General features: G+C 73.2%; 50 protein-coding genes and 2 tRNA genes (1 of these 52 running past the window's edge). 39 read left to right on the top strand and 13 right to left on the bottom strand.

The window, feature by feature from the left end; all coding sequences use genetic code 11:
- Positions 1–547, top strand: partial view of a DJ-1/PfpI family protein gene (locus tag ACH4OW_RS08975; protein WP_398026152.1) — the 3' portion only. Its footprint begins 92 nt before the window's first position; only the last 547 of its 639 coding nucleotides appear in the window; the start codon falls outside the window, past its left edge; it ends in the stop codon at positions 545–547.
- On the opposite strand, the gene ACH4OW_RS08970 is transcribed toward ACH4OW_RS08975, so the two are convergent.
- Positions 501–2,624, bottom strand: coding sequence for a hypothetical protein (locus tag ACH4OW_RS08970; RefSeq protein WP_398026150.1), 2,124 nt, complete (start codon positions 2,622–2,624; stop codon positions 501–503). The genes ACH4OW_RS08975 and ACH4OW_RS08970 overlap by 47 nt on opposite strands.
- Positions 2,625–2,814: 190 nt before the next feature.
- Complete coding sequence (locus ACH4OW_RS08965; protein WP_398026149.1) at positions 2,815–3,567, bottom strand: enoyl-CoA hydratase/isomerase family protein; 753 nt, start codon at positions 3,565–3,567, stop codon at positions 2,815–2,817.
- Positions 3,568–3,622: 55 nt separating this feature from the next.
- Here ACH4OW_RS08965 and ACH4OW_RS08960 point away from each other — a divergent pair, with 55 nt between their 5' ends.
- From ACH4OW_RS08960 to ACH4OW_RS08945, 4 genes are all read left to right on the top strand, one after another.
- Complete coding sequence (locus ACH4OW_RS08960; protein ID WP_398026147.1) at positions 3,623–5,275, top strand: ABC-F family ATP-binding cassette domain-containing protein; 1,653 nt, start codon at positions 3,623–3,625, stop codon at positions 5,273–5,275.
- 65 nt (positions 5,276–5,340) lie between these two features.
- Positions 5,341–5,414 (top strand) — tRNA-Met (locus tag ACH4OW_RS08955).
- Between the two features lie 115 nt (positions 5,415–5,529).
- The gene (locus tag ACH4OW_RS08950; protein ID WP_398026145.1) at positions 5,530–6,189 is read left to right on the top strand and encodes an HdeD family acid-resistance protein; all 660 of its coding nucleotides are present in this window, start codon (positions 5,530–5,532) and stop codon (positions 6,187–6,189) included.
- 105 nt (positions 6,190–6,294) lie between these two features.
- Entirely contained in the window at positions 6,295–6,792 is a 498-nt protein-coding gene (locus tag ACH4OW_RS08945; protein WP_360123371.1) for an ATP-binding protein, read from the top strand.
- Here the strand turns inward: ACH4OW_RS08945 and idi are convergent.
- The gene (idi, locus tag ACH4OW_RS08940; protein WP_360123368.1) at positions 6,767–7,375 is read right to left on the bottom strand and encodes an isopentenyl-diphosphate Delta-isomerase; all 609 of its coding nucleotides are present in this window, start codon (positions 7,373–7,375) and stop codon (positions 6,767–6,769) included. The genes ACH4OW_RS08945 and idi overlap by 26 nt on opposite strands.
- Before the next feature lie 1,001 nt (positions 7,376–8,376).
- Here idi and ACH4OW_RS08935 point away from each other — a divergent pair.
- The 17 genes from ACH4OW_RS08935 (at position 8,377) to ACH4OW_RS08855 (ending at position 28,869) form a co-directional block, all read left to right on the top strand.
- Positions 8,377–10,170 carry a DUF5941 domain-containing protein gene (locus tag ACH4OW_RS08935; RefSeq protein WP_398026633.1) on the top strand — a complete coding sequence of 598 codons (1,794 nt, stop codon included), beginning with the start codon at positions 8,377–8,379 and terminating at the stop codon, positions 10,168–10,170.
- Positions 10,167–10,904: a phosphocholine cytidylyltransferase family protein gene (locus ACH4OW_RS08930; RefSeq protein ID WP_360123365.1), complete on the top strand. Its 738-nt coding sequence runs from the start codon at positions 10,167–10,169 to the stop codon at positions 10,902–10,904. The genes ACH4OW_RS08935 and ACH4OW_RS08930 overlap by 4 nt, the downstream gene beginning before the upstream one ends.
- The gene (locus ACH4OW_RS08925; RefSeq protein ID WP_360123362.1) at positions 10,892–11,953 is read left to right on the top strand and encodes an iron-containing alcohol dehydrogenase family protein; all 1,062 of its coding nucleotides are present in this window, start codon (positions 10,892–10,894) and stop codon (positions 11,951–11,953) included. The genes ACH4OW_RS08930 and ACH4OW_RS08925 overlap by 13 nt, the downstream gene beginning before the upstream one ends.
- A complete protein-coding gene (locus ACH4OW_RS08920) occupies positions 11,931–12,710 on the top strand; it encodes a CDP-alcohol phosphatidyltransferase family protein (RefSeq protein ID WP_360123359.1) in 780 nt (259 codons plus the stop codon). Before ACH4OW_RS08925 ends, ACH4OW_RS08920 begins: the two co-directional genes overlap by 23 nt.
- 14 nt (positions 12,711–12,724) lie before the next feature.
- Positions 12,725–13,597, top strand: coding sequence for a glycosyltransferase (locus ACH4OW_RS08915; RefSeq protein ID WP_360124189.1), 873 nt, complete (start codon positions 12,725–12,727; stop codon positions 13,595–13,597).
- Between the two features lie 79 nt (positions 13,598–13,676).
- Entirely contained in the window at positions 13,677–14,606 is a 930-nt protein-coding gene (locus ACH4OW_RS08910) for an ABC transporter permease (protein WP_360123356.1), read from the top strand.
- Positions 14,599–15,396 (top strand): ABC transporter ATP-binding protein, encoded by a 798-nt coding sequence (locus ACH4OW_RS08905; RefSeq protein ID WP_360123353.1) that lies wholly within the window; start codon positions 14,599–14,601, stop codon positions 15,394–15,396. Before ACH4OW_RS08910 ends, ACH4OW_RS08905 begins: the two co-directional genes overlap by 8 nt.
- Before the next feature lie 424 nt (positions 15,397–15,820).
- Entirely contained in the window at positions 15,821–16,771 is a 951-nt protein-coding gene (gene hpnC / locus ACH4OW_RS08900) for a squalene synthase HpnC (protein ID WP_398026141.1), read from the top strand.
- Positions 16,768–17,745 carry a presqualene diphosphate synthase HpnD gene (hpnD, locus tag ACH4OW_RS08895; RefSeq protein ID WP_398026139.1) on the top strand — a complete coding sequence of 326 codons (978 nt, stop codon included), beginning with the start codon at positions 16,768–16,770 and terminating at the stop codon, positions 17,743–17,745. Before hpnC ends, hpnD begins: the two co-directional genes overlap by 4 nt.
- A 118-nt stretch (positions 17,746–17,863) precedes the next feature.
- Positions 17,864–19,360 (top strand): hydroxysqualene dehydroxylase HpnE, encoded by a 1,497-nt coding sequence (gene hpnE, locus ACH4OW_RS08890; RefSeq protein ID WP_398026137.1) that lies wholly within the window; start codon positions 17,864–17,866, stop codon positions 19,358–19,360.
- Positions 19,357–20,478: a polyprenyl synthetase family protein gene (locus tag ACH4OW_RS08885; RefSeq protein ID WP_398026135.1), complete on the top strand. Its 1,122-nt coding sequence runs from the start codon at positions 19,357–19,359 to the stop codon at positions 20,476–20,478. The genes hpnE and ACH4OW_RS08885 overlap by 4 nt, the downstream gene beginning before the upstream one ends.
- A 143-nt stretch (positions 20,479–20,621) precedes the next feature.
- Positions 20,622–22,637, top strand: a complete 2,016-nt coding sequence (shc, locus tag ACH4OW_RS08880; protein ID WP_398026134.1) for a squalene--hopene cyclase — start codon at positions 20,622–20,624, stop codon at positions 22,635–22,637.
- Positions 22,637–23,326: a 1-hydroxy-2-methyl-2-butenyl 4-diphosphate reductase gene (locus ACH4OW_RS08875; protein ID WP_398026132.1), complete on the top strand. Its 690-nt coding sequence runs from the start codon at positions 22,637–22,639 to the stop codon at positions 23,324–23,326. The genes shc and ACH4OW_RS08875 overlap by 1 nt, the downstream gene beginning before the upstream one ends.
- A gap of 5 nt (positions 23,327–23,331) precedes the next feature.
- Positions 23,332–24,354 carry an adenosyl-hopene transferase HpnH gene (gene hpnH, locus ACH4OW_RS08870; RefSeq protein ID WP_398026130.1) on the top strand — a complete coding sequence of 341 codons (1,023 nt, stop codon included), beginning with the start codon at positions 23,332–23,334 and terminating at the stop codon, positions 24,352–24,354.
- A gap of 4 nt (positions 24,355–24,358) precedes the next feature.
- The gene (ispG, locus tag ACH4OW_RS08865) at positions 24,359–25,555 is read left to right on the top strand and encodes a flavodoxin-dependent (E)-4-hydroxy-3-methylbut-2-enyl-diphosphate synthase (RefSeq protein ID WP_398026128.1); all 1,197 of its coding nucleotides are present in this window, start codon (positions 24,359–24,361) and stop codon (positions 25,553–25,555) included.
- A gap of 37 nt (positions 25,556–25,592) precedes the next feature.
- A complete protein-coding gene (dxs, locus tag ACH4OW_RS08860) occupies positions 25,593–27,473 on the top strand; it encodes a 1-deoxy-D-xylulose-5-phosphate synthase (RefSeq protein ID WP_398026126.1) in 1,881 nt (626 codons plus the stop codon).
- A gap of 13 nt (positions 27,474–27,486) precedes the next feature.
- Positions 27,487–28,869: an aspartate aminotransferase family protein gene (locus ACH4OW_RS08855; protein WP_360141416.1), complete on the top strand. Its 1,383-nt coding sequence runs from the start codon at positions 27,487–27,489 to the stop codon at positions 28,867–28,869.
- Positions 28,870–28,956: 87 nt separating this feature from the next.
- On the opposite strand, the gene ACH4OW_RS08850 is transcribed toward ACH4OW_RS08855, so the two are convergent.
- The gene (locus ACH4OW_RS08850) at positions 28,957–29,766 is read right to left on the bottom strand and encodes a tyrosine-protein phosphatase (protein ID WP_398026123.1); all 810 of its coding nucleotides are present in this window, start codon (positions 29,764–29,766) and stop codon (positions 28,957–28,959) included.
- Between the two features lie 299 nt (positions 29,767–30,065).
- On the opposite strand from ACH4OW_RS08850, the gene ACH4OW_RS08845 reads away from it, so the two are divergent.
- Complete coding sequence (locus ACH4OW_RS08845) at positions 30,066–30,866, top strand: SGNH/GDSL hydrolase family protein (protein WP_360141422.1); 801 nt, start codon at positions 30,066–30,068, stop codon at positions 30,864–30,866.
- Between the two features lie 48 nt (positions 30,867–30,914).
- Here the strand turns inward: ACH4OW_RS08845 and ACH4OW_RS08840 are convergent, their stop codons facing one another.
- Complete coding sequence (locus tag ACH4OW_RS08840) at positions 30,915–31,373, bottom strand: ATP-binding protein (protein WP_360141425.1); 459 nt, start codon at positions 31,371–31,373, stop codon at positions 30,915–30,917.
- A 136-nt stretch (positions 31,374–31,509) separates the two neighbouring features.
- Between ACH4OW_RS08840 and ACH4OW_RS08835 the strand changes: the two genes are divergently transcribed.
- The 4 genes from ACH4OW_RS08835 (at position 31,510) to ACH4OW_RS08820 (ending at position 35,237) form a co-directional block, all read left to right on the top strand.
- Positions 31,510–32,376, top strand: coding sequence for a helix-turn-helix domain-containing protein (locus ACH4OW_RS08835; protein WP_398026121.1), 867 nt, complete (start codon positions 31,510–31,512; stop codon positions 32,374–32,376).
- A 3-nt stretch (positions 32,377–32,379) separates the two neighbouring features.
- On the top strand, positions 32,380–32,661 hold the full coding sequence (locus ACH4OW_RS08830) for a DUF397 domain-containing protein (protein ID WP_360141431.1): 282 nt from the start codon (positions 32,380–32,382) through the stop codon (positions 32,659–32,661).
- A 23-nt stretch (positions 32,662–32,684) separates the two neighbouring features.
- Positions 32,685–33,575, top strand: coding sequence for an SAM-dependent methyltransferase (locus ACH4OW_RS08825; protein WP_398026631.1), 891 nt, complete (start codon positions 32,685–32,687; stop codon positions 33,573–33,575).
- A gap of 99 nt (positions 33,576–33,674) precedes the next feature.
- Positions 33,675–35,237 (top strand): NAD(P)/FAD-dependent oxidoreductase, encoded by a 1,563-nt coding sequence (locus ACH4OW_RS08820; RefSeq protein WP_398026119.1) that lies wholly within the window; start codon positions 33,675–33,677, stop codon positions 35,235–35,237.
- Between the two features lie 30 nt (positions 35,238–35,267).
- On the opposite strand, the gene ACH4OW_RS08815 is transcribed toward ACH4OW_RS08820, so the two are convergent.
- Positions 35,268–36,503, bottom strand: coding sequence for a hypothetical protein (locus ACH4OW_RS08815; RefSeq protein WP_398026117.1), 1,236 nt, complete (start codon positions 36,501–36,503; stop codon positions 35,268–35,270).
- Positions 36,504–36,793: 290 nt separating this feature from the next.
- On the opposite strand from ACH4OW_RS08815, the gene ACH4OW_RS08810 reads away from it, so the two are divergent.
- The 6 genes from ACH4OW_RS08810 (at position 36,794) to ACH4OW_RS08785 (ending at position 42,306) form a co-directional block, all read left to right on the top strand.
- Positions 36,794–38,008 (top strand): MBL fold metallo-hydrolase, encoded by a 1,215-nt coding sequence (locus ACH4OW_RS08810; protein WP_398026115.1) that lies wholly within the window; start codon positions 36,794–36,796, stop codon positions 38,006–38,008.
- A gap of 155 nt (positions 38,009–38,163) precedes the next feature.
- On the top strand, positions 38,164–40,218 hold the full coding sequence (locus ACH4OW_RS08805) for a sensor histidine kinase (RefSeq protein WP_398026113.1): 2,055 nt from the start codon (positions 38,164–38,166) through the stop codon (positions 40,216–40,218).
- Entirely contained in the window at positions 40,208–40,657 is a 450-nt protein-coding gene (locus ACH4OW_RS08800) for a roadblock/LC7 domain-containing protein (protein ID WP_360140607.1), read from the top strand. Before ACH4OW_RS08805 ends, ACH4OW_RS08800 begins: the two co-directional genes overlap by 11 nt.
- A 2-nt stretch (positions 40,658–40,659) precedes the next feature.
- Positions 40,660–41,070: a DUF742 domain-containing protein gene (locus ACH4OW_RS08795; protein WP_360140604.1), complete on the top strand. Its 411-nt coding sequence runs from the start codon at positions 40,660–40,662 to the stop codon at positions 41,068–41,070.
- Positions 41,048–41,701 carry an ATP/GTP-binding protein gene (locus tag ACH4OW_RS08790; protein WP_360140601.1) on the top strand — a complete coding sequence of 218 codons (654 nt, stop codon included), beginning with the start codon at positions 41,048–41,050 and terminating at the stop codon, positions 41,699–41,701. The genes ACH4OW_RS08795 and ACH4OW_RS08790 overlap by 23 nt, the downstream gene beginning before the upstream one ends.
- Positions 41,698–42,306 (top strand): GAF domain-containing protein, encoded by a 609-nt coding sequence (locus tag ACH4OW_RS08785; protein ID WP_360140598.1) that lies wholly within the window; start codon positions 41,698–41,700, stop codon positions 42,304–42,306. The genes ACH4OW_RS08790 and ACH4OW_RS08785 overlap by 4 nt, the downstream gene beginning before the upstream one ends.
- A 22-nt stretch (positions 42,307–42,328) precedes the next feature.
- Here the strand turns inward: ACH4OW_RS08785 and ACH4OW_RS08780 are convergent, their stop codons facing one another.
- Positions 42,329–43,612, bottom strand: coding sequence for an acyl-CoA dehydrogenase family protein (locus tag ACH4OW_RS08780; RefSeq protein ID WP_398026110.1), 1,284 nt, complete (start codon positions 43,610–43,612; stop codon positions 42,329–42,331).
- A 388-nt stretch (positions 43,613–44,000) separates the two neighbouring features.
- Here ACH4OW_RS08780 and ACH4OW_RS08775 point away from each other — a divergent pair, with 388 nt between their 5' ends.
- Positions 44,001–45,200, top strand: a complete 1,200-nt coding sequence (locus ACH4OW_RS08775) for a Gfo/Idh/MocA family protein (RefSeq protein WP_398026108.1) — start codon at positions 44,001–44,003, stop codon at positions 45,198–45,200.
- A gap of 46 nt (positions 45,201–45,246) precedes the next feature.
- Here the strand turns inward: ACH4OW_RS08775 and ACH4OW_RS08770 are convergent, their stop codons facing one another.
- The 3 genes from ACH4OW_RS08770 to ACH4OW_RS08760 all read right to left on the bottom strand — a co-directional run bounded on the left by ACH4OW_RS08770 (position 45,247) and on the right by ACH4OW_RS08760 (position 49,615).
- Entirely contained in the window at positions 45,247–48,489 is a 3,243-nt protein-coding gene (locus ACH4OW_RS08770; RefSeq protein WP_398026106.1) for an amidohydrolase family protein, read from the bottom strand.
- A gap of 317 nt (positions 48,490–48,806) precedes the next feature.
- Positions 48,807–49,097 (bottom strand): DUF3817 domain-containing protein, encoded by a 291-nt coding sequence (locus tag ACH4OW_RS08765; RefSeq protein ID WP_398026104.1) that lies wholly within the window; start codon positions 49,095–49,097, stop codon positions 48,807–48,809.
- A complete protein-coding gene (locus ACH4OW_RS08760) occupies positions 49,094–49,615 on the bottom strand; it encodes a hypothetical protein (protein WP_398026102.1) in 522 nt (173 codons plus the stop codon). Before ACH4OW_RS08760 ends, ACH4OW_RS08765 begins: the two co-directional genes overlap by 4 nt.
- 278 nt (positions 49,616–49,893) lie before the next feature.
- Between ACH4OW_RS08760 and ACH4OW_RS08755 the strand changes: the two genes are divergently transcribed.
- On the top strand, positions 49,894–50,892 hold the full coding sequence (locus tag ACH4OW_RS08755; RefSeq protein ID WP_398026100.1) for a GlxA family transcriptional regulator: 999 nt from the start codon (positions 49,894–49,896) through the stop codon (positions 50,890–50,892).
- Here ACH4OW_RS08755 and ACH4OW_RS08750 read toward each other — a convergent pair.
- Entirely contained in the window at positions 50,882–51,784 is a 903-nt protein-coding gene (locus ACH4OW_RS08750) for a transketolase (RefSeq protein ID WP_360140577.1), read from the bottom strand. The two genes, ACH4OW_RS08755 and ACH4OW_RS08750, sit on opposite strands and share 11 nt — an antisense overlap.
- A gap of 82 nt (positions 51,785–51,866) precedes the next feature.
- Positions 51,867–52,634 (bottom strand): transketolase, encoded by a 768-nt coding sequence (locus tag ACH4OW_RS08745; protein WP_360140574.1) that lies wholly within the window; start codon positions 52,632–52,634, stop codon positions 51,867–51,869.
- A 54-nt stretch (positions 52,635–52,688) separates the two neighbouring features.
- Here ACH4OW_RS08745 and soxR point away from each other — a divergent pair, with 54 nt between their 5' ends.
- Positions 52,689–53,186: a redox-sensitive transcriptional activator SoxR gene (soxR, locus tag ACH4OW_RS08740; protein ID WP_360140571.1), complete on the top strand. Its 498-nt coding sequence runs from the start codon at positions 52,689–52,691 to the stop codon at positions 53,184–53,186.
- Here the strand turns inward: soxR and ACH4OW_RS08735 are convergent.
- Positions 53,167–53,460, bottom strand: a complete 294-nt coding sequence (locus tag ACH4OW_RS08735) for a YiaA/YiaB family inner membrane protein (protein WP_360140568.1) — start codon at positions 53,458–53,460, stop codon at positions 53,167–53,169. The two genes, soxR and ACH4OW_RS08735, sit on opposite strands and share 20 nt — an antisense overlap.
- 191 nt (positions 53,461–53,651) lie before the next feature.
- On the opposite strand from ACH4OW_RS08735, the gene ACH4OW_RS08730 reads away from it, so the two are divergent.
- The 3 genes from ACH4OW_RS08730 to ACH4OW_RS08720 all read left to right on the top strand — a co-directional run bounded on the left by ACH4OW_RS08730 (position 53,652) and on the right by ACH4OW_RS08720 (position 56,559).
- Positions 53,652–53,728 (top strand) — tRNA-Pro (locus tag ACH4OW_RS08730).
- Between the two features lie 210 nt (positions 53,729–53,938).
- The gene (locus ACH4OW_RS08725) at positions 53,939–55,990 is read left to right on the top strand and encodes an FAD-dependent oxidoreductase (protein ID WP_398026097.1); all 2,052 of its coding nucleotides are present in this window, start codon (positions 53,939–53,941) and stop codon (positions 55,988–55,990) included.
- Positions 55,991–56,013: 23 nt separating this feature from the next.
- On the top strand, positions 56,014–56,559 hold the full coding sequence (locus ACH4OW_RS08720; RefSeq protein WP_398026095.1) for a PadR family transcriptional regulator: 546 nt from the start codon (positions 56,014–56,016) through the stop codon (positions 56,557–56,559).
- The last annotated feature ends 74 nt before the right edge of the window (positions 56,560–56,633 follow it).

Here is a 56,633-nt window from a genome sequence, read left to right as displayed (position 1 = left end):
CGTCTTCGTCGCCGAGCGCACCGGCGAGCACCGCACCGGCAGCGGCGACCTCGCGCTGACCGCCGACGCCGTACTGTCCGAAGTCACCGCCCCCGACGTGCTCGTGGTGCCCGGCGGCACCGGCCAGGCCGCGCTCCTGGACGACGGGCCGCTGCACGACTGGCTGCGCGCCGTGGACACCCGTACCACCTGGACGACCTCCGTCTGCACCGGCTCCCTGCTGCTCGCCGCCGCGGGCCTCCTCAAGGGCCGCCGCGCCACTTCCCACTGGCTCGCACTGGACCTCCTCCCGGCCCACGGAGCCGAACCCACCGGCGAACGGGTCGTCTTCGACGGCAAGTACGTGACCGCCGCCGGCGTGTCCTCCGGCATCGACATGGGCCTCGCGCTGGTGGGCCGGATCGCCGGTGACACCCACGCGCAGACCGTCCAGCTCGGCATCGAATACGACCCGGAGCCGCCGTACGACGCGGGCTCGCCCGAGAAGGCCCCCGCCGGGATCACGTCGGCGATGCGGGCCCGGGGCCGGACCATTCTGAACGGCTGACCCCCGGCGGGCCGCCGCCCTCCAGCTCCTCCTGCCACAGCAGCTCCGTCAGCCGGCCGACCCCGGCGGCCAGATGACGCCGGAACGTCGTCATCGGCAGGCGCAGCAGCTCCGCCGCACGCGCCTGGCTGCCCGCCGGCCGCAGATACGTGTGGTGCAGCGCCCGGAAGGCCCGGCGGTCCTGCGGCGACGCCTCCAGCGCGGCCGCCGCCGCGCGCACCGCGTCGCGCAGGGCCGCCGCCCGCTCCCTGGGGCCCGCCTCGTCCACCGCGCACCGCGCGGCCACCAGGCGCGTCCCCAGCAGCGGGGAGTCCCGCAGGCCGTCCGGCCGCGCGAGGCCGCGCAGCGCGTCCCGCACGGCCCGGGCGAAGTCGTCCCGGTCCAGGACGCGCAAGGGGTCCGACGTCACGGGCGGGGCCACGGCGAACGGGTCCTCGGCCCGCTCCCGCTCGGTCAGCATCGACAGCCAGGCCAGCCCCGGCACCCGCCGCCAGTCGTGCGCGAACATCCCGAAACCGCGCCCGCCGGACGTGAAGTCCGCCGCCGGCAGCCGGGCGAAGTCCACGTACGCGCAGCCCGGCTCCCAGAACTCCGGGTCGGCGAACGGCAGCAGCGTCAGCGCGGGCCGGTCGCCCGTGAGGTAGTGGTGGGTCAGCCGCAGCGTGATCAAGGTCTGCACGGGGGAGACGGCCTGGTACTCGTCACGGCTCATCCAGAAGCGCACCAGCAACGCCCGCTCCCCGCCGCGCAGCGCGCCGTGTGCCGCCAGCCAGCCGCAGGCGGCCCGCACCGCCGGATCGTCGGGGCCGCCGCGCGGCGGGGTACCGGCCAGCCTGATCAGCGTGTAGAAGCCCGCCGCCACCCCGTCGGGGCCGCGCACGGTATACGTCTCGGCCTCCGGGCACAGCGACCAGTCGTGCACCAGCCTGGCCGCCTCGATGCCCTCGTGGATCGCGGCGATCGTGCACGCCTCCACCAGCTCGCCGCCCGCGACCGGGCCCGGCGAGACGGTGAGCCGGTCCAGCCGCGCCGCCCCGGCGGCACCCCGCGCCACCGGCTCCAGCAGCGGCCCGACAACCGGGCTGTCCCGGTGCAGATACGCGAAGTCCGCCAGCACCGCCCGCTGCCGCGCCCGGTCGTCCGCCTGGGTGAACAGCCGCTGGTAGTACGCGCTCGCCCGCCGGTGCAGCGCCGCCCGGCGCTCCGCGTCGCGCCAGCGCAGCTCCGCGTCCAGCGCATCCCGTACCAGGTCGTGCGGATACACGCCGCGGGCCCCGCTCTCCACCGCGGACAGCCCGCACAGCCAGTCGAAGTACGGCCGCGCGTCACCCACTTCGAGGAGCGCGGCGAGCAGCGGCTCGGTCGTCGAGAGCACCTGCGCACACGCCTCCAGCGCGGCCCGGTGCAGCGGCGTGGGCACCGCTTCGAGCAGACTGGTCAGCAGCGCCCGCACGATCTGCGGCGAAGGGCCCGGCCCCACCGCCTCGCCGCCGTGCGCGGCGACGTCCGCCACCAGCGCGAGCGCCAGCGGATAGCCGCGGGTGAAAGCCAGCCCCCGGTCCTGCACGGCACGCGGCACACCGCGGCGGGTGAGCAGATCGCGGCTGTCCGCCTCGTCCAGCGGGCCGATCGGCAACAGGTGCAGCAGCCCCTGCCAAGCCGGGTCCAAGCGCCAGGACAGCGGCGGCGCCGTCCGGCCGGCCAGCGCGACCAGCGCGTCGGCGGGCAGCCGGGGCAGCAGCTCGCGGTGCACGGTGTCGCGCGCCTCGCGCGGGCCGTCCAGACCGTCGATGAACAGCACCAGATCGGGCCGGTCCGGAACGCGTTCCCCCAACTCCCGCCCGTCCGCCCGCACCTCGGCCGCTTCCAGCCACACGGCGGGCCGCCCGGCGCGCCTGGCGAGCTGGGCGAAGTGGTGCAGCAGCGTGGTCTTGCCGATGCCACCGGGGCCGTGCACGTACACCACCGCGCCGCGCCCGGCGGCCAGCAGCGCGCCGAAGGCCGCGGCCTCACCGCGGCGGCCGGCAAAGCCCTCTTCGCGCGCCGCCACGAGCCGGTCGCCCAACCGGTCGCTCACCCGACAAGTATGTGGCCAGGGCGGCCGGAACGGACCCTCATCGGACACGAAGCGGACACGTAACGGGCTGCTTTCCGGCCGCCCGCCGCCGGTAGCTTCCCTGGTGTCGGTCGAACCGGCGTCTCGGGGGAAGGCGCCCGACGCCAGCGGTGGACGAAGACGTGGCCCGAACGCCTCCCTGCGGCCCACATCACCCCGTCGACCAGGTAAAACGCGGCGTCCGGCGTTCGAGGAAAGCGGCGACACCCTCCGCGGTGTCGCCGCTGCCGAGCGCCTCGGCCTCCCAGTGGGCCTCCCGCTCCGCGTCGGCGGCACCGTCCGCGAACTCCTTCGCCGCGGCCTGCGTCAGCTGCGACCGGCTCGCCAGTACGGCCGCGAACCCGGCCACCCGCTTGTCCAGCCCGCCCGCCGGCAGCACCTCGTCCAGCAGCCCCGTGCGCAGCGCACGCGCACAGTCGATCAGCTCACCGGAGAACAGCAGGTACTTCGCGGCCGACGGCCCCACCAGGCGCACCAGCCGCCGGGTCGCGGACGCCGGGTAGACGATCCCCAGCTTCGCGGGCGTCACCCCGAACAAGGCACCCTCCTCCGCGAACCGCAGATCGCACGCCGCCGCCAGCTGGCAGCCGCCGCCCACGCAATACCCGCGTATCGCCGCCAGCGTCGGCTTGGGGAACGCCGCGAGCGCCTCCTCGGCGGCCGTCGCCAGCCCCTTCCCCGCCCCCGCCGACCCGCGCAGCGACCCGATGTCCGCGCCCGCGCAGAAAGTGTCGCCCGCACCGGTCAGCACCAGCACCCGTACGGCACGGTCCGCCGCCAGCCGCTCCAGCAGCGGCGGCAGTTCCCGCCACATCCCCGTCGTCATGGCGTTGCGCTTGGCGGGGTTGCCGAGGGTGACGGTCGCTGTGCCGCCGCTGACGTGCGTGACGATGCCCGGTTCCATGCCCCGGATATTAGAGCGACCGGCCGGCGGGCAGCCGGATACGATCGACGGTCTGATGTCTGACACCGCTGCCACCCTCGTCGCCAAGTCCCTCGCCGCCGGCCACGGCGAGCGCGTCCTGTTCTCCGGCCTCGACCTGGTGGTCGCCCCCGGGGACGTCGTCGGCCTGGTCGGCGCCAACGGCGCCGGCAAGTCCACGCTGCTGCGCCTGCTGGCCGGGCTGGACACCCCCGAGGAAGGCCGGCTGGCCCTCAGCCCGCCCACCGCCACCGTCGGCCACCTCCCCCAGGAGCCCGACCGCCGCCCAGGGGAGTCGGTACGCGCCTTCCTCGCCCGCCGCACCGGCGTCACGGCGGCCCAGACCGCCCTGGACACCGCCACCCAGGCCCTGGTCGACGGAAAGCCGGGCGCCGACGACGCGTACGCCACCGCCCTGGAGCGCTGGCTCTCGCTCGGCGCCGCCGACCTCGACGAACGCGCCGAGGAGACGACCGGGCAGCTCGGCCTGGCCGTCGGCCTCGACCAGCCGATGACCTCCCTGTCCGGCGGCCAGGCCGCCCGCGCCTCCCTCGCCTCGCTGCTGCTCTCCCGCTACGACGTCTTCCTGCTGGACGAGCCCACCAACGACCTGGACCTGGACGGACTGGCCCGGCTGGAGGAGTTCGTCACCGGCCTGCGCGCCGGCACCGTCCTGGTCAGCCACGACCGCGAGTTCCTGGCCCGCACGGTCGACCGCGTCGTCGAACTGGACGTCGCGCAGCAGCAGGTCAACACCTACGGCGGCGGGTACGTGTCGTACCTGGAGGAGCGCGAGCGGGCCCGGCGGCACGCCCGCGAGGAGTACGAGGAGTACGCGGACACCAAGGCCGCCCTCCAGGCCCGCGCCCACCTCCAGCGCAACTGGATGGAAAAGGGCGTCAAGAACGCCCGCCGCAAGGCCACCGACCACGACAAGATCGGCCGGAACGCCCGGGTCGAGGCCACCGAGAAGCAGGCCGCCAAGGCCAAGCAGACCCAGCGCATGATCGACCGCCTGGAGGTGGTCGAGGAGCCGCGCAAGGAGTGGGAGCTGCGCATGGAGATCGCCGCGGCACCCCGCGCGGGCGCCGTGGTGGCCACCCTGCGCGGCGCCGAGGTCCGGCGCGGGGACTTCCGCTTCGGCCCGGTGGACCTCCAGATCGACTGGGCGGACCGGGTCGCGATCACCGGCCCCAACGGCTCCGGCAAGTCCACGCTGCTCGCCGCCCTGCTGGGCCGGCTGCCGCTGGACGCCGGGCACGCCTCCCTGGGCCCCGGCGTCGTCGTCGGCGAGGTCGACCAGGCCCGCGGCGCCTTCCTCGGCGACGAGCCGCTGGCGGACGCCTTCCGCGCCGCCGTACCGGAGATGTCCCCGGCCGACGTACGGACGCTGCTCGCCAAATTCGGGCTCAAGGCGGCCCACGTACTGCGGCCCGCCGCCACGCTCTCGCCGGGCGAGCGTACCCGCGCCGCCCTCGCCCTCCTCCAGGGCCGCGGCGTGAACCTCCTGGTCCTGGACGAGCCGACCAACCACCTGGACCTGCCGGCGATCGAGCAGCTGGAGTCCGCGCTCGCCTCCTACCGCGGCACGCTGCTGCTGGTGACGCACGACCGGCGGATGCTGGAAGCCGTGGACACCACGCGCCGCGTCGAGGTGGCGTCCGGGCGGGTCGCCGAACGGACGGTGTGACAAGCCGGGGCCGGCCGGCGGATTTGGCACGCGGCCCCGTCGCCCCGTAGAGTCGGGTTCACCGACGCGGGGTGGAGCAGCTCGGTAGCTCGCTGGGCTCATAACCCAGAGGTCGCAGGTTCAAATCCTGTCCCCGCTACTTCCGCGGCAGGCCCGGCGCTTTTCAAGCGCCGGGCCTGCTGTCGTTTGTATGCGCTGCCATATGCATCCAGAGGAGGTATACCGGGACAAAGGCGTCTGTGAGGAGGGCCGTGATGGCCGGCAGAAGCAGATTCTCGGAGCCCCCGGCGCGGGAGCCGGCCCGGGGGACACGGCCGGCGGGCGAGCTGAAACGCAGCTTCGGCCTGCTGGCGGCGCTCGGGGCCGTCCTGGTGATCGCGGGCCTGGTGGGCCTGGCGTACGTCGGATTCGCCACCCTCACCTCGATGCTGCTCTTCGGCTGGCTGCTGCTGGTCGGCGGCGTGGTGGGGCTGCTGCACGCGATCCAGTCGCGCGGTTCCGGCTTCTTCTGGCTCGCGGTGATCGTGGCCGCGCTGAACATCGCGGCGGGCGTGGTCGTCATCCGGCAGCCGGAGGTCGCGGCGGCGGGGCTGACGATGTTCGCGGCGCTGCTCTTCCTCACCGGCGGCGTCTTCCGGCTGGTCGGCGGCGCGGTCGTACGGGGGCCGCAGTTCGGCTGGACGCTGGTGCAGGGGGCCTTCGGCATCCTGCTGGGCGTGCTGGTGCTCGGCGACTGGCCGCACAGCAGCCGGTACGTGATCGGCTGCTTCTTCTCCCTCGCACTGCTCTTCGACGGGCTCGGCCTGATCGCCATGGGCGTCGGCGGCCGCCGGATCGTCGGCATGGTGGCGGGCGGTTCTGCCGCTGCCGGACAGTCCTTGAACAGCAAACAAAAAGATCAGGACCAGTCGTAGAGACGATCACTGATTGCGGAACCGGTCAGAAGGCGTCGATACAGGCTGACTTCTGTTCAGCGGGTCGGTACGGACCAACTCAGTACCAACACTCGGAGGGTGAGGATGCCTTCCGGACCCCCCGCCGAACCCCCCGAGGAGCTGGCCTCCCCTTTCGCGTACGAAGGTGTCTGGCGCTTCACCGCACCGGCACTCCAGTCGTCGGTACCCCAGGCGCGCCACGCGGTCCGGGACCTGCTCGCCGCACAGCGCGTACCGGCCGCCGACGAGATCGTCGACGCCCTGCTGCTGATCGTCTCCGAACTGGTCACCAACGCCGTGCAGCACGCCGCGCTGCTCTCCCCGGAAATCACCGTCGAGGTCACCGTCGGCGCCAACTGGGTCAGGGTCGCCGTCGAGGACGACCACCCGTACCGCCCCAAGGCCGTCGAGGCGGACGAAGGAGACGTCGGCGGCCGCGGCCTGTGGCTGGTCAAAATGCTTACGGTCGAGGCGGGCGGCAAGTGCGACGTGCAGCACACGGCGAGCGGCGGCAAGGCGGTCTGGGCCGAACTGCCGCTCGCCCCGGTGGGCGGGACTACCAGCCCGCCGCGGGTCCGGTGAGCTCCCGCACGGCGGGCCTGGCCGCGTCCAGCACGGTCATGAACCACGCCGAGAACGGCGCCTGCGCGTGCCGCTCCGCCAGCTCCTGCGGCGTCACGAACGCGACCTCGCCGACCTCGTCCGGGTCCGGCGCCGGCACGGCCTGCACCAGCCCCACGAACAGGTGGTTGTACTCCTGCTCCACCAGCCCGGACTCCGGGTCCGGGTGGTTGTAGCGGACGGTACCGGCCTCGCCGAGCAGGGTCGGTGCGAGGCCCAGCTCCTCGGCGGTGCGCCGCGCCGCGGCGGCGAACGGGGTCTCCCCCGGGTAGGGGTGGCCGCAGCAGGTGTTGGACCAGACACCGGGGGAGTGGTACTTGCCCAGCGCCCGGCGCTGCAGCAGCAGCCGCCCCCGGTCGTCGAAGAGGAAGACCGAGAACGCCCGGTGCAGCAGACCGGGGGGCTGGTGCGCGGTGAGCTTCTCCTCGGTGCCGATCGTCGTACCGTCCTCGTCGACCAGCTCCAGCAAGATCGGTTCGGCGGCACCCGGGGGGTTCGCCGCCGTGGTCCCGGCGGTCTGTCCGTTGGCAGGTGTGATCGGCATGCCCATCCTTGTCGTCGGTCTCCTCGCCCGCTCAAGTCTGCCCTAGCTGCGCCCGCATCAGTGGCAGAGCGTCGCCTCGTGCACCGCGTGCCCATGCGGTTCGAGCTGGAAGGTGCAAGGTTCGACGGCGAAGCGGCCGCCCGGGCAGCCCCGGAGGTCGTGCAGCATTCTCCCGCGGCCCGCCGCGACCAGCACTCCCCGCCCGCCGGCCCGCTCGCCCCGGCCTCGTGCCCGCCCCGCCGGGCTTCTCCGGCCTCGTGCCCGCCCCGCCGGGCTTCCCGTGCGCGTCCGCTGGGTAAGCCCCCGGTGGGGGAACGTGAGGTTCGATTTGACCTGTAGGGCGGCCGCCCCGCCCACCGCCCCCCACCCCAGCCTCCCCCGCCTCAGCCCCCCCCGCGTCTCAGCCCCGCCCACTCTGGGCACCCCCCGCCCCACCCCCACCCCGCCCCACTCCCTCCCCGCCCACTCCGGGCACCCCAGCCTCGGCGCCCCCGCCCCCCCCGCCTCGTGCCTGCCTCGCTGCGCTTCCCGTGCGCGTCCGCTGGGTAAGCCCCCGGTGGGGGAACGTGAGGTTCGATTTGACCTGTAGGGCGGCCGCCCCGCCCGCCGCCCCCCACCTCAACCCCCGCCTCAGCCCCCCCCGCACCTCAGCTCCCCCCCCCCCGCACCTCAGCCCCACCCACCCCCAACACCCCCCCCGGCATTCCGCCCACAACGCGCGAATCACCGCATAACCGGCACGATGTCGGGGCGTCGGCCGGGCGTCAGTTGTTCCTGAGTGCGTTGATCCACCATGATGATCGCGGCAGGCGCAGCCGTCGGTCACTCGGTCGAGCGGTGAATGCGCGGTGAACGGCCGCATCCGGCGATCCGATAGCCTCTGCCGACGTGCCCACCCACCCCCTCGGGGGCCCAGGTGTGCCACGCCCGCTGCCCGGGTAGCCCGTATCGAATGCGGACCGACCGGCGCGGCCTTGCCAGCTTCCAAGGAGTGAGTTCGTCTGTCGACCGCCATCCTCACCGGTCAGCCGGTCGCCGGGTCGCCGCTCGAAGCCGACCTGCGCTCGCTGGGTTTCGACGTCCGTACGGCGGACGGTGCCGCGGCCGTGGCCGACGTGCTCGCCGCGGTTCCGGCCGATGAACGCGTCGCCGTCGTCGATCCCCGCTTCGTGGGCCACCTGCACAGCCTCCGGCTGGCACTGACCGACCCGCGTTTCCCGGCCGCGGCCGTGCCGGGCGCCGTCACCGCGCAGCCCGAGGCGCGCGCCGCGCTCCAGCGCGCCGCCGCCGCGGTCCCCGCCGGGCCCGGCACCCGCTACCGCGTGGACGTCCTGCCCGACGCGCTCGCCGAGTCCCTGGCGGCCGGGGACGCCGCGCCGCAGCGCGTCGAGCTGGGCAGCCTGGTCGCGACCGTGCCGCTGACGCCCGCCGAGCGCGCCACGGCCGAGGAGGCCGTCGCCGCCGTCGACGACGAGGCCGTACGGCTGCGTACCGCGGTCAAGGCCCGTGACGGGTTCTTCACGACCTTCTGCATCAGCCCGTACTCCCGCTACCTCGCCCGCTGGTGCGCGCGCCGCGGCCTGACGCCCAACCAGGTCACCACGGCGTCGCTGCTCACCGCGGTGGTCGCGGCGGGCTGTGCGGCCACCGGCAGCCGTGGCGGGTTCATCGCCGCCGGGCTGCTCCTGATCTTCTCCTTCGTCCTGGACTGCACCGACGGGCAGCTCGCCCGCTACTCGCTCCAGTACTCGACGATGGGTGCCTGGCTCGACGCGACCTTCGACCGGGCGAAGGAGTACGCGTACTACGCGGGCCTCGCGCTCGGTGCGGCGCGTGGTGGTGATGACGTCTGGGTGCTGGCCCTGGGCGCGATGGTCTTGCAGACCTGCCGGCATGTTGTCGACTTTTCTTTCAACGAGGCGAATCACGACGCCACCGGCAACACCAGTCCCACCGCGGCGCTGTCCGACCGGCTCGACAGCGTCGGCTGGACGGTGTGGGTGCGCCGGATGATCGTGCTGCCCATCGGCGAACGCTGGGCCATGATCGCCGTACTGACCGCCTGCACCACCCCGCGCATCGTCTTCTACGCGCTGCTCGTCGGCTGCGCCCTGGCCGCCTGCTACACCACGGCGGGCCGGGTGCTGCGCTCGCTGACGCGGCGCGCCCGACGGACCGACCGGGCCGCGGCGGCACTCGCCGACCTGGCCGATTCCGGGCCGCTCGCCGGGCTGTTCGCCCGGGGCGGCAGCGGCGGTGCCTTCACCGCCCCCGTGATGGCCTTCCTCGGTGCCGCCTGCCTGCTGACCTGGGTGATCTTCCAGGACGAGCCCGTGACGTGGACGACCGTGATCGTCGCCGTCATCTACGCCCTGTTCTCCGGGCAGGCCGTCGCCCGCCCGCTCAAGGGCCCGCTCGACTGGCTCGTCCCGCCGCTGTTCCGGGCGGGCGAGTACGTGGCCATCCTGGTCGTGGCGGCCCGCTCGGACGCCGACCAGGCGCTGCCCGCGGCGTTCGGCCTGGTCGCGGCGGTCGCCTACCATCACTACGACACCGTCTACCGCATCCGCGTCGGCACGGGGGCCCCGCCGCGATGGCTGGTGCGGGCGGCCGGCGGGCACGAGGGGCGCACGTTGCTCGTCGTCCTCCTGGCGGCCCTGCTGCACGGCTCAGGTTTCACAATCGCGCTGACGGTCCTGGCACTGGTTTTGGCGCTGCTGGTGCTCGTGGAGAGCATCCGCTTCTGGGTGTCCTCCGGAGCACCCGCCGTACACGATGAAGGAGAACCCGCATGATCGGCCTCGTGCTGGCCGCCGGCGCCGGACGGCGTCTGCGTCCCTACACCGACACCCTGCCCAAGGCCCTGGTGCCGGTGGACGGTGACACGACCATCCTGGACCTCACGCTCGGCAACTTCGCCGAGATCGGTCTGACCGAGGTCGCGATCATCGTCGGCTACCGCAAGGAGGCCGTGTACGAGCGCAAGGCCGCCCTGGAGGCCAAGTACGGCCTCAAGCTCACCCTCATCGACAACGACAAGGCCGAGGAGTGGAACAACGCCTACTCCCTGTGGTGCGGCCGGGACGCGATCAAGCACGACGTGATCCTCGCCAACGGTGACACCGTGCACCCGGTCTCCGTCGAGCGCACGCTGCTCGCCGCCCGCGGCGACGGCAAGAAGATCATTCTCGCGCTGGACACGGTCAAGAACCTGGCCGACGAGGAGATGAAGGTCGTCGTGGACCCCGACAAGGGCGTCCAGAAGATCACCAAGCTGATGGACCCCGCGGAGGCCACCGGCGAGTACATCGGCGTCACCCTCATCGAGGGCTCGGCCGCCGAGGAGCTCGCGGACGCGCTGAAGACCACCTTCGAGCGCGACCCCGACCTGTACTACGAGGACGGCTACCAGGAGCTGGTCAACCGCGGCTTCAAGGTGGACGTGGCGCCGATCGGCGAGGTCGCGTGGGTCGAGATCGACAACCACGACGACCTCGCGAAGGGCCGTGAGATCGCATGCCGGTACTGACCCGCCTGATTCCGTCCCCGGTCGTCGTTGACATCAGCGCCGGCGCACTGGACGACCTGGCGGGCCTGCTGGCCGATCAGCGCATCTCCGCGTCCGGGAAGCTGGCCGTCGCCATCAGCGGCGGCTCGGGCGCCCGGCTGCGGGAGCGGCTGTGCCCCGCGCTGCCCGGCGCCGACTGGTACGAGGTCGGCGGCGGCACGCTGGACGACGCGATCAAGCTCGGCGACGCCATGAAGAAGGGCCACTACGACGCGGTCGTGGGCCTGGGCGGCGGCAAGATCATCGACTGTGCGAAGTACGCGGCGGCCCGCATCGGGCTGCCGCTGGTCGCCGTCGCGACGAACCTGTCGCACGACGGCCTGTGCTCGCCGGTCGCCACCCTCGACAACGACGCGGGCCGCGGCTCCTACGGCGTGCCCAACCCGATCGCCGTGGTGATCGACCTCGACGTCATCCGCGAGGCCCCGGTCCGCTTCGTACGCTCTGGCATCGGCGACGCGATCTCCAACATCTCAGCCGTCGCGGACTGGGAGCTCTCGCACCGCGAGACCGGCGAGAACATCGACGGGCTGGCCGCCGCCATGGCGCGCCAGGCCGGCGAGGCCGTGCTGCGCCACCCCGGCGGCGTCGGCGACGACGGCTTCCTCCAGGTGCTGGCCGAGGGCCTGGTCCTGACCGGCATCTCGATGTCGGTGGCCGGCGACAGCCGCCCGGCCTCCGGCGCCTGCCACGAGATCAACCACGCCTTCGACATCCTCTACCCCAAGCGGGCGGCGAGCCACGGCGAGCAGTGCGGCCTCGGCGCCGCCTTCGCCACGCACCTGCGCGGGGACAAGGAGACCTGCGGGCTGATGATCGAGGTGCTGCGGCGGCACGGCCTGCCGGTGACGCCCGGCGAGATCGGCTTCAGTGACGAGGAGTTCGTCAAGGCCGTCGAGTTCGCGCCGCAGACCCGCCCCGGCCGCTACACGATCCTCGAACACCTCGACCTGTCCACCGACCAGATCAGGGACGCATACGCCGACTATGCACAAGCCGTCAGTAGCTGAACTCCGCCCGGTCGTGCACCCCGCGGGTGTCAAGGACCGGCGCAGCGGTGAGCACTGGGCCGGGCGCCTGTACATGCGGGAAATCTCGCTGCGCTGCGACCGGTACCTGGTGAACACCAGGATCACGCCCAACCAGCTGACCTATGTGATGACCCTCTTCGGCGTCCTCGCGGCCCCGGCCCTGCTGGTGCCGGGGATCTGGGGGGCCGTGCTCGGCGTGCTGATGGTCCAGCTCTACCTGCTGCTCGACTGCGTCGACGGCGAGGTCGCCCGCTGGAAGAAGCAGTTCTCGCTGGGCGGGGTGTACCTGGACCGGGTCGGCGCCTACCTCACCGACGCCGCCGTACTGGTCGGTTTCGGGCTGCGCGCCGCCGACCTGTGGGGCTCGGGGCGGATCGACTGGCTGTGGGCCTTCCTCGGCACCCTCGCCGCCCTCGGCGCGATCCTGATCAAGGCCGAGACCGACCTGGTCGGCGTGGCCCGTCACCAGGGCGGGCTGCCGCCGGTCAAGGAGGCGGCGTCCGAGCCGCGCTCGTCCGGCATGGCGCTGGCCCGCAAGGCCGCCGCCGCGCTCAAGTTCCACCGGCTGATCCTCGGGATCGAGGCGTCGCTGGTGATCCTGGTCCTGGCGATCGTGGACTCGGCCAGGGGCGACCTGTTCTTCTCGCGGCTCGGTGTCGCGGTGATGGCGGGGATCGCGCTCCTCCAGACGCTGCTCCACCTCGTGTCCATCCTCGCCTCCAGCAGGCTCAAATGACGGGGGCGAAGGAGATGAAGGTCGGCGCTGTCGTCCTGACCATGGGCAACCGCCCAGAGGAGCTGCGCGCGCTGCTCGACTCGGTCGCCAAGCAGCACGGCGAGCACATCGAGGTCGTGGTCGTCGGCAACGGTTCGCCGCTGCCGGCGCTGCCCGAGGGCGTACGGACCGTGGAGCTGTCGGAGAACGTCGGCATCCCGGCCGGGCGCAACGTCGGCATCGAGGCGTTCGGTCCCGGTGGCAGCGAGGTGGACGTGCTGCTGTTCCTGGACGACGACGGGCTGCTGGACCGGGCGGACACCGCCGAACTGTGCCGTGAGGCGTTCGCCCGCGACAAGAAGCTGGGCATCATCAGCTTCCGCATCGCGGACCCGGAGACGGGGGAGACGCAGCGCCGGCACGTGCCGCGGCTGCGCGCCTCCGACCCGATGCGGTCCTCCCGCGTCACCACCTTCCTGGGCGGCGCCAACGCGGTCCGTACGAAGGTCTTCGAGGAGGTCGGCGGGCTGCCCGACGACTTCTTCTACGCCCATGAGGAGACCGACCTGGCCTGGCGGGCCCTGGACGCGGGCTGGATGATCGACTACCGGTCGGACATGGTGCTGCTGCACCCCACGCACGCCCCCAGCCGGCACGCGGTCTACCACCGCATGGTGGCCCGCAACCGGGTCTGGCTGGCCCGCCGCAACCTGCCGGCTCCGCTGGTTCCGGTCTATCTCGGTGTCTGGTTCCTGCTCACCCTCGCCCGGCGCCCCTCGCGGCCCGCGCTGCGCGCGTGGCTGGGCGGCTTCAAGGAGGGCTGGGCCACTCCCTGTGGTCCCAGGCGTCCCATGAAGTGGCGTACCGTTTGGCGCCTGACCCGGCTGGGCCGCCCTCCCGTCATCTGACAAGCTCGTATCTGAGAGCATCAGGCGCGAACCCGGGGCGCGACCCCGGCAGCGCACCTTGAGGACGAAAGTGTCAACAGTGAGCGAGACTACGCACGACAGTGCGGTCGCCATGAGTGCCCCGCCAACACCCGACGACGGGTTGTCCCGTGCCGAGCTGGCCCGCAAGTACGGGCTCACGCAGAGCGGCGCGCGGCCCAGCCTGCCGGAGTACGTGCGGCAGCTGTGGGACCGGCGGCACTTCATCCGCGCCTTCTCCAGCGCGAAGCTGACCGCGCAGTACAGCCAGGCGAAGCTGGGCCAGGTGTGGCAGGTGGTGACGCCCCTGCTGAACGCGCTCGTCTACTACCTCATCTTCGGCCTGCTGATCGGCACCAGCCGTGGTGTCGAGGACTACGTGCCCTTCCTGGTCACCGGCGTCTTCATCTTCACCTTCACCCAGAGCTCGGTGATGGCCGGCACCCGCGCGGTCTCCGGCAACCTGGGCCTGGTGCGCGCGCTGCACTTCCCGCGCGCCTGCCTGCCCATCTCGTTCTGCCTGATGCAGCTCCAGCAGCTGCTCTTCTCGATGGGCGTGCTGGTCCTCATCCTGCTGGGCTACGGCCAGGTGCCCACCTGGTCCTGGCTGCTGGCGATCCCGGCCCTGGTGCTGCAGTTCGTCTTCAACACCGGCCTCGCGATGGTCATGGCCCGGCTGGGCAGCAAGACCCCCGACCTCGCGCAGCTGATGCCCTTCATCATGCGGACGTGGATGTACGCGTCCGGCGTGATGTTCAGCATCGACGTGATCCTCAAGGAGAAGGCGGTCCCCGCCTTCGTGCACGTCCTGCTGGACTGCAACCCGGCCGTGATCTTCATCGACCTGATGCGCTTCGCGCTGATCGACAGCTTCACCTCGGACAAGCTGCCCCCGCACGTGTGGCCGCTGGCCCTGGGCTGGGCGCTGGTGATGGGCATCGCCGGCTTCGTGTACTTCTGGAAGGCTGAGGAGCGGTACGGCCGTGGCTGAGCAAGAGGACGCCGTGCAGACGGCGGACGGGAACCGCGTCCCCACCGTGATCGCGGACGACCTGCACATCGTGTACCGGGTGTACGGCACCGGAGCGGGCAAGGGCAGCGCCACCGCCGCCCTGAACCGCATCATCCGCCGCAAGCCCTCCAGCGGCGTGCGCGAGGTGCACGCGGTCAAGGGTGTCAGCTTCACCGCCTACCGCGGCGAGTCGATCGGCCTGATCGGCTCCAACGGCTCGGGCAAGTCGACGCTGCTCAAGGCCGTCGCCGGCCTGCTGCCGGCGGAGCGCGGCCGGGTCTACTCGCACGGCCAGCCGTCGCTGCTGGGCGTGAACGCGGCCCTGATGAACGACCTGACCGGCGAGAAGAACGTCATCCTCGGTGGTCTGGCGATGGGCATGTCCCGCGAGCAGGTGCGCGAGCGCTACCAGAGCATCGTGGACTTCTCGGGCATCAACGAGAAGGGCGACTTCATCTCGCTGCCGATGCGCACGTACTCCTCCGGCATGGGGGCGCGCCTGCGCTTCTCCATCGCGGCGGCCAAGGACCACGACGTCCTGATGATCGACGAGGCGCTGGCGACGGGCGACCGTGCCTTCCAGAAGCGCTCGGAGGCCCGCATCCGCGAGCTGCGCAAGGAGGCCGGTACGGTCTTCCTGGTCAGTCACAACAACAAGTCGATCAGGGACACCTGCGACCGGGTGCTGTGGCTGGAGAAGGGCGAGCTGATGATGGACGGCCCGACGGACGAAGTGATCAAGGCGTACGAGAAGGAGACGGGCAAGTAGCCCGCAGCGCGCCGCACGGCCCCCGCGAGTCCGGCTCGCGGGGGCCGTTGATCGTTGGCGGGCCGGCCGCCGAAGGTTGTCCGCGGGTCTGCTGATCGTTAACAGTTGGTCAACTCCGCTGGATTCGGGAACAGTTCGGGCTGGCTGGATGTTGACCGGATCGTTGCTTCGCGGTTCGGTACCCCCTCGGACGCGGGAGAGATGTACGGCGTAAGCTGTACGGGTACTGAACAGCACAAGTGGCACAAGTCGGGCAATGCTTACCCGTCCTGGCGATCGGGGTCCGATCGGGCCGGTCGCAGCATGCGGCGTGTCCGAAATGGGATGTTTTGGCTTGGCGGTGTAGAACGGGAGGCGTGACGGCAATGGCTACTGGAACTCTCCGGCTCCGAAACGCGCCGGGCAGCCTCCGGTGAGCCGAGGGATGACGCGGGCGCGCGGCGTCCCCGTCCGGCCCGGGGCGCCGGACGACGGCCGGGGCGACGCGGCGTCGCGCACCGTCCTGGCCAAGGCCGCGCACGAGAACTTCCCGGTGGCGCCGCTCTTCCTGCCCCGCGCCTGGCGGCGGGACCTGATGGCCGTCTACGGCTTCGCCCGGCTCGTGGACGACATCGGCGACGGCGACCTCGCGCCCGGCGGCGAGGACGCCGTACTCCTCGGCCTGGACCGTTCGGCCGCGGGCGAAGGCGGAGACCGCGTCGCGCTGCTCGACGCGCTGGAGGCGGACCTGTACCGCGTCTTCGGCGACCGGGCCCCGGGGCCGCTGCATCCCCTGATGCGCCGCCTCGGCCCGACCGTGCGCCGCTGCGGTCTGACGCCGGAGCCCTTCCTGCGCCTGATCGAGGCCAACCGGCAGGACCAGCGGGTCGGCCGCTACCCCACGTACGGGGACCTGCTCGCCTACTGCGAGCTGTCCGCCAACCCCGTGGGCCGGCTCGTCCTGGGCATCACCGGCACCACCAGCCCCGAGCGCGTCCGGCGCTCGGACGCCGTCTGCACGGGGCTGCAGATCGTCGAGCACCTCCAGGACGTCGCCGAGGACCTCGCCCGCGACCGGATCTACCTCCCCGGCGAGGACCTGCGGCGCTTCGGGGTCACGGAGGCGGACCTCGCCGCCCGCACGGGGGGCGCGCCGGTGCGTGCGCTGATCGCGTACGAGGCGGAACGCGCCCGTGAACTGCTGAATGAAGGCACCCCGCTGGTGGGTAGCGTCCACGGCAGGCTCAAACTGCTGCTCGCCGGCTTCGTCGCCGGCGGACGCGCCGCACTCCGGGCGGTCGCCGCCGCCGACCACGACGTACTCCCTGGACCGCCCAAGCCGACCAAGCTCAGTCTGCTGCGCGAGGTGGGGGCGACATTGCGAAGAGAGGGGTGAGTCGGACCGTGGAGGATTTCGCACACACGTCCGCGCCGGTGCTCGCTGCGTACCGCTACTGCGAGGCCGTGACCGGGCAGCAGGCACGTAACTTCGCCTACGGCATCCGGCTGTTGCCGGCCGACAAGCGGCAGGCCATGTCCGCGCTCTACGCCTTCTCGCGCCGGGTCGACGACATCGGCGACGGCGTGCTCGCACCCGCCGCCAAGCAGCAGCGCCTGGAGGAGACTCGCGCCCTGCTCGGGCGTATCCAGGACGGCGCGGTCGACGAGGACGACACCGACCCGGTCGCGGTCGCGCTGTCCGACGCGTCCCGGCGCTTCCCGATCCCGCTCGGCGGGCTCGACGAGCTGATCGACGGCGTCCTGATGGACGTGCGCGGCGAGACGTACGAGACCTGGGACGACCTGAAGGTCTACTGCCGCTGCGTCGCGGGGGCGATCGGCCGGCTCTCCCTGGGAGTGTTCGGCACCGTGTCCGGCGCGCCGGACGCCGAACGCGCCGCCGAGTACGCCGATACGCTCGGGCTGGCCCTGCAACTGACCAATATCCTGAGAGACGTTCGCGAGGACGCCGGAAACGGCCGTACGTATCTCCCCTCCGACGACCTCGCCAAGTTCGGCTGCGCGGTGGGCTTCCACAGTCCGGTCCCGCCGCCCGGAGCGGACTTCACCGGACTCGTCCACTTCGAAGTCAGGCGCGCCCGCGCGCTGTTTGACCAGGGTTTCAGGCTGCTGCCCATGCTCGACCGGCGCAGCGGTGCCTGCGTCGCCGCCATGGCCGGCATCTACCACCGCCTCCTGTCGAGGATCGCGGCGGACCCGGCGGCCGTGCTGCGCGGCCGGGTCTCGCTGCCCGGCCGGGAGAAGGCGTTCGTGGCCGTACGCGGCCTGTCGGGGTTCGACGCGCGGGCCATCGGCCGCCGCCAGGCGGCCAGGGCGGCGGGCAGGCCGCCGGCCAGGAGGCGCGGATGAGGTGCCAGGAGACGGGCGAGGCGGGGGAGCCCAGCTCACGGGCCGTACGACGGAACAAGCGGCGGGCAACCCTCCGCCCGTCCACTGCGTCCCTGACGTCAGTAATCAGGGAGGGCGAATGACATCGGGACCGATGCGGCCCGACCGGCACGATGCACATGAGGCAGGCCGCCCCGATGGGGCGGCTGCGGTGGTCATTGGGGGCGGTCTCGCCGGTATCACGGCAGCGCTGGCGCTGGCCGACGCGGGGCTGCGCGTCACCCTCTTCGAGGGGCGGCCCCGGCTGGGCGGGCTGGTCTTCTCCTTCCGCCGGGACTCGGCGGTGGGGGAGCTGACCGTCGACAACGGCCAGCACGTCTACCTGCGCTGCTGCACCGCGTACGGCGGGTTCCTCGACCGGGTGGGCGGCCGCGGCCTGGTGCCCCTCCAGGACCGGATGGACGTCCCCGTGCTGGACGCCGAAGGGCTGCGGCTGGGCCGGCTGCGGCGCACCGGCCTGCCCGTACCGCTGCACCTGGCGAAGAGCCTGGCCATGTACCCGCACCTGACGCTCGCCGAGCGGGCGAACGTCGGCCGGGCGGCGCTGGCCCTGAAGAAGCTGGACCCCGAGGACCCCGCCCTGGACCGTGTCGACTTCGCCTCCTGGCTGGCCCGGCACGGCCAGTCGCCGCGCGCCGTCGAGGCGCTGTGGGACCTGGTCGGCGTCGCGACGCTCAACGCGCGGGCCGGCGACGCCTCGCTGGGCCTGGCCGCCAAGGTCTTCAAGACCGGCCTGCTCTCCGACAACGGCGCCGCCGACATCGGCTGGTCCCGGGTGCCGCTCGGCGACGTGCACGACACGCTCGCGCGCGAGGCCCTGGAGAAGGCGGGCGTCCGCGTCGAGCTGCGTACCCGCGCGAGCGCCCTGGCCCGTACGGAGAACGGTGCCTGGCGGGTGACCGTGGAGAACGGCCCGCACGGCCGTGAGCAGCTGGACGCTGGAACGGTCGTACTGGCCCTGCCGCAGCGCGAGACCCACGGCCTGCTCCCCGAGGGCAGCCTCGACGACCAGGACCGGCTGCTGGACATCGGCACCGCGCCGATCCTGAACCTGCACGTCGTCTACGACCGGCCGGTGCTCAAGCTGGGGGCGCCCCCCGGACCGTCAGGTCCGTTGCGGGGGACGTTCTTCGCGGCCCTCGGCTCGCCGGTCCAGTGGGTCTTCGACCGTACGGAGGCATCCGGTCTCGCCGCGCTGCCCGGCGGCGCCCGCAGCCAGTACCTGGCCGTGTCGCAGTCCGCAGCGCAGGACGAGATCGACCGGCCGGTGGCCGAGTTGCGCAAGCGCTACCTGCCGGAGCTGGAGCGGCTGTTGCCCGCCGCGCGCGGCGCCGTCGTCCGCGACTTCTTCGTCACCCGCGAACGCACCGCGACGTTCGCCCCCACCCCGGGCGTCGGCCGGCTCCGGCCCGCCGCCCGCACCAAGACCCCCGGCCTGTACCTGGCCGGTGCGTGGACCGCCACCGGGTGGCCCGCGACCATGGAAAGCGCTGTTCGCAGCGGCCTCGGAGCCGTTCGCGAGGCACTCACCGAACTCGGCTTCCCCCAGGGCCAGTTGCCCCAGGAGGCGGCATGACCACGAGTACGAGCTCTCGCACGAGCACGAGCACCGGAAACAGAGGAGAAACCGTGCACCCGGCTTCCCCAGCTATCGACACCGAGACCGTCACCGCGCTGCTGGAGCGCGGGCGGCAGCTCGCCACGCCCGTGCTGCGTGCCGCCGTGGCCCGGCTCGCGCCCCCCATGGACACCGTCGCCGCGTACCACTTCGGCTGGATCGACGCCGCGGGGCGGCCCGCGGACGGCGACGGCGGCAAGGCGGTACGCCCCGCGCTCGCGCTGCTCTCGGCCCAGGCCGCCGGGCAGCCCCCCGAGGTGGGCGTCCCCGGCGCCGTCGCCGTGGAACTGGTCCACAACTTCTCGCTGCTGCACGACGACCTGATGGACGGCGACGAGCAGCGGCGCCACCGCGACACGGTGTGGAAGGTACACGGCCCCGCCCAGGCCATCCTGGTCGGCGACGCGCTGTTCGCCCTCGCCAACGAAATACTGCTGGAACTGGGCACCGTCGAGGCGGGCCGCGCCACCCGCCGGCTCACCACGGCCACCCGCAAGCTCATCGACGGCCAGGCCCAGGACATCTCCTACGAGCACCGCGAGCGGGTCACCGTCGAGGAGTGCCTGGAGATGGAGGGCAACAAGACGGGCGCGCTGCTCGCCTGCGCCGTCTCGGTCGGCGCCGTCCTCGGCGGCGCCGACGACCGCACCGCCGACACCCTGGAGAAGTACGGCTACCACCTCGGCCTCGCCTTCCAGGCCGTCGACGACCTGCTCGGCATCTGGGGCGACCCGGAGGCCACCGGCAAGCAGACCTGGAGCGACCTGCGCCAGCGCAAGAAGTCGCTGCCGGTCGTCGCCGCCCTGGCGGCCGACAACCCCGCCGCCGAACGGCTCGCCGGCATCCTCGCCGCGGACGCGAAGAAGAGCGAGGACGAGATCGCGGACTTCACCGAGGAGGAGTTCGCCTCCCGCGCGGCCCTCATCGAGGAGGCCGGCGGCCGCGAGTGGACCTCCCAGGAGGCCCGCCGCCAGCACACCACCGCCATCGCCGCACTGGACGAGGTGGACATGCCCGCACCGGTCCGCGCGCAGCTCGTCGCGCTCGCGGACTTCGTCGTCGTACGAGAGAGATGATCGCCATCGACCCGATCTAGATCGCAGTCGCCGGCCGGCGCTCCCGAACCGCAGTCGCAGGGGCCCGTTTCCCGACACGGGCCCGGGCGCCGGCCGACGGAATCCCTGAGCACGCTTCACAGTTCACTGCAGAAGGGGAAGCCATGACAGCGACGACCGACGGAAGCACCGGGGCGCTGCCGCCCCGGGCCCCTTCGGCCAGCGATGCCACCGCTGAGGACACCACGCACGAGAAGGCCGCCGCGGACGGCACCGCGGCCGCCGCCCGGCGCGCCACGGCCCGCGCCACCGACTACCTGCTGTCCGTCCAGGACGAGGCCGGCTGGTGGAAGGGCGACCTGGAGACCAACGTCACCATGGACGCCGAGGACCTGCTGCTGCGGCAGTTCCTGGGGATCGGGGACACGCGCACCACCGAGGCCGCGGCCCGCCACATCCGCGGCGAGCAGCGCGCTGACGGCACCTGGGCCACCTTCCACGGCGGCCCCGGCGAACTGTCCGCCACCATCGAGGCGTACGTCGCCCTCCGGCTGGCCGGCGACGCGCCGGACGCCGCCCACATGGCCAGGGCCGCCACCTGGATCCGCGAGCGCGGCGGCATCGCCGCCTCCCGGGTCTTCACCCGGATCTGGCTGGCGCTCTTCGGCTGGTGGCGGTGGGAGGACCTGCCCGAACTGCCGCCCGAGCTGATCTACTTCCCGAAGTGGTTCCCGCTCAACATCTACGACTTCGGGTGCTGGGCCCGGCAGACGATCGTGGCACTGACGATCGTCTCGGCCAAGCGCCCCGTACGCCCCGCGCCGTTCGCCCTGGACGAGCTGCACACCGACCCCGCCGACCCGAACCCGCGCCAGCCCCTCGCCCCGGCCACCAGCTGGGACGGTCTCTTCCAGCGGCTGGACAAGGGCCTGCACCAGTACCGCAAGGTCGCCGTGCGCAGGCTGCGCCGCGCGGCCATGAGGGCGGCGGCCGCCTGGATCATCGAGCGGCAGGAGAACGACGGCTGCTGGGGCGGCATCCAGCCGCCGGCCGTCTACTCGGTCATCGCGCTGCACCTGCTCGGCTACGACCTCCGGCATCCGGTGCTGCGCCAGGGGCTGGAGTCGCTGGACCGTTTCGCCGTCTGGCGCGAGGACGCGAACGGCGAGCCCGTCCGCATGGTCGAAGCCTGCCAGTCCCCGGTCTGGGACACCTGCCTGGCCGCCATCGCGCTCGCCGACGCGGGACTGCCCGCCGACCACCCGCAGTTGGTCAAGGCGGCCGACTGGATGCTCGCCGAACAGATCGACCGGCCGGGCGACTGGAGCGTACGCAGGCCGCAACTGCCCTCCGGTGGCTGGGCGTTCGAGTTCGACAACGACAACTACCCGGACATCGACGACACCGCGGAGGTCGTCCTCGCGCTGCGCCGCATCCAGCACCCGGACCCGGAGCGCGTCGACGCCGCCGTACGGCGCGCCGTGCGCTGGAACCTGGGCATGCAGTCCAAGAACGGGGCCTGGGGCGCCTTCGACGCCGACAACACCAGCCCGTTCCCCAACCGGCTGCCGTTCTGCGACTTCGGCGAGGTCATCGACCCGCCGTCGGCCGACGTCACGGCGCACGTCGTGGAGATGGCCGCCGACGCCGGCCTGACGCACGACGCGCGGGTGCGGCGCGGCGTCCGCTGGCTGCTGGCCGAACAGGAGCCGGACGGCTCGTGGTTCGGGCGCTGGGGCACCAACTACGTCTACGGCACCGGGTCGGTGCTCCCGGCCCTGGCCGCCGCGGGCATCCCCGCCTCGCACCCCGCCGTCCGCCGCGCCGTGCGCTGGCTGGAGCGGGTCCAGAACGAGGACGGCGGCTGGGGCGAGGACCAGCGCTCCTACCGGGACAAGGCGTGGGCGGGCCGCGGCGCGTCCACCGCCTCGCAGACCGCGTGGGCGCTGATGGCGCTGCTCGCGGCGGGCGAGCGGGAGAGTGAGGCGGTCGGTCGCGGGGTGCGCTGGCTGGCCGCCACGCAGCGCGCCGACGGGTCCTGGGACGAGCCGTACTTCACCGGTACGGGCTTCCCCTGGGACTTCTCCATCAACTACCACCTGTACCGGCAGGTCTTCCCGCTGACGGCCCTGGGGCGCTACGTCAACGGCGGACCGGCCGGCGCGTCCCAGGGCGCCTGATGGCGGCGTCGCACGGCAGGCGCACCGGCCAGGACGGCCGGCCCGCCCCGCCGCAAGCGCCGCCGCCGCTGCTGGTCGCCTGCGCGCTCGGCATCGAACGGCTCGCGCTGCGCGGCGGCGACCGCAGCGGGGCGACCGCGCCCGTCGTCACGCTCCGTACCGGAATGGGCCCGCGGGCGGCGTCGGACGCCGTCACGCACGCGCTGCGGTACGGGTCCGTCACCGAGCGGGCGCCGGTCGTCGCCACCGGGTTCTGCGCCGGCCTGGTCCCCGGGATGCGGCCGGGGGACGTGGTCGTCGCCGAGGCCGCGCGGGGCCATCTGCCGGGCGCGCCGGACGTGCCCTGCTCCGACAACGAGCCGCTGCTGCGGTCCCTCAAGGAGCGCGGCCTGACCGTGCACACCGGCCTGCTGCGCGGCTCCGACCACGTCGTACGCGGCGCGGAGCGGGCCGGGCTGCGTGCCGGGGGCGCCGTCGCGGTGGACATGGAATCCGCCGCGACCCTGCGCGCGGCGACCCGCGGCGGCGACCGTCCGGTTGCGGCCGTCCGGGTGATCGTGGACGCTCCAGAACATGAACTTGTCCGAATTGCTACTTTGCGCGGTGGAATGTCGGCCTTCCGTGTGCTGCGCTCCATCCTTCCCGTCTTTTTCGAATGGCACCGTTCTTTGCTGCTCCCCAGGAGGTGAGCCAGATGGCCATGCCGCTCCGCCAGTCCATCCGGGTCGGTACGTATCTCTTTGAACAGAAAATGCGCAAGCGGGAGAAGTTCCCGCTCATCGTCGAACTGGAACCCCTTTTCGCGTGCAACCTCAAATGCGAGGGCTGCGGGAAGATCCAGCATCCGGCCGGTGTGCTGAAACAGCGCATGCCGGTCGCCCAGGCGGTCGGCGCCGTCCTGGAATCCGGTGCGCCGATGGTCTCCATCGCGGGCGGCGAGCCCCTGATGCACCCGCAGATCGACGAGATCGTGCGGCAGTTGGTGGCCAAGCGGAAGTACGTCTTCCTGTGCACCAACGCGATGCTGCTCCGCAAGAAGATGGACAAGTTCACCCCCTCCCCGTACTTCGCCTTCGCCGTGCACATCGACGGCATGCGCGAGCGCCACGACGAGTCCGTGGCCAAGGAAGGCGTGTTCGACGAGGCCGTGGCGGCGATCAGGGAGGCCAAGCGGCGCGGCTTCCGGGTCACCACCAACTCCACCTTCTTCAACACCGACACCCCGCAGACCATCATCGAGGTGCTCAACTTCCTCAACGACGACCTCCAGGTCGACGAGATGATGCTCTCGCCCGCCTACGCCTACGAGAAGGCGCCCGACCAGGAGCACTTCCTCGGCGTCGAGCAGACCAGGGAGCTGTTCAAGAAGGCCTTCGCCGGCGGCAACCGGCGCCGCTGGCGCCTCAACCACAGCCCGCTCTTCCTGGACTTCCTGGAAGGCAAGGCCGACTTCCCCTGCACCGCGTGGGCGATCCCCAACTACTCCCTCTTCGGCTGGCAGCGCCCTTGCTACCTGATGAGCGACGGGTACGTCCCCACGTACCGGCAGCTGATCGAGGAGACCGACTGGGACAAGTACGGCCGCGGCAAGGACCCGCGCTGCGCCAACTGCATGGCGCACTGCGGCTACGAGCCCACCGCCGTCCTGGCCACCATGGGCTCCCTCAAGGAGTCCCTGCGCGCCGCCCGCGAGACCGTCGCAGGAAACCGCGGGTGACGTGATGAGCACTGGTGAGCCTCCCGGAGGCAGTACCTCCGGTACCGGCGTCGCACTGGGGCTCCCCGAGGTTCCGGCCCGGCCGCTGGCGCAGCGGCGCGTCTCGCGCCGCATCCAGGTCGGGCCGGTGCCGGTGGGCGGCGGTGCCCCCGTCTCGGTGCAGTCGATGACCACCACGAACACGGCGGACATCGGTGCGACCCTCCAGCAGATCGCCGAGCTGACGGCGTCCGGCTGCCAGATCGTGCGCGTCGCCTGCCCGACCCAGGACGACGCCGACGCGCTGCCGGTGATCGCGAAGAAGTCGCAGATCCCGGTCATCGCCGACATCCACTTCCAGCCGAAGTACGTGTTCGCCGCGATCGACGCCGGGTGTGCGGCGGTCCGCGTGAACCCGGGCAACATCAAGCAGTTCGACGACAAGGTCAAGGAGATCGCGAAGGCGGCCGGCGACGCCGGCACGCCGATCCGGATCGGCGTCAACGCCGGCTCGCTGGACAAGCGCCTGCTGGAGAAGTACGGCAAGGCCACGCCAGAGGCGCTCGTCGAGTCCGCCCTGTGGGAGGCGTCCCTCTTCGAGGAGCACGGCTTCCGCGACATCAAGATCTCGGTCAAGCACAACGACCCGGTCGTGATGGTCAACGCCTACCGGCAGCTCGCCGCCCGGTGCGACTACCCGCTGCACCTGGGCGTGACCGAGGCCGGGCCGGCCTTCCAGGGCACGATCAAGTCCGCGGTCGCCTTCGGCGCGCTGCTCTCCGAGGGCATCGGCGACACGATCCGCGTCTCCCTGTCGGCGCCGCCGGCCGAGGAGGTGAAGGTCGGCCTGCAGATCCTGGAGTCGCTGAACCTGCGGCCCCGCCGCCTGGAGATCGTCTCCTGCCCGTCCTGCGGGCGGGCGCAGGTGGACGTGTACAAGCTGGCCGACGAGGTCACCGCGGGCCTGGAGGGCATGGAGGTGCCGCTGCGCGTCGCCGTCATGGGCTGCGTCGTCAACGGCCCCGGCGAGGCCCGCGAGGCCGACCTCGGTGTCGCGTCCGGCAACGGCAAGGGCCAGATCTTCGTCAAGGGCGAGGTGATCAAGACGGTGCCCGAGTCGAAGATCGTCGAGACCCTCATCGAAGAGGCCATGAAGATCGCGGCGGGCATGGAGGCCGAAGGAGTGGTGCTGCCCGGCGCCCCCGACGTGAGCGTCAGCTGAACCCGTAGAGGCCGTACCCGTAGGAGGGGGACCGAGCATGCCGATGCTGGAACACATCCGCGACCCGCGTGACCTCAAGGCGCTTCCCGGCGGCTCCCTCGGCGAACTGGCCGAGGAGATCAGGCAGTTCCTGGTGCACGCGGTGGCGCGGACCGGCGGCCACCTGGGACCCAACCTGGGCGTGGTGGAGCTGACCATAGCCCTGCACCGGGTCTTCGAATCGCCCGCCGACCGCATCCTGTGGGACACCGGCCACCAGTCGTACGTACACAAACTGCTCACCGGACGCCAGGACTTCTCCAAGCTGCGCGGCAAGGGCGGCCTGTCCGGCTACCCCTCCCGAGAGGAGTCCGAGCACGACGTCATCGAGAACTCCCACGCCTCCACCGTGCTGGGCTGGGCCGACGGCCTGGCCAAGGCCAACCAGGTCCGCGGCAGGCGGGACCGCGTCGTCGCCGTCATCGGGGACGGCGCGCTGACCGGCGGTATGGCCTGGGAGGCGCTGAACAACATCGCCGCCGCCAAGGACCGCCCCCTGATCATCGTCGTCAACGACAACGAGCGCTCCTACGCGCCCACCATCGGCGGCCTCGCCAACCACCTCGCCACCCTGCGCACCACCGACGGCTACGAACGCTTCCTCGCCTGGGGCAAGGAGATCGTGCAGCGCACCCCGGTCGTGGGCCGGCCGCTGTACGAATCGCTGCACGGCGCGAAGAAGGGCTTCAAGGACGCCTTCGCCCCGCAGGGCATGTTCGAGGACCTCGGCCTGAAATACGTCGGCCCGATCGACGGCCACGACATCGCCGCCGTCGAGTCCGCGCTGCGCCGCGCCGCCCGCTTCCACGGGCCCGTACTGGTCCACTGCCTCACCGAGAAGGGGCGCGGCTACCGGCCTGCGCTGGAGGACGAGGCCGACCGGTTCCACACGGTCGGCGCCATGGACCCGCTGACCTGCGCCCCCGTCGCGCCGCCCGGCCCGCCGTCATGGACCTCCGTCTTCGGCGACGAGATGGTGAAGATCGGCGCCGAGCGCCCGGACGTGGTCGCGATCACGGCGGCCATGCTGCAACCCGTCGGCCTCGGCAAGTTCGCGGCGGCCTTCCCCGACCGTACGTGGGACGTGGGCATCGCCGAGCAGCACGCGGCCGTCTCGGCGGCCGGCCTGGCCACCGGCGGCCTCCACCCGGTCGTCGCCGTCTACGCCACCTTCCTTAACCGCGCCTTCGACCAGGTCCTGATGGACGTCGCGCTGCACCGGTGCGGCGTCACCTTCGTCCTCGACCGGGCCGGCGTGACCGGCACGGACGGGCCCAGCCACAACGGCATGTGGGACCTGTCCGTCCTCGGCGTCGTCCCCGGTCTGCGGATCGCCGCGCCGCGCGACGCCGACCAGCTCCGCGTCCAGCTGCGCGAGGCCGTCGACGTGGACGACGCGCCGACCGTGCTGCGCTTCCCGAAGGAGTCGGTGGGCGAACCGGTCCCGGCGCTGGAGCGCGTCGGCGGCGTGGACGTACTGGGCCGCGGCGAGCGCGAGGATGTCCTGCTGGTCTCGGTGGGCGTGATGGCCCCGGTCTGCCTGGGGGCCGCCGAACTGCTCGCCGAACGCGGCCTCGGCGTCACGGTCGTCGACCCCCGCTGGGTCAAGCCCGTCGACCCCGCGATCGCCCGGCTCGCCGCGCGGCACGGCTCGGTGGCCGTCGTGGAGGACAACAGCCGCGAAGGGGGAGTGGGGTCGGCGGTCGGCCAGGCCCTGCGCGACGCGGACGTGGACGTACCGCTGCGGACCTTCGGCATCCCCGGGCAGTTCCTGGCACACGCCAAGCGCGGCGAGGTGCTCGCCGACATCGGGCTCACCCCGGCCGAGATCGCAGGCCGCATCGGCGCCTCGCCGGCCCGTAAGGAGAACGACTCGTGACGGAGAACGGATCGTGACCGGTTTCGACCTGACCAAGCTGCTCGCCGAACGCGGCGCCGAGCGCTACGCGCTGCACGCCAAGTACGTCAACCACCAACTGCCGCGCATGCTGCACACCATCGGCTTCGACAAGGTCTACGAGCGGGCCGAGGGCGCCTACTTCTGGGACGCCGACGGCCGGGACTACCTCGACATGCTCGCCGGCTTCGGGGTGATGGGCCTGGGCCGCCACCACCCCGTCGTCCGCCGGGCGCTGCACGACGTCCTGGACGCCCAGCTCGCCGACCTGACCCGCTTCGACTGCCAGCCGCTGCCCGGCCTGCTCGCCGAGAAGCTGCTGGCCCACACTCCCCACCTGGACCGCGTCTTCTTCGGCAACAGCGGCACCGAAGCCGTCGAGACCGCCTTGAAGTTCGCCCGCTACGCCACCGGCAAGCCGCGCGTCCTGTACTGCTCCCACGCTTTCCACGGCCTGACCACCGGAGCCCTCTCGGTCAACGGCGAGAGCGGCTTCCGCGACGGCTTCGCGCCGCTGCTGCCCGACACCGCCGTCGAGCTGGGCGACCTCGCGGCACTGGAACGGGAACTGCGCCGCGGCGACGTGGCGGCCTTCGTCGTGGAACCCATCCAGGGCAAGGGCGTCCACCCCACCCCGCCCGGCTACCTGCGCGCCGCCCAGGAACTCCTGCACCGGCACAAGGCCCTGCTGATCGCCGACGAGGTGCAGACCGGCCTGGGCCGCACCGGCGACTTCTTCGCCTACCAGCACGAGGACGGCGTGGAACCGGACCTGGTCTGCGTCGCCAAGGCGCTCTCCGGCGGCTACATCCCGGTCGGCGCGACCCTGGGCAAGGACTGGATCTTCAAGAAGGTCTACTCGTCCATGGACCGCGTCCTGGTCCACTCCGCGAGCTTCGGCTCCAACGCCCAGGCGATGGCCGCGGGCCTGGCGGTCCTCTCGGTGATGGAGGACGAACAGATCGTCGCCAACGCCCGCCACACCGGCGACCTGCTGCGCACCAGGCTCGCCGCCCTCACCGACCGCTACGAACTCCTCCACGACGTACGCGGCCGCGGCCTGATGATCGGCATCGAGTTCGGCCGCCCCAAATCCCTGCGGCTCCGCGGCCACTGGGCCATGCTCCAGGCCGCCCGCAAGGGCCTCTTCGCCCAGATGGTCGTCGTCCCCCTCCTCCAGCACCACCGCATCCTCACCCAGGTCTCCGGCGACCACCTGGAGGTCATCAAGCTGATCCCGCCCCTGACCATCGGCGAACGGGAGGTCGACCGCTTCGTGGACGCCTTCACCGCCGTCATGGACGACGCGCACCAAGGGGGCGGCCTGATGTGGGACTTCGGACGGACGCTGTTGAAGGCGCTGCCCACGAGGAACTGAGCTAGGTCACCGGAGCCCGAAACGCGACCGGCCCGCGGCCTCCCCTGAGGAAGCCGCAGGCCGGTGCCCGCCACCAGGGCCGGGAACTCAGTCCTCCAACAGCTGGAACCGCAGCCGCTCGCGGGTCTCCGGGGAGAGTTTCAGGCCCTCGCTCAGGTAGGTCTCCGTGGAGCCCCAGGTCGTCGTGATGGTGTCGAAGGCCGCGGCCAGGTATTCGGCGCGGGCGTCGAAGAGGGGGGCGAGGAGTTCCATGACCTCGGGGGACATGCCCGCCACCGAGTTGTCGGAGCGGCGCACCTTGTAGCGGCGGTGTGCGGCGTTGGACTCCAGGTAGTCGGCCTCGATGGCTGCCGGTTCGACGCCTACCGCGAGGAGGGTGACGGCGATGGACAGGCCCGCCCGGTCCTTGCCGGCCGCGCAGTGCATGAGGGCGGGGACGCTGTCCTCGGCGAGCGCGTGCAGGACGCGGCTGTGGTCGGCGGTGCGGGTGGTGATGATGCTGCGGTAGGTCTCGGCCATCCGGCCCGCCGCCTTGCCGTCGCCCAGCGCCGTACGCAGGTGGCCCAGCTCGCCGTCGCGCACCATCGCCCAGAACTCCGCGCCGTCGGCCGGGTCGGTGAGCGGGATGTTCACGTTCCGTACGCCGGGCAGGGTGACGTCGGGGCCCTCCAGCTTGATGTCCGCGGCGTTGCGGAAGTCGAAGACCGTGTGCAGCCCGAGGCCGGCGAGGAAGGCCGCGTCCGCCTCGGTGGCCGACGCCAGGTGCCCGCTGCGGAAGAGCCGGCCCTTGCGCACCCGGCGGCCGTCGACGGTCGGCAGCCCGCCCACGTCACGGAAGTTGCGCACCTCCGCGAGCTCCGGGTCGGTCGACGGGACCTCCGGGGTCTGCTGCGTCACGGGCGCTCCTCCGTATCGGTCGCCGACGCTGCTCGTCGACGAGGCGGGCCTCTCCGACGATACGACATTGGTTCAGCCGGCAATCAGGCCGTCGGCGGCCGGTCGCCCGCGCCGTACGCGGTGCCGGAGGCTGTCGTCCGGCCACGCCCGTACGGTCCCGAACGGCCGAATGTGGTCGGCCGCCCTGCGCGTTCCTTATTCCGACTTGAGCAGAATTTGACCGGGTGGTATTAATCACCCCACGTCAACCCCTGGTTACGGTGGCGTAAGTCACTTCCGGGGGTGAAGGATGTCCTGACGTGGCAGACGATTCGAAGAAGATGAGCAGTGGCGCATATGGCGCCATCGGGTCGTACGCAGCCGTCGGGGACAGCTTCACCGAGGGGGTCGGGGATCCCGGCCGTGACGGGGCGTACATCGGCTGGGCGGACCGGCTGGCGGTTCTCCTGTCGGACCGGCGCGCGGAGGGCGGATTCCGCTACGCCAACCTCGCGGTCCGCGGCCGGCTGCTGGACCAGATCGTCGAGGAACAGGTGCCGCGGGCCAAGGAGCTCGCCCCCGACCTGGTGACGTTCTGCGCCGGCGGCAACGACATCCTGCGGCCGGGCTCGGACCCGGACGCGGTGGCCGAGCGCTACGAGGCGGCCGTCGCCGACCTGCGGGAGAAGGTCGGCACCGTGCTGCTGTGCACGGGGTTCGACACCCGCGGCGTGCCGGTGCTGCGGCATCTGCGCGGCAGGATCGCGACGTACACCGCGCACGTACGGGCGATCGCCGACCGGCACGACTGCCCGGTCCTGGACCTGTGGTCGCTGAAGTCCGTGCAGGACCGGCGGGCCTGGAGCGACGACCGGCTGCACCTGTCGGCCGACGGGCACACCCGGGTCGCGCTGCGCGCCGCGCAGGTGCTGGGCCTGGACGTGCCGGCCGACCCGGACCAGCCCTGGCCGCCGGAGGCCGAGCGGTCCGCCGCCGAGGCGCGGCGGGACAACATCCACTGGGCGCGTGAGCACCTGGTGCCGTGGATCGGCCGCCGGCTGCGCGGCGAATCCTCCGGCGATCACGTCGAGCCGAAGCGGCCCGACCTGCTTCCCCTGTAGAGCCCCGCTGCTCCTGCCGCCGTCCGTGGTCACCGCGCGGGCGGCGGTTCAGTGTGCGGCGCGCCCGTAGGGCAGGTCGGCCCAGACGGTGCGGCCGCGGCCGGTGGGGTCGGGGCGTACGCCCCAGGCTTCGGAGAGGGCGCCCACGAGGAAGAGGCCGCGGCCGCATTCCTTGTCCACGCTGCCGGGCTGTACGTGCGGCGCCGAGGTGCCCCGGCCCTGGTCGGTGACTTCCACGCGCAGAAAGGCGCCGAGGAGCGTCAGTTCGCACCCGACCTTGTCGCTGTCGGTGTGCCGCACGGCGTTGGTGAAGAGTTCCGAAACCACCAACTCGGCGTCGTCGCGGACCTGTTGTGCCGCGCCCCACTCGTGCAGTACCGCGAGTGCGCGTCTGCGCGCCTCCGGGACGGAGGTGCGGCGCGCCGGCAAGTGGAACGCGTCCTGGAGACGCTCGGCGATGAAGCCGCCACAGCGCCCTAACGAAGGAGCGTTGTTGGAGGAAGCCACTCCGCAACTATGTGCGATGTTGGTCACCGATGGCAAGGATCAATGTGTAATTTGCAGAATCGCAAACGCAGTCTGTTCGGTCTGCTGACGACATGACACACTGCTGATCACTCACGTCGGTTGGAGGGGGACAGAAGTGGCGGATGCACGGTCGGGTGGCGCTCCGACCGTCCTGCGGGTGGTGCTCGGCAAGAGGCTGCAGGACCTGCGCGAGAAGGCGGGGCTGTCCTACGAGCAGGCGGCCGGCGCCCTCGATGTGACGCACGCCACGGTACGGCGCATGGAGAAGGCCGAGGTCGGCCTCAAGATCCCGTACGTGGAGAAACTGCTGGCGACCTACGGGGTCACCGGGCAGGACGAGATCGACGGCTTCCTCAAACTGGCCCGCGAGGCCAACCGGCCCGGCTGGTGGCACCACTTCCGCGACGTCCTGCCCGACTGGTTCAGCGCGTACGTGAGCCTGGAGAGCGAGGCCAACCTCATCCGGGGCTACCAGCCCCACTACGTACCCGGCCTGCTCCAGACCGAGGAGTACGCGCGCGCCGTCCTGCGGGCGGGCAAGCCGCACGCGGCACGCGAGGAGATCGACCGCGCGGTCGCGCTGCGCCTGGAGCGGCAGTCGCTGCTCACCCGCGAGAACGCCCCCATGCTCTGGATCGTCATGGACGAGACGGTCTTCCGGCGCCCGATCGGCGGGCCGCGGGTGATGCGCGACCAGATCGCACGGCTGGCCGAGGCCACCGCGCTGCCCAACGTCCGGCTCCAGATCATCCCGTTCGCGGCCGGACCCCACCCTTCGATGTACGGGCCGTTCCACATCTTCCGGTTTCCCATCCCGGAGCTGCCCGACATCGCGTACACGGAGAACCTGGTGGGCGCCGTGTACTTCGACCAGCGCGACGACGTCTCGCAGTTGCTGGAGGCGCTCGACCGGATGTGCGCGCAAGCCGCGCCGGCGCAGACCACCGAGGCCCTTCTGGGCGGCTTTCGCAAGGAGATCTGAACCATGGATCGCATACGCATCTACAACGGCATGCCCGCCACGGAGCTGGGCCGCGAAGGCTGGCGCAAGCCGTGGAGCGGCGGCAACGGCGGCGAGTGCGTGGAGGCGCTGCGGCTGGGGGACGGACGGGTGGCGCTGCGCCAGTCCACCGACCCCGACGGCCCGGCCCTGATCTACACCCACGGCGAGATCAAGAGTTTCATCGAGGGCGCGAAGGCGGGCGAGGCCGACTTCCTGCTCGCCGCCGCACCCGGCACGTGCGGTACCGAACGGAGGACGGCGTGAAGGAAGCGGAATTCTCCCGGGCCGTGGTCGGCTCGTGGGACGAGGACGGCTCGCGGGGGCTCCAGGACGCGGCGGCCTTCAAGGCCGACGAGATCGACACCAGCCGGCCGCACCCCGCCCGGATGTACGACTACTACCTGGGCGGGCGCGACAACTACGAGGTCGACCGGGAAGCCGCGCAGCGCGTCATCGCGGCACACCCGCAGGTACGGCTGAGCGCCCGCGCCAACCGGGCCTTCCTGCACCGCGCCGTGCGCGACGTGGTGGGCAGCGGCATCCGGCAGCTCATCGACATCGGTACGGGCATCCCGACCTCCCCCAACACCCACGAGGTGGCCCGGGAGACGGCGCCCGGCGTACGGGTCGTGTACGTCGACAACGACCCCATCGTCGCCACCCACGCGGGCGCGCGGCTGACCACCACCGAGGACACCGGGTTCGTGCTGGCCGACGTGCGCGACCCGGAGGCGATCCTCGGCCACCCGACCGTGCGCGAGCTGATCGACTTCGACCGGCCGGTGGCGCTGCTGCTGGTCGCCGTCCTGCACTTCGTCCGGGACGACGAGGACCCGGCCGGGATCGTGGCCAGGCTGGCCCGGGCGCTGCCGGAGGGCAGCATGCTGGTGATGTCCCACGCGACGGGCGAGCCGTACGAGGCGTACACGCAGGGCCGGACCGACGAGCAGGCGCGCGACGGCGTGCTGGACGTCTACAAGAACGCGACGGCCACCCTGAACCTGCGCACCAAGGCCGAGGTCGAGCCCCTCTTCGGACCGTTCGAGCTGCTGGACCCGGGCGTGGTGCGGGTGCCGCTGTGGCGCCCGGACGGCCCGCCGCCGGGCCCGGCGGAGCTGAACGACACCATCTTCTACGGAGGCGTGGGCCGGAAGCGGGGGCCGGGCACCGGCGATTGACAGCCCCGGCCCGGCGGCCGAGGCTGAGAGGCGGTGGACGTCCGGCGGCGCTGCCGCCGGGCCAAAGCGGTCACCCGAGTGGCGGGACGGGGGCGGAAGATGCCGGGGCAGGCTGCCGGAACGGCGGGGGAGCGGCACGCGGTCGTCATCGGCGGCGGGCTCGCCGGGATGCTCGCGGTCACCGCCCTGCTCGGGCACGTGGACGCCGTCACCGTGGTCGAACGCGACCGCTACCCGGCCGGCCGTACCTTCCGTAAGGGCGTACCGCAGGCCCGCCACCTGCACGTCTTCCTCAGCGGCGGCCAACGCGCCCTGGAAGAACTGCTGCCCGGCACGGTGCAGGCCCTCACCGACGCCGGGGCCCGCACCCTCTACCTGCCGCGCGACCTGGTCACCCGCACCGCCGTGGGCTGGCAGCTCCGCTTCGACGAGCGGCGCCACTCGTGCCTGTCCGCCACCCGCCCGGTGATCGACAGCGTCGTACGGGAACGCGCCCTCCAGGCCGCGGCCGGGTCCGCGACCCGGCTGGAGGTGCTGGAGGCGACCGAGGCGGTCGGCCTGACCGGCGACGCCGGCCGGGTCACCGGGGTACGGGTACGGACGCGCGTCGGCCACGGCGACGGGGAACCGGCCGGCGAGGGCGCGGACGGGCGGGACATCGCCGCCGCGCTCGTCGTCGACGCCTCCGGACGCACCTCCAAGGCCCCGCAGTGGTTCGCCGGGCTGGGCCGTGCCGCCCCGCGGGAAGAGACCGTCGACGCCGGGATCGCGTACGCCACCCGGATCTTCCGGCCCACCGGCCCGGCCGGCGCCCCGGACGCCGGCGCCAACATCCCCGCCTGGCCGGGCAGCCCGCGCGGCGCCGTGTACGTACCGGTCGAGGACGGCAAGTGGCTGCTGACCGCCGCCGGGATCCGCGGCCACCACCCGCCGACCGACGGCCAGGGGTTCGCCGACTTCACCGCGACCGTCGGCGACCCGTACATCCACGGCCTGCTCCCGTACGTCGAACCGGTCTCGCCCGTGCACGGCTTCCGGGACACCTCCAACCGCCGCCGCCACTACGAGCGGCCTGGCGCCGTGCCCGAGGGCTTCGTCGTCCTGGGGGACGCCAACTGCACCTTCAACCCCATCTACGGGCAGGGCATGTCGGTGGCCGCGCTCGGCGCCAGGGCGCTGCGCCGGGTCCTGGAGTCCGGCGGCCTGCGGCCGGGTCTCGCGGGCGAGGCGCAGCGCGCGGTGGCCCGCGCCGCCGACGCCGCCTGGGTCACGGCGGTCGGCGCCGACCGCCCCTACGCGAGCGGGCCCGGGGCCCGGGCGAGCCTCCGCGAGCGGCTGGCCGGCCGGTACATGCGCCGGCTCACCGAGCGCGCCGTCACCGACCCCGTCGTCGGCGCCGTCCTCCGCGACGTCCTGTGCCTCACCGCCCCGCCGTCCCGCCTGATGGCCCCGCGCATGGTCCTGCGCACCCTCCTGCTGCCGCGGGGGGGGGGGGGCCGCGCCCCCCCCCCCCCCCCCCCCCCCCCGCCCCGGGGGGGCCCCCCGCCCCGCCCCGCCCGCGGGCCGCCCCCGGGCGGGGGCGCGCCCCCCCGCGGGGGGCGGCGGGGGGGGGGCCCCGGCCCCCCCCCCGCGACCGTCGAGCCGCTGCGCCGGGCGGCCTGACCGTACGGGCCGGCGCGGCGCCGGCCCGCGTCACTGACCGCCGCCGGGCAGGAACAGGCTGATCACGCCGGTGGCCAGGGGCGCCAGGATGCCGAACGCCGGGGCCAGCACCTTCGGCAGGGAAACGTTCAGGCGGAGAAAGGCCACCAGCCGGGCCCGGCGCTCGACCCACTCCTCGGTCAGCTCGTCGGCCTCCGGGATGCGGACCGTCGCCTCCACCAGACGGCCCGCGACCGACCGCCACAGCACCACGACCGGCATGAAGACCAGGGCGAACATCACGCTGAAGAACGCCCCGTAGAGCAGCACGGAAGAGGCGGGGAAGGCATGCTGCGACATGCCGTGGGCGAGCAGGGCGTTGCGCAGCGCGCCCGCGTCGACCACCGCCGTCGAAATGATCAGGCTGCCGCCGGTCAGGAAGCGCAGCGCGTCCCGCCACGCCCGGTCCAGCTCGCGCAGCGCGCCCACCGGCGGCAGGACGTCCGGCTCGGTGGGCAGCCGCCGACTCAGCCGCAGCAGCCGGCACTGTACGTCCCACAGGCCCACCGCCCCGGGGACCGCCGCCAGCATCCCGAGGACGAGCAGCAGCGGCATGCGCCACCACAGCCCGTCGAGGGGCACGGGCGTCGTGCCGGGCGGCATGAAGAAGCGCAGCACCCCGAAGACGGCGCCCATCAACAGGAACGCCCCTGCCAGCAGCACCCCGACGGCCCAGGGCGCGGGCCGGTCCACCGGGTGCCGCCAGCGCTGGCGCACCGCGTACGCCATCGCGTAGGCCACCGCCACGTACAGCGCGATCGAGGCGCCGACCAGGGCGCTCCACAGGTCGAACTCCAGCAGCGAGGTGAAGGAGCGGGCCTCGGGCGTCTCGGCGGCCCGGAACCGGCCGACGAAGCCGGTGCCGAACGCGGCGACCGCCAGCAGGCCGAGCGTGACGCCCAGGGGCGCGGCCACCAGGCGTACCCCGGGCCGGGACAGGTGGGGCGCCGCGCGCGCCACGGGCGGTGGCGGGGCGGCCTGCCCGGTGGGTGGCCCCGGGAGCGAGCGGGCCGGGCCCGTGGGTGGCCTGGGTTCCGCGGCGTTGGTGTGGTCTTTGAGGTTCTTCGTGTCCGTGAGGCCCGCGGGGTTCTGTACGTCGGCGAGGCCCGTGTTGGCTCCGGGGCCGGCGAGGTCGGCGGTGTTGGTGAGAGGTGTGGCCTCCTGGCCCGCACCGCCCGGGGCGTCTTCGTGTTCCGGCGGCTGGGCCGGCGGCCGGGTCTGGCTCATGGCACGACGGTAGGCCCGTACCACCCCAGCGCACAGCGGCCGGGGAGCGGCCGCGCGGCTTCCGTACCGGGCCGCTACGGAAGCCGGACCGCACCGTTACGCGCCACGGCGGAATGCCGCGCTCCCGCGCGTGGTTCGCGACGGAAGGGGAAGGCGTGTCGTGTCCGGGTGCCGGAGCAGCCGCTGCCGCGAGCCCGGGCGGGCCGGCGGGCCGGAACTCGCCGCCGCGCCGGTCCGTTCCCCTCGCGGTGACCCGATCACCGTGTGACCGCCTCGACCATGGAGGTGCCGTGCCCGGCTACCGACCCCGACGTGAGACCCCGGCCGCCCCGAGCCCCGCGGGACGGTTCGCGCTGCGCCGCCCCGCCGCCTTCGGCGCCCTGCCCACCGGGGAGCGGCTGGCGCGAATACGGCGGTCCCCGCAGTTCGTCGACGGTCAGTTCCGCAACCCGGTGCCGACCAGACAGCTGCTCCAGGGCTCCGCCCTGCCCATGGCCCGTACGCAGCTGAACCGCGAGGGCCGGCTGCGCCGGATGCCGGTCGGCCGGATACCCGTGCACCGCCCGACCGCGGCGGACTGGGGCGAGCCGCCCGCCTCCGGGCTGCGGCTGACGTGGCTGGGGCACTCCACCGTGCTCGCCGAGATCGACGGGCGGCGGGTGCTCTTCGACCCGGTGTGGGGCGAGCGCTGCTCGCCGCTGGCCTGGGCCGGGCCCCGGCGCCTGCACCCGGTGCCGGTCGCCCTCGGCGAACTGGGCCGGGTCGACGCCGTGGTGATCTCGCACGACCACTACGACCACCTGGACATGCCGACGGTCCGGGCGCTGGCCCGTACGGACACCCGGTTCTTCGTGCCGCTCGGCGTCGGTGCCGACCTCGAACTGTGGGGCGTGCCGGCGGAGCGGATCACCGAACTGGACTGGCACGAGTCGGCGGAGGCGGGCGGGCTGACGCTCACCGCCACACCCGCGCAGCACTTCTGCGGGCGCGGGCTGCGCGGCCCGCAGCACACCCTGTGGGCGTCGTGGGTGGTGAAGGGGCCCGGCCACCGGATCTGCCACAGCGGCGACACCGGCTACTTCCCCGGCTTCGCGCGGATCGGCGCGGAGCACGGCCCGTTCGACGCGACGATGGTCCAGATCGGCGCCTACAGCGAGTTCTGGCCGGACGTCCACATGACGCCGGAGGAAGGGATGCGCGCCCACCTGGACCTCCAGGGCGGAGAGCCGGGCGGGCTGCTGCTGCCCATCCACTGGGGGACGTTCAACCTGGCGCCGCACCCGTGGGCCGAGCCGGTGGAACGGACGGTCGCGGCGGCGCGCGCGGCGGGCGCGAAGGTGGCCGCGCCCCTGCCCGGCAAGCCCTTCGAGCCGGCCGACGAGCAGATCGTGGACCCGTGGTGGCGTGCGGTGGCCCTGCCGCCTGTGCACGGCTGGCCGTCCTGGGCGGTGGCGCGCGACGCCCGGGCGGGCGCCGCGGAGGAGGTCACAACGGCCGCCGGGTGAACGGCTGTTCGTAAAGAAGCGCACTGCCGTGCGAGGGATCCCCTCGGGGGAAGGTGGCGCGGGGTGGCGAAACCCCGAAGTGCGTCCGTGACCCACCCCCGCAACAACTAGCGTGCGTGCTCCGCGACTGCCGACGGCCGATCCGGAGGGCGCTGATGCCTGCTGCATTCCCCCAGGGGACCCCTGCCACCCAGGAGACCGAGGGTCCCCTGGGGCCCCACGGTTCCCGGGGGACGGAGCCCGCTCCCGCGGCCACGCGGCGGCGGGACCGGGAGGGCGGGCGGCACGGCCGGGCCGCGTTCCCCGAGTCGGCCGCCGACTCGGCCATAAGGTCCCGCCTGGTGCGGCTCGCCACCGTGCCCTGCCTCCTGGTGGCCGCCACCTGCTCGGCCGCCGTCGTCTTCATCGTACGGGTCGGCGGCGCCGAACTGGCCGGGCGCGAGTGGGCCGTACTGCTCGGCGCCTGCGCCCTGGTCTGCGGCGTCGTGACGGCCGCCGCCACGGCGGCCACCGGCGAGGCACGCGCCGCCGTGGCCCGCTACGCCAGGCTGCGCCAGGTGTGCGCCCGCAGCCAGCACGACCTGTACGACCTGCTGCACCGGGTCCGGCAGGGCGAATGGCTCCCGCAGCGCGCGGCCGAACCGGCCGCGCCGCCCTCCGGCGACACCCTCGACCTGCTCGCCCACGAGGTGGCCGCGGCGGGCCGGGCGGCCGAGGCCGCGGTCGTCGACGCGGTGGCCATCGCCCGCAGCAACGCCAGCGGCAGCGAACAGAAGGTCGAGGTCTTCGTCAACCTCGCCCGGCGCCTGCAGTCCCTGGTGCACCGCGAGATCGAGCTGCTGGACGAGCTGGAGAACCAGGTCGAGGACCCCGACCTGCTCAAGGGCCTGTTCCACGTCGACCACCTCGCCACCCGCATCCGCCGGCACGCCGAGAACCTCGCCGTCCTCGGCGGCGCCATCTCGCGCCGCCAGTGGAGCCGCCCGGTCACCATGACCGAGGTGCTGCGCTCCTCCATCGCCGAGGTCGAGCAGTACCCGCGGATCAAGCTGGTGCCGCCCATCGAGGGCACGCTGCGCGGCCACGCCGTCGCCGACGTCATCCACCTCCTCGCCGAACTCGTCGAGAACGCCACCGTCTACTCCTCCCCGCACACGCACGTCCTGCTGCGCGCGCAACTGGTCACGGCCGGCCTCGCCGTCGAGGTCGAGGACCGCGGCCTGGGCATGTCCCCGGCGGAGCAGACCCGGATGAACGGGCTGCTCGCCGACCCCGAACACGTCGACGTGGCCGAGCTGCTGAGCGACGGGCGCATCGGGCTCTTCGTGGTCTCCTCGCTCGCGCGGCGGCACGGCATCGTGGTCCGCCTCCAGACCAACATCTACGGCGGGGTGCAGGCCGTCCTCGTCATGCCCAAGGGGCTGCTCGGCGCGGAACCCGAGCAGGGCCAGGGCGGCGAGCAGTACGTGGACGCGGGAGACATCGTCCTCCCGGACGCGCCCCCGGCCCCGCGCTCCGTCGGCGCGGGCCCCGCTGCCCCCGCCGGCCACCACGCCGCGTACGACGACGGCTTCGCTGAGCCCGCCGAGCCGCGCGAACGCCCCCCGCACCGGCGGCTCGTACGGACCTCGCACGGCGCGCCGGTGGCCGGGGGCGGCGACGGGTCGTACCCGCCCGACATCGGGTACGGCAACGGAGCCTGGCCCAGCGCGGCCGACACCCCGCACGCCGGCACGCCCGCCGTGCAGGCCCGCGCGGAGACCGCCGACGGCCGGCACCCGACCGGCACACACCGGGCCCCCGCCCCCACGCCGGACCCCCTCGCCCCCGAGAACCACGGCACGGACCCGCACCCGGCGGCGCCGCCCGTGCCCGGCGCCGCTCCCGGCCCCGTCCTGCTGCCCCCCGCGCCGCCCGCCGTCCCGGACGACGGCGCCCGGCCGCGCCTCCCGCGCCGCCGCAAGCAGGAGCACCTCGTGCCCCAGCTGCGCGGCGACCCGATCCTGCCCTCCGCGCGCCGCGACGGCGCGCCCGAACCCGAGCACGACCCCGGCCTGATGGCCGCGTTCCGGCGCGGCCTCAGCCTCGCCGACGACAGCTACGACCGTCACGGCGACCACGACGGTTACGACAGTTACCGCGCCGGCGCCGACGCCGGCCACGACAGGCCCGAACCCGGCCGAGGAGACGACCGCAACCATGGTGAGTGACGTGCACGCACAGGCGCATGCGCACCTGCAGGGAGGCCGGCAGACCGACCTCTCCTGGCTGCTGACCGGACTCGTGAACCGCGTACCGCACGCGACGAGCGCGCTTCTGCTGTCCTCCGACGGCCTGGTCAAGGCGGCCCACGGGTTCGACCCGGACAGCGCCGACCACCTGGCCGCCCTCTCCTCCGGCCTGTACTCCCTGGCCCGCAGCGCCGGGGTGCGCTTCGGCAACGGCGACGACGTGCTCCAGGTCGTCGTCGAGCTGGAGTCGACGTTCCTGTTCGTCTCCACCGCGGGGTCCGGCGCGTGCCTGGCCGTGCTGGCCGGCCGGGAGGCCGACGTGGCGGTGCTCGGCTACGAGATGGGCATGCTGGTCAAGAGCGTACGGCCGTACCTGGCGACGCCGGTACGGCAGCAGGCGCCGGCGGGCGGTCGCTGACCGTGGGGGTACGGCGCCGCCGCAGGGCGGGCCGCGAGATCCCGTGGCTGGACGACGAGGCCGGCCGCCTCGTCCGCCCGTACACGGTCAGCAACGGCCGTACCCGCCCGACCGCGCACTTCGACCTGCTGACCATGGTGATAGCCACCGGCAAGCGCCCCGTCACCTGCCAGGGCCCCGACTACGCGCAGGTGCTGGGGCTGTGCGGCGGCCCGGTGTCGGTCGCCGAGATCGCGGCGCACATACACCTGCCCGCCGTGGTGACCAAGGTCCTGCTGGCCGACCTCGTCGACTGCGGGGCGCTCGCCGCCCGCGCCCCCGTGCCGGTGTCCGCCTGCGGGTCAGGCCCCCCGAACCGTACCGACCGAGCCCTGCTGGAGGCGGTGTTGCATGGACTACGCAAACGGCTCTGACGTCCCGTCCGCCGACGCCCGGCCCCCGGCCGCCGCCGGCTCGTCCGCCGGCTTCGCCGCCGATCCCTTCCCGCTGGCGCTCAAGATCCTGGTGGCCGGCGGCTTCGGCGTCGGCAAGACGACCTTCGTCGGGGCGGTCAGCGAGATCGAACCGCTGAGCACGGAGGAACTGCTCACCCAGATCAGCGTGGGCACGGACGACCTGGCGGGCGTCGAGGACAAGAACACCACCACCGTCGCCATGGACTTCGGCCGGATCACCCTCGGCCGCGAGCACATCCTCTACCTCTTCGGCACCCCGGGGCAGGAACGCTTCTGGTTCATGTGGGACGAGCTGTCCAACGGGGCGCTCGGCGCCGTCATCCTCGCCGACACCCGCCGCCTGGACCAGTGCTTCGCCGCCGTCGACTTCTTCGAGCGGCGCGGCATCGCGTTCGTCGTCGCGGTCAACGAGTTCGACGGCTCGTACCACTACACCCCGGACGAGGTGCGCGCCGCCATAGACCTCGCCCCCGTCACCCCGGTCGTGCTCTGCGACGCGCGCCAGTGCAGCTCGTCCACCCACGTCCTGGTCTCGCTCGTCCAGCATCTGCTCACCCCCGCCCTCGCCGCCACCCCGGAGCTCCCGTGACCCGTCCCGCCCCGCGCGTGTCGTACGCCTCCTACGACCCCACGCGCCACTTGCTGCTCACCCCGGAGGACCACGAGGCCCCGGCGCGCGTCGCCCGGCTCCGCGCCCTGGGCATCGGCGAGGCGCCGCTGCCCGCCTTCGACGACTTCGCGCGCAAGCTGGCCCGTACCACCAGGGCGCCGTACGCCATGGTCAACTTCATCGACGAGCACCGGCAGTACTTCGCCGGCCTCTACACGCCCGGCGGCGAGCAGGCGCCCGTCGAACTGGGGCCCGCGCCGCCGAGCGCCCAGCCGGGCCGGGTGATGGCCCGCGACCACGGCTACTGCCCGCACGTCATCGTCCGCCGCAAGGCGCTCGTCCTGGAGGACGTCTGCGACTACCCGCGCTTCGCGGGCAACCCCGTCGTGGACGAGATCGGCATCCGCTCCTACCTCGGCGCCCCGCTCATCGACCGTACGGGCATGGCGCTCGGCACGGTCTGCGTGGTGGACCTCGAACGCCGCCCGTGGGGGCGCGAGGGGCTGGAGACCATCAAGTCGATGGCCGCCGAACTCGTCGAGCAGATCCACCGGATGGAACGTGAGCACACCGAGGAGCTGTGAACGGCGCGCGTGCCCCGCCGCCCTACCCGGTCGGCCGCAACTCCGCCCGCTCCCGCAGGACAGAGCCGTGCCGGCCGGCCGGGGCGGACTCCGGCACCCCGCCCGCGCCGTCCTCCGCCGGTTCCTTGCGCACCAGGTCCGACAGCCGGCTGGACCACTCGCCCTTGGCCGTGCCGAGGGCCAGCTCGCCCAGGCGCAGCAGCTGGACGTCGGAGGTGCCCGCCGGGGCGAAGATGTGGTGCGCGTCGCGCAGGTAGCGCTCCACCGGCCGGTCGGTGAACAGGCCGCAGGCGGCGTGGATGTCCATCGCGTCGCGCGCCGACTCCAGCGCCGTCTCGACGTTGACCAGCTTGGCGTTCATCAGCTCCGCGTCGCAGGGCGCGCCCTGGTCGAGCAGGTGGACGGCGTGGTAGGCGGCCAGCCTGGCGGTCAGCAGCCGCGACTGGATCCGGCCGAGCTTGATCTTGATGTTGCCGAGCGCGGAGAGGGGTTTGCCGTAACGTTCCCGCTCGGTGCAGAACCGCGCGGTCTCGTCCAGCACGGCCTGGTGGATGCCGAGCGAGACCGCGGTCAGGTTCGGGCGCCCGTACAGCACGCTGGAGGAGTACGCGACGGACAGCCCGTCGCCCTCCCGGCCCAGCAGGTTCGCCGCCGGCACCCGGCAGTCGTCGAAGAACAGCTCGCCGAAGCCGAAGCCGTGCAGCCCCATCGCCGGCCGCTGCCCGCCGACGCGCAGACCGGGGCTGCCCGCCTCCACCAGGAAGGCCGACAGGCCCGCCGGCCCCTCCGACGTCCGCATCACGACGCCGTGCAGATCGCCGACGTGGCTGTTGCCGACGTAGATCTTGCGCCCGTTGAGGACGTAGTCGCCGCCGTCCCGGACCGCCGTACCCGTCATGCCGAGCACATGGCCGCCCGACTGCGGCTCGGTGACCGCGATGGTCGGCAGGCAGTCGCCCGAGGCGATGGCAGGCAGCCAGGTCTTCTTCTGCTCCTCGGTGCCGAAGTGGATGATTTTCGCGGCGCCGAGCTGGGACGCCTGCACCATGGCGCCCATGGCGCCGCTCACCCGCGCCAGCTCCTCGATGATCAGGGTCTTGGCCAGGTGCCCCGCCCCCATACCGCCGTAGGCGCGGTGCACCGTCGCGCCGATCCAGCCCTGCCGGGCGATCAGGCGCGACAGGTCGTGGCAGACGGTGCGGGCCGCCTCCATCTCGGCTATCCGGGGCCGGACCTCGCGCTCGGCGAACTCCCGTACCCGGCGCCGGAGTGCTTCGTGCCGCTGGTCGGTGAAGTAGCGATGCAAGACGAGTCCTCCTCCGCTGAACGCCCCCGTGCTGTGCTGCTCCCTGCCTCGCCGGACGGCGCACTCCCGGCGCGCGCCGCCGGTCGCCATGGCCGTCGTCCCAGGCCGTTCCGGACCGTCGTCGGTTGTTTACCGCGTGCAATACCCGTTGGCATACCTGCTGCACGACGCACAAAACATCAACTCCGTGCATTTATGCGACGAGTAGGAGCGCGCGGGATACGTTCACCACCCCCGTGGTCTACGGTGCCGGGACGACGTCCGGCGGTGTTCCCACGGGGTGGCGGGGGGAGGCGTGTTTGCTGCGGCACGCGGCCGTCACCGCCCCGCCGTTCCCAGGTCCCGTACCCCGCCGACCTTGGAGTCCGTCAGCCTGTGGAGGCACCTCATGACCGACGATCTACGCCTGGGAGTCATCGGCTTCGGCCTGCGCGGCGACCTCGCGCGCACCGCCCACCGGCCGGGATACGGCGCCCGGGTAGCCGCGGTGGCCGACACCGACCCGGACGCGTTGGCGTACGCCACCCGCCGCTTCCCCGACGCCGAGACGTTCACCGACCACCGCGCGCTGCTGCGCCACCCGGGCCTCGACGCGCTGCTCGTCCTGACACCCGACCACACGCACGCGGACCTCGCGTGCCAGGCCCTCCGCGCGGGCAGGCCCGTCTTCGTCGAGAAGCCGCTGGCGACCAGCATCGAGGACTGCGACGCCATACTGCGCACCGCTTTCGAGACCGGCACCCGCCTGTACGTCGGCCACAACATGCGCCACATGCCCGTCATCCGGCTGATGCGGGAACTGATCACGCGCGGTGACATCGGCCGGGTGAAAACCGTGTGGGTCCGCCATTTCGTCGGGCACGGCGGCGACTACTACTTCAAGGACTGGCACGCCGAGCGGCGGCACACCAACGGACTGCTGCTCCAGAAGGGCGCCCACGACCTGGACGCGCTGCACTGGCTCGCGAACGGCTACGCGCGCCAGGTGCAGGCGCTGGGCGACCTGATGGTCTACGCCGATCCCGGCCTGCGGCGGGCGCCCGGCGAGGCCCGGCCGCAGGACTGGCTGGAGCACGCCGAGCACTGGCCGCCGGGCAGCCAGCGCGGGCTGAACCCGGAGATCGACGTCGAGGACGTCTCCCTGGTCAACATGCGCCTGGACAACGGGGTGCTGGCCGCGTACCAGCAGTGCCACTTCAGCCCCGACTACTGGCGCAACTACACCGTCATCGGCGACGCGGGCCGCCTGGAGAACTTCGGCGACGGGCCGGGCGGCTCGGTACGGGTGTGGAACAGCCGCCAGTCCGGTTACCGCGCCGACGCCGACGCCGTGTACGAGCTGCCGGCCGGGGGAACGGACGACGAGGCGGGGCACGGCGGCGCCGACCCGCTGCTGGTGGACGAGTTCCTGCGGTTCGTCCGGCACGGCGGGCGCACCGACACCTCGCCGGTCGCGGCCCGGATGGCGGTGGCGGCGGGCGACCGGGCCACCGCCTCGCTCCGCGACGGCGGCACCCCGCGCGAGGTGCCGGCCCTGGACCCGGTGCTGGCCGGCTACTTCGAGCGGGGCCAGACGAAAGAGGGGTGAGGCGCGCGGGAGGGCGCCGGGCCGCGCCGCCCTCCCGCCCCGGTGCTCAGTCCGCCGGTCCGCAGCAGGAGTCGCGCCGGTGCTGCCGCCCCACCTCCAGCCAGTCCACGTCGCCCGCACCGGCCGTGGCCGCGCGGGCCGCCGGCGCGGGGAAGGCCGCCACCAGGTCCCGCTGCTCGTACAGCCGCCCGCCCCTGAGCACCGCGGCCGTACGGACGAGGGAGTCGAAGTCGGTGAACGGGTCGCCGTCCACGATCACCAGGTCGGCCAGCTTGCCTTCCTCCAGCGTGCCGAGGTCCCGGTCGGCGCCGAAGACGCGGGCGGGGAGGGCGGTGGCGGTCCGCAGGGCCTGCGCCGCGGTGAACCCGTAGCGGTGCAGGGCGCGCAGCGCCAGGTGCAGGTGCAGCCCGATCGGCGTCAGCGGCTGGTCCGTGCCCAGGGCGACGAGGCCGCCGCCGCTCAGCACCCGCCGGTAGACGCCGATTTCGGTCCGTAGGTCGCCCAGCTGCGCGGGAGTGGGCCGGTGGCCCGCGTTCTCCCGCGTCAGCGCGGCGTCCCACGGCGGCATCAGGACGGTCACCCGGTCGTCGTCGGCGAGGCCGGGGTCGGCGCCCAGCAGTACGGAGGCGGTGAAGGGCGTGGCGACGAGGTGGAAGTCCGTACCGGTATAGACCTCTTCCACGTCCTGGTAGGCGCGGCCGGTGGCGGAGACGGCGTGGCCGAACTCCAGGCGCTGCGTCGCCTGCAGGTGGGTGGTCAGGTCCTGGCCGAGCTGTACGCCGGGCGTCAGCAGGTGGCTGCCGGACCGCACCCCCAGCCGCTGGTGTGCGAAGCGCGCGGCCTCTTCCATGATCCAGCCCGGGGCCCGTACGTACGTCTTGACGAAGTCCCAGTCCAGCGCGGCGCCCCGCTCCAGCGACCGGCGCAGGCCCTCGCGCGTGCCGTGGGCGCGGCCCATGCTGTACGCGACGCGGCTGCCGTCCAGCAGCTCGCCGCAGGACAGCAGCCGCGGCCCGGCGAGGGTGCCGGCGGCGATGGATTCCCGGATGCGGGCCTGCTCGTAGGAGAAGCCGCCGAAAGAGACGGCGGTGGTGATGCCGTAGGCGAGCTGGAGCGCGGTCTGCCGGCCGCCGTACGTCGTCTGCCAGGGGTGGGTGTGCGAGTCCCACAGCCCGGGGATCACCGTGCGCGCGGAGGCGTCGACGCGGCGGGCGGCACGGCGGCCCGAAGCGCGGGCGTGCGGCTCGACGGCGGCGATCCGGCCGTTGCGCACCACCACGTCGACGTCCTCGCGTACCTCGTCGCCGGTGCCGTCCCAGAAACGGCCCGCGTGGACGACCGTGTCCGGGGCCCGGGTGCCGCGGTGGTCGAGCGCGACCCGGACCGTACGGGCCGGGCCGCCGTCCACGCCGGTCAGCCGCAGGCGGCCGGCCGAGAGATAGAGCAGGGTGCGGGAGTCGCCGGACCAGGACGGGTGGTCGGCGCTCTCGTCGGTCAGCCGGCGCGGCGCGCCGTCGGGGGTGCCGTCCGGCCGTACCGGCAGCACCCACAGCGCGGATTCGGCGATCAGCGCCATCCACCGGCCGTCCGGCGACCAGACGGGGCCCGAGTCGTAGCGGTCGGCAATCGACGTGAGGCCGTGCCCGGGGTCCGGGGCGTGCAGCCGGTCCTTGCCGGTGTGCGTGTCGACGACCCGGATGAGGTTGTAGCCCTCGCGGAAGCGGCGGTTGAGCCGGTTGCGGTCGCAGAACGCCAGGTAGCGACCGTCCGGCGACCAGCTCGGGCGCCCCGGTACGCCGCCCGCGCCCAGCGGCGCCGCGGCCACCGTCTCCGTGCCCGCGGCCAGGTCGCGTACGACGAGGTTGCCCGACATGTCGATCGCGGCGAGCCGCCCGCCGTCCGGGGACAGGGCCGGCTGGACGCGGCCCCCGGCGGCGAGCACCGTCTCCTCGCCGGTCGCCAGGTCGTGCCGGCGGACCGCGAAGAGCCCGTCGCGGTCGTCGGCGTACAGCAGGGACCGGCCGTCGCGGGACCAGCTCGGGCCGAGGACGTAGCGGGTGGCGTCCGCGCGGACCAGCCGCCGGGGTTTGCCGCCGGACACCGGGGCCAGCCAGACCGCGTTCAGCGCGGCGAAGGCCACCCGGCGGCCGTCGGGGGAGAGGGCGGGCAGGTGCACCCCGCGCACCGGCCGGACGCCGGTGCGCTCGAAGCCGTAGTCCTTGACCTCGTAGCGGGGCCGCCGCAGCGGCAGTTCGGCGGTGAAGTCGATGGTCTCCGCGGCGTCCGGAGCGGCGGGCCGCAGCACCGTGAACCGGCCGTCGACGGTCAGCAGCAGCTCCTCGCGCGAGATCCAGCGCGGCGGTACGGGCAGCACGTCACCGTCGACCGGGACCACGGCGCCGTCCACGACCAGGGCGCAGGTGGCGCCGGGACGTTCGGTGGTCCGCAGGTAGGCGAGCCGGGCGGCGCCGCCCTTCGCGGCGGGCGCCAGGGCCGGGACGAGGGCCTGGGTGCCGGCGGCGGCGGTGCGCTCGGTGACGACCTCGCCGCTGCCGTCGGCCCGTACGGACGCGATGGTACGGCTGTCCAGGGCGGTGCCCGCGAGCGCGCCGCGCACGAACCACAGGCGCTCGCCGTCCGGCGACCAGGTGGGGTCGAAATCCTCCCACGCGCCGCCCTGATGGGGGCCCTGCTGCCCCGGAAGCCCGGTGACACGGGTCAGCTTCCGCGTCCGTACGTCCAGCACCCAGATCCGGTACGGACTGCCCGCCACCGGATCACCGCCCCGCTCGGACGCGAAGGCGATCCGGGTGCCGTCCGGCGACCAGGCCGGGCCGCGGTCGTCCCAGGGGCCGTCGGTCAGCTGCCGCAGCCCGGAGCCGTCGGGGCGCAGCGTCCAGATGTGGAAGCCGCCGCCGCGGTAGGCGCAGACGGCGAGGCGGCTGCCGTCGGGCGAGAAGACGGGCCGGGTGGGCTCCAGGTCGGGCGGGGTCAGCGCGCGGGCCTCGCCGCCGTCGCGCGGCACGGACCACAGGACGTTCTGGACCTCGGCGACCAGGGGGCCGCCGGCCGGTGAGAGTGTGGCGGCGCCGTTCGTCGCGGCGGTGAAGGAGAGGGCCGGCTGGCCGGCGCCGGCCGCGTGTGCCGTACCGGCGAGCGGCCCCGGCAGGGCGGCCAGGCCGGTCACCGCGGCTGCGGATGCCGTGCCCTGCAGGAATCTGCGGCGGGAGAATGGGCGTGGGGGAAGTGCGGGCCGGGAAGCGCCCTCTGGTCTTTCCGTGGTGTCCAACGGTCCTCCAGCGATGGCAGGTTGCCCGGGTCGTGGCGGCGGCGGGCCGCTTGATCGTGCCACGGGCTGCCGGTCCCGGGTCAACACCCGGAGGGTGCGTCCTCCTGGCGTGTCTCCTGCTTTTCGGAAGAAGTGGGGGAAGAACCGCGGCAGCGGCCGTGCGCGGGCCCGCCCACGGCGCGGTCGAACACGCCCGTAAATACGACCGGTTCGCGCGCTTCTTGCCCGGACGCGGCTGTGCGGTGACCGCACCGGCTTCGCGCGGCTCTCCCGCGACGCCGCCGAAGCGGGTGCGAAGCCGCAGGTCCGGGCCGTTGTCAGTGGGTGCGGCTAACGTCGTCGTACTGGAGGTGAAGCGCCAGGCGTCGCAGGGCCAGTAGGCCGCCGATGCCCGGCAGCAGGGCCAGGCCGACGGCGGCGGCGGTGCGCCGTGGGTCGCGGGCGGTGGCCACGACGGTGAAGAGGTAGGCGCAGCCGTGCAGCGGGCCCATGAGGGAGGAGACGGCGGGCAGGTGCGCGGTGGCGAGGTTGGCCAGCATCACGACGAGGGAGGCGAGTTCGACGGCGGCGGCGGTGCGCAGGGGCGTCCAGGTGCGGTGCACGGTCACGCTCCCGTGGTGGAGCCGGGACGGATGATCATGAGGACGGTCACGACGGCCCAGAGCAGGTTGAAGACGCCGGTGAGCATGCCCAGCCGCGCGACGGCGCGGGGGACCACCGGGGTGCCGGTGGTAGTGCCGGTGCCGGGCCCGGTGTCGGAGCCCGTACCGGTTCGGGCACCGCTGTTGTCGAGCTGGGCGAGCAACTCCTCCTGGCCGGGCAGGACGAGCAGCGCGAGGACGCCGGCCGCGGCGGCGGTCAGCACGATCGAGACGATCAGCCACGCGTCGGAGAGAACGCCGAGGCTGCCGGCGGTGGCGAAGCCGAAGACCGGGACGGCCAGTCCGACGGCGGCGTAGGCCCGGCAGATGCGGTGCAGCAGCCGGACGGAGGCCAGGGCGGCGGCGTCCGGCCCGGCCGCCTGGGCGCGGCGTACCGCCGGGGGGAACATGCTGGCTGCCACGGTCACCGGACCGATGGCGACGATGGCCGCCAGGACGTGCACGGCGAGCAGGAATTTCGTCACGTGTCCGCTCCGTGCTCCGGTTCGGGCACGACGACGTCCGGCGGATCGTAGCCGCTGATCGGGACGGACTCCATGCGCATCGGTGCTGCTCCTTCGCCGCGTACTGCGTATTCGGGATCTTGCGGCGTCAGGTTAGGGCGGCGGGCACGGCGTGCCCCATGGGCTGAACCGACAATGTCCAACGGGTTCCCGCCAACCCGTGCGGGCTGGGAAGTTGCCCGCCACACCCCTGTGACCTGCCTGGATGCGGATGGCGGTAGCTCGTCTACCGTGTCTCCATGCATACGGTGGCGGTACTGGCCCTGGACCATGTGGTGGCGGCCGACATGGCGACCCCGATCGAGGTGTTCGGGCGTGCCCGGCTGGCCGACGGGCGCCGCCCGTACCGGGTCCGGGTCTGCGCTTCGCAGCCGCAGGTGGTCAGCGAGACCTTCACGCTCACCGCCCCGTACGGCCTGGAGGCGCTGCGGGAGGCGGACACGGTCGTCGTGCCGGGGTGTTCGGAGCACGCCGCCCCTCCCGGCGAGGAGGTGCTCGACGAGCTGCGCGCGGCAGCGGCGGCCGGCACCCGGATCGTGTCCGTCTGCACGGGAGCGTTCATCCTCGCGGCGGCCGGCCTGCTGGACGGGCTGCGGGCGACCACGCACTGGATCGCGGCCGGCCGGCTGGCCGAGCTGTACCCGCTGGTCGACGTGCGGCCGGACGTGCTGTACGTGGACAACGGTCAGATCCTGACCTCGGCGGGCGCCTCCGCCGCGCTGGACCTGTGCCTGCACGTCGTCCGGCGGGACTTCGGCTCGGCGGTCGCCGCGGACTCGGCCCGGCTGGCGGTGACGCCGCTGGAACGGGAGGGCGGGCAGGCGCAGTTCATCGTGCACGCCCTGCCGCCGGTGCCCCGGGGGTCGCTGCTGGAGCCGGTGCTGTCGTGGATCGAGGACAACCTCGCGCAGGAGGTGACCCTCGCGGAGCTGGCCGCGCGCTGCGGCCTGAGCGAGCGGACTTTCAGCCGCCGCTTCCGGGAGCAGACGGGCACCACGCCGTTGCAGTGGCTGCTGCGGGCCCGGGTGCGGCGGGCGCAGTTCCTGCTGGAGACCACCGGCCACGGCGTCGAGCGGATCGCCGCGCAGGCCGGTTTCGGTTCGCCGACCGCGTTCAGGGAGCGGTTCAAGCGCGTCGTCGGGGTGACTCCGCAGACGTACCGTGCCACCTTCCGTGCGGGCGCCGACGGCTCCGGGGAGCGAGCCGTCGGCGCCACCGTCACCGCCGTCACCGGGTGAGAAAGCCGGTGATCCGCTCGCGGAGCGACCGCGGGTCCAGGCCCTGGCCTGCGAGGTGTTCCTCAAGCTGCCCATAGCGGCGCAGTTCCCGGCGCCCGACGCCGAGGCCCAGGACGCGGTGCGGCACGTCGCCGAGCGCGTCGTTGGCGTGCCGGGTCGAGGTGCCCTCGTGGTACGGCTCGACGAGCACCACGTCGGCCGCCGCGGCCCCCGCCACCGCGGCGCGCAGTGCCGCGCCGTCGAAGGGCCGTACGGTCGTCGCGTACAGCACGGTCACGTCCAGGCCCTCGGTGGCGGCGAGCACGTTGTCCAGCATGGGACCGACCGCCACCACGACACCGCCGCGGCCCTCGCGCAGCGTCAGGAACCGGGCTCCGTCCACGGGGCGCGGCGCCTCGTTGCTCTGGACGGACAGCCGTACGTAGACCTTGTCGTCACCGGCCGCGGCGGCGTGGCGCAGCAGCGTCTCGGCCTCGTCGGGGTGGCCCGGTACGTGCATGGTCCAGCCGTCCAGGCTGTCCAGCAGGGCGATGTCGCCCGGCGCCATGTGGGTGAACCCGCCGGCCGGCCAGTCGTACGATCCGGCGGCGCTGACCAGCACTCCGCCGGTGTCCTGGTGCCCGAAGTCCAGCTTCAGCTGCTCGAAGGGGCGCTCCACCAGGAAGCTGGCGAAGGTGTGCATGACGGGCCGCAGCCCGGTGAGGGCGAGGCCGCCGCCCACGCCGACGAGGAGCTGTTCTCTGATGCCGACGTTCACCACCCGCCGGGGGTGGCGTTCTTGTGCGGTCCGGAAGCCGTCCGCGCCGATGTCGGCGAGCACGACCGCCAGCCGCGGGTCCTCGTCGAGCAGCTGGCCGGTGACCGAGGCGAAACGTTCACGCATGGTGTCCATCAGGGTGCATCCCTTCACAGGTTGGCGGAGTGGGTGTAAGGGTCGGGTGCCGTGCGCGCGCCCGGTGCCGGGAAGCCGGCGCTCACGCCGCGTCTCCGCGCGGCTTCGGCTTCGGCTCGCCCGCGTACTCCTTCGGCTCCACGCGGGCGACCACCGCGTGCGGCCGGCCCGGGTGGGGCGCGGTGAACGCCGCGTACAGCGCCTCGTGGTCGCGCCCGTCCACGGTCGCGGCGGACCAGCCGGCGGCCTCGAAGCGGGAGGCGATGCCGCCACGCCAGCCGTGGGTCGCGGAGGAGTTGTCGACGACCAGCGTGTGCAGCCGGGACAGGCCGGCGGCGCCCGCGTACGCGATGGCCTCGTGGTTGCTGCCCTCGTCCAGCTCCGCGTCGCCGACCAGCACCCACACCGCCGGGTCGGTGAGCCCCTGCGCGTGCAGGCCCAGGGCCGTACCGACGGCCAGCGGCAGGCCGTGCCCCAGCGAACCACTGCCGATCTCCGCGCCGGGCACGAGCACCCGGTCCGGGTGGTGGCCGAGCGGCGAGTCGTACGAGCCGAAGCCCGGCAGCCACGCGGCGGGGAAGAAGCCCTTGGCGGCGAGCACCGCGTAGTAGGCCATCGGGCCGTGCCCCTTGGAGAGGAGGAAGCGGTCCCGGGCCGGGTCCTCGGCGGTCTCGGGGGAGACCCGCAGCACCCGGTCGTAGAGCACCCAGAGGGCGTCAAGGGTGGAGGTGGCGGCGGGGCCGTGCTTCTCGTCGCCCGTCATCAGGCTCATCAGGCCGGGGAGTTCGGCGAAGCCGGGCGCGCCGGCAGGCCGGTCCTGGAGCGTCACGTTCGTGGTCGTGTTCGTCATGGAAGAGAGCCTGCAACTTCAAGTGCCCTTGAGGTCAAGCGCTAACCTGCCGGCATGACATCAGCTCACGACCGCCTCCCGATCGGGGAACTCGCCGGCCGCAGCGGACTGGCCGCCTCCGCGCTGCGCTACTACGAGGAGCTGGGCCTGATCCACTCCGAACGCACCGGCGGCGGGCAGCGCCGCTTCACCCGTGCCACCCTGCGCCGGATCGCCTTCATCCGGGCGGCCCAGGTGGTCGGCCTCTCCCTGGAGGAGACCAGCGCCGCCCTGGCCAAGCTGCCGAAGGAGCGTGCGCCCAACGCCTCCGAGTGGAACCGGGTGGCCCGCACCTGGACCCGCCGCATCGACCGGCAGATCGCCGAACTCCAGCAGCTGCGCCGCCAGTTGGCCGGATGCGTCGGCTGCGGGTGCCTGAGCCTGCGCAAGTGCGGGCTCTACAACCCGGGCGACGCCGCGGCGTCGAAAGGGGCGGGCGCCCGCTATCTGCTGGGCGACCGCCCCGAATCGGTCGGTGTCGAGACGCCGGGCGTCACACCTGACCCGGCTTGAAGACGTCCTGCTCGATGAGGAGCTTGTCGATCCTGGCCTTGTCCACGCGGTTGGTGACCTCCTCGACCTCCTGCCGGTCCCGTACGCACTTGGCCAGCGTGAACGCCGACGAGACCACGAAGACCAGACCGAGCGCGAGGAACCCGCGCTCCCAGGCGCCCACGGGCAGCTTGACGATCCCGGCCATCAGCGCGGCCAGGGAGAGCCCGAAGGAGATCGCGGACTGCACGAAGAAGGCGGTGGTCGTCGGCCGCTGTATCGATGGAGTGGTCATGCGCGTAGCGTGCCGCCGCCCCGGCGGGGGCGCATGAGTACGGATACTCATCCGCCCCGCACCCGCCGGCGTCGGCCGGACCGCGGCCGCCGGGGAACGCCTCGCCGAAACCTGGCGGTGGACACCCCCTGACATGCGGTATTGTTCTCATGCGCGGTCAGCCGGGGGGAAACCCCGGGCCGGACGGGCATCGGGACGTGGCGCAGCTTGGTAGCGCACTTGACTGGGGGTCAAGGGGTCGCAGGTTCAAATCCTGTCGTCCCGACCAGCGTTTTCGCAGGTCGTAGGCCGTTCTCGCAGGGATGCGGGGGCGGCCTTCGTCGTGTTGCGGTGGATCCGGTGTGGCGCAGGCAACGTCGCGGTTCCCTGTTCTCCGTTGTGCAACAAGTTGCATAATGCCGGGCGGGGCGCCCGGCGCGGTGCGTCCCGGGCGCCTGCCGTAGGGACGGGCGAGGCCGACACCGCGAGGAGCCGTCGCATGAGTCCGTATCCGCACCTGCTGAGCCCGCTCGACCTGGGCTTCGTGACCCTCCCCAACCGCGTGATCATGGGATCGATGCACGTGGGCCTCGAAGAGGCGGCGAACGGCTTCGAGCGGATGGCGGCCTTCTACGCGGCGCGGGCGCGCGGCGGCGCCGGCCTGATCGTCACCGGCGGCATCGCCCCCAACGACGCCGGCCGGCCCTGGGAGGGCGGCGCCGCGCTGACCACCGAGGCCGAGGCGGAGCGGCACCGCGTCGTGACCGACGCCGTGCACCGCGAGGGCGGGCGGATCGCCTTGCAGATCCTGCACTTCGGCCGGTACGCGCACCACGCCGGGCTGGTGGCGCCGAGCGCCCTCCAGGCCCCGATCTCCCCGTACGTGCCGCACGCGCTGACCGACGACGAGGTCGAGCAGACCGTCGAGGACTTCGTGCGGGCGGCCGGGCTGGCCCGGCAGGCGGGGTACGACGGTGTGGAGATCATGGGGTCGGAGGGCTACCTGGTCAACGAGTTCGTCGCCGCCGCCACCAACCACCGCACCGACCGCTGGGGCGGCTCCTACGAGAACCGCATCCGCTTCCCCGTCGAGATCGTCCGCCGGGTCCGCGAGCGCGTCGGCGAGGACTTCGTCCTCGTCTACCGGCTGTCGATGCTCGACCTGGTGCCGGGCGGCTCCACGCCGGAGGAGGTGCGCGTCCTCGCCCGGGCGGTCGAGGCGGCCGGCGCCACGATCATCAACACCGGCATCGGCTGGCACGAGGCCCGGGTGCCGACCATCGCCGCCTCGGTGCCGCGCGGCGCGTACGCCTGGGTGACCCGGCAGGTCATGGGCGCGGTGTCGATCCCCCTGGTGGCCACCAACCGCATCAACACCCCCGACAAAGCCGAGCAGTTGCTCGCCGACGGGTACGCGGACCTGGTCTCGATGGCCCGGCCCTTCCTCGCCGACCCGGACCTGGTGGCCAAGGCGCGCGCCGGACGGCCCGAGACGATCAACACCTGCATCGGCTGCAACCAGGCGTGCCTGGACCACACCTTCAGCGGCCGGATCACCTCGTGCCTGGTCAACCCGCGGGCCTGCCACGAGACCGAACTGGTGCTGGAGCCGGTGCGGCGGCGCAAGCGGTTCGCCGTCGTCGGCGCGGGCCCGGCGGGGCTGGCGTTCGCGGTGACGGCGGCCGAGCGCGGGCACGCGGTGACCCTCTTCGACGCCGCCGGCGAGATCGGCGGGCAGCTCAACGTCGCCAAGCGGGTCCCCGGCAAGGAGGAGTTCCACGAGACCCTGCGGTACTTCCGCGTGCAGCTCGGCCTCAAGGGCGTCGAGCTGCGGCTGAACACGCCGGTCACCGCGCGTACCTTCGCCCGGGACGGCGCCGGCGGCGCACCGGACGCCATGGAGCCGTACGACGAGATCGTCGTCGCCACCGGCGTCACCCCGCGCGCCGTGGACATCGAGGGCGCCGGGCACCCGAGCGTCGTCGGCTACCTGGACGTGCTGCGCGGGGACGCCGAGGCCGGCAGGCGGGTGGCCGTCATCGGCGCGGGCGGCATCGGCTTCGACGTGGCCGGGTTCCTCACCGACTCCGGCGAGGCGGTGAGCCAGGACCCGCAGGCGTACTTCCGGAGCTGGGGCGTCGACACCGGGCACCGGGAAGCGGGCGGGCTGCGGGCCCCCGAACGCCCCGCGCCGCCGCGCGAGGTGCACCTCCTCCAGCGCAAGACCTCCAAGGTCGGCGCCGGGCTGGGCAAGACCACCGGCTGGATCCACCGTACCGAACTGCGGCACCGCGGCGTCACCATGCTCGCCGGCGTGACGTACGACCGGATCGACGACGACGGCCTGCACATCACCGTCGACGGGGCCGCCTCGGTGCTCCCCGTGGACACGGTCGTCGTCTGCGCGGGGCAGGAGCCGCGCCGCGAGCTGTACGAGGAGCTGCGGGCCGCAGGGCACACCGTCCACCTCGTCGGCGGAGCCGACGTCGCGGCCGAGCTGGACGCCAAACGCGCCATTCTCCAGGGCACCGAACTGGCCGCGGCCCTGTGAGGGCGCGTACGTAGGATGCGGCCATGTCCCTCCCGCACGCGATCCTCACCGCCCTGCTCGAAAAGCCGTCCTCCGGCCTGGAGCTGGCCCGGCGCTTCGACCGGTCGATCGGCTACTTCTGGTCCGCCACGCACCAGCAGATCTACCGTGAACTGGGGAAGCTGGAAAAGGGCGGGCACATCCGGGCGCTGCCTTCCGAGGGGCCGACCCGGGGGCAGCGCAAGGAGTACGCGGTGCTGCCGGCGGGCCGGGACGAGCTGACCGCCTGGGTGGCCGGGCCCGGGGACCCCCGGCCCGTCCGCGACCCGCTGCTGCTGCGCATGCGTGCCGCAGCGGTGGTCGGCTCCGGCGGCCTGCGGGACGAGCTGGAGCGCCATCTCGCCCTGCACCGCGAGCAGTTGGCGGAGTACGAGGTGATCGAGCGGCGCGACTTCCCGCCGGAGCGCGACACCGGCCCCGACCGGCTGCGGCACCTCGTACTGCGCGGCGGCATGGGGTTGGAGACCTTCTGGATCGCCTGGCTCACGGAGGCGCTCGACGCGGTGGGGGAGCCGGACGGTGCGGACTGAGCCGCTCCGGCGGCGTCGTGACGGCGCCGGTACCGCGATTCTCACTGTCCGTAAGTGGACTGGTGCGCGATATT

The organism is Streptomyces sp. NPDC017056 (genome assembly GCF_044332485.1).
In the GTDB taxonomy this organism is placed as follows: Bacteria; Actinomycetota; Actinomycetes; order Streptomycetales; family Streptomycetaceae; genus Streptomyces.
Note: the sequence above shows the minus strand (reverse complement) of the source record. Positions and strands in the feature narration are given on the sequence as shown.

Excerpts from the sequence above, each read along its gene's own strand:
- ACH4OW_RS08775 (WP_398026108.1), top strand. The coding sequence starts at position 44,001 with ATGACCGACGATCTACGCCTGGGAGTCATCGGCTTCGGCCTGCGCGGC.
- ACH4OW_RS08830 (WP_360141431.1), top strand. The coding sequence starts at position 32,380 with ATGGATCGCATACGCATCTACAACGGCATGCCCGCCACGGAGCTGGGC.
- ACH4OW_RS08875 (WP_398026132.1), top strand. The coding sequence starts at position 22,637 with ATGGCGGCGTCGCACGGCAGGCGCACCGGCCAGGACGGCCGGCCCGCC.
- ACH4OW_RS08965 (WP_398026149.1), bottom strand. The coding sequence starts at position 3,567 with ATGGAACCGGGCATCGTCACGCACGTCAGCGGCGGCACAGCGACCGTC.
- shc (WP_398026134.1), top strand. The coding sequence starts at position 20,622 with ATGACAGCGACGACCGACGGAAGCACCGGGGCGCTGCCGCCCCGGGCC.
- ACH4OW_RS08725 (WP_398026097.1), top strand. The coding sequence starts at position 53,939 with ATGAGTCCGTATCCGCACCTGCTGAGCCCGCTCGACCTGGGCTTCGTG.
- ACH4OW_RS08930 (WP_360123365.1), top strand. The coding sequence starts at position 10,167 with ATGATCGGCCTCGTGCTGGCCGCCGGCGCCGGACGGCGTCTGCGTCCC.
- soxR (WP_360140571.1), top strand. The coding sequence starts at position 52,689 with ATGACATCAGCTCACGACCGCCTCCCGATCGGGGAACTCGCCGGCCGC.
- ACH4OW_RS08800 (WP_360140607.1), top strand. The coding sequence starts at position 40,208 with ATGGTGAGTGACGTGCACGCACAGGCGCATGCGCACCTGCAGGGAGGC.
- idi (WP_360123368.1), bottom strand. The coding sequence starts at position 7,375 with ATGCCGATCACACCTGCCAACGGACAGACCGCCGGGACCACGGCGGCG.
- hpnH (WP_398026130.1), top strand. The coding sequence starts at position 23,332 with ATGGCCATGCCGCTCCGCCAGTCCATCCGGGTCGGTACGTATCTCTTT.
- ACH4OW_RS08735 (WP_360140568.1), bottom strand. The coding sequence starts at position 53,460 with ATGACCACTCCATCGATACAGCGGCCGACGACCACCGCCTTCTTCGTG.
- ACH4OW_RS08920 (WP_360123359.1), top strand. The coding sequence starts at position 11,931 with ATGCACAAGCCGTCAGTAGCTGAACTCCGCCCGGTCGTGCACCCCGCG.
- ACH4OW_RS08755 (WP_398026100.1), top strand. The coding sequence starts at position 49,894 with ATGCATACGGTGGCGGTACTGGCCCTGGACCATGTGGTGGCGGCCGAC.
- ACH4OW_RS08925 (WP_360123362.1), top strand. The coding sequence starts at position 10,892 with ATGCCGGTACTGACCCGCCTGATTCCGTCCCCGGTCGTCGTTGACATC.
- ACH4OW_RS08745 (WP_360140574.1), bottom strand. The coding sequence starts at position 52,634 with ATGACGAACACGACCACGAACGTGACGCTCCAGGACCGGCCTGCCGGC.
- ACH4OW_RS08805 (WP_398026113.1), top strand. The coding sequence starts at position 38,164 with ATGCCTGCTGCATTCCCCCAGGGGACCCCTGCCACCCAGGAGACCGAG.
- ACH4OW_RS08790 (WP_360140601.1), top strand. The coding sequence starts at position 41,048 with ATGGACTACGCAAACGGCTCTGACGTCCCGTCCGCCGACGCCCGGCCC.
- ACH4OW_RS08945 (WP_360123371.1), top strand. The coding sequence starts at position 6,295 with ATGCCTTCCGGACCCCCCGCCGAACCCCCCGAGGAGCTGGCCTCCCCT.
- ACH4OW_RS08915 (WP_360124189.1), top strand. The coding sequence starts at position 12,725 with ATGAAGGTCGGCGCTGTCGTCCTGACCATGGGCAACCGCCCAGAGGAG.
- ACH4OW_RS08815 (WP_398026117.1), bottom strand. The coding sequence starts at position 36,503 with ATGAGCCAGACCCGGCCGCCGGCCCAGCCGCCGGAACACGAAGACGCC.
- dxs (WP_398026126.1), top strand. The coding sequence starts at position 25,593 with ATGCCGATGCTGGAACACATCCGCGACCCGCGTGACCTCAAGGCGCTT.
- hpnE (WP_398026137.1), top strand. The coding sequence starts at position 17,864 with ATGACATCGGGACCGATGCGGCCCGACCGGCACGATGCACATGAGGCA.
- hpnC (WP_398026141.1), top strand. The coding sequence starts at position 15,821 with ATGACGCGGGCGCGCGGCGTCCCCGTCCGGCCCGGGGCGCCGGACGAC.
- ACH4OW_RS08960 (WP_398026147.1), top strand. The coding sequence starts at position 3,623 with ATGTCTGACACCGCTGCCACCCTCGTCGCCAAGTCCCTCGCCGCCGGC.
- ACH4OW_RS08720 (WP_398026095.1), top strand. The coding sequence starts at position 56,014 with ATGTCCCTCCCGCACGCGATCCTCACCGCCCTGCTCGAAAAGCCGTCC.
- ACH4OW_RS08750 (WP_360140577.1), bottom strand. The coding sequence starts at position 51,784 with ATGGACACCATGCGTGAACGTTTCGCCTCGGTCACCGGCCAGCTGCTC.
- ACH4OW_RS08820 (WP_398026119.1), top strand. The coding sequence starts at position 33,675 with ATGCCGGGGCAGGCTGCCGGAACGGCGGGGGAGCGGCACGCGGTCGTC.
- ispG (WP_398026128.1), top strand. The coding sequence starts at position 24,359 with ATGAGCACTGGTGAGCCTCCCGGAGGCAGTACCTCCGGTACCGGCGTC.
- ACH4OW_RS08950 (WP_398026145.1), top strand. The coding sequence starts at position 5,530 with ATGGCCGGCAGAAGCAGATTCTCGGAGCCCCCGGCGCGGGAGCCGGCC.
- ACH4OW_RS08885 (WP_398026135.1), top strand. The coding sequence starts at position 19,357 with ATGACCACGAGTACGAGCTCTCGCACGAGCACGAGCACCGGAAACAGA.